The organism is Shewanella sp. Sh95, from assembly GCF_001308045.1.
In the GTDB taxonomy this organism is placed as follows: Bacteria; Pseudomonadota; Gammaproteobacteria; order Enterobacterales; family Shewanellaceae; genus Shewanella; species Shewanella xiamenensis.
Genome location: NZ_LGYY01000078.1, coordinates 1 through 57,671, shown reverse-complemented (window position 1 = coordinate 57,671; position 57,671 = coordinate 1). Strand labels below are relative to the sequence as shown.

The 57,671-nt window shown below is 45.1% G+C and carries 54 protein-coding genes and 1 pseudogene (1 of these 55 running past the window's edge); 24 read left to right on the top strand and 31 right to left on the bottom strand.

Annotation, left to right across the window (positions count from 1 at the left end; translation table 11 throughout):
- Both rne and AEA42_RS05745 read left to right on the top strand, forming a co-directional pair.
- Nucleotides 1-2,070, top strand: the 3' portion of a protein-coding gene (rne, locus tag AEA42_RS05750; RefSeq protein ID WP_055647214.1) for a ribonuclease E. 1,221 nt of this gene lie to the left of the window's left edge; only the last 2,070 of its 3,291 coding nucleotides appear in the window; the start codon falls outside the window, past its left edge; it ends in the stop codon at nucleotides 2,068-2,070.
- Between the two features lie 143 nt (nucleotides 2,071-2,213).
- Nucleotides 2,214-3,773 carry a SulP family inorganic anion transporter gene (locus AEA42_RS05745; RefSeq protein ID WP_037427309.1) on the top strand — a complete coding sequence of 520 codons (1,560 nt, stop codon included), beginning with the start codon at nucleotides 2,214-2,216 and terminating at the stop codon, nucleotides 3,771-3,773.
- A gap of 337 nt (nucleotides 3,774-4,110) precedes the next feature.
- Here the strand turns inward: AEA42_RS05745 and AEA42_RS05740 are convergent, their stop codons facing one another.
- The 3 genes from AEA42_RS05740 to AEA42_RS05730 all read right to left on the bottom strand — a co-directional run bounded on the left by AEA42_RS05740 (nucleotide 4,111) and on the right by AEA42_RS05730 (nucleotide 6,279).
- Nucleotides 4,111-4,320: a cold-shock protein gene (locus tag AEA42_RS05740; protein WP_011072720.1), complete on the bottom strand. Its 210-nt coding sequence runs from the start codon at nucleotides 4,318-4,320 to the stop codon at nucleotides 4,111-4,113.
- A 305-nt stretch (nucleotides 4,321-4,625) separates the two neighbouring features.
- Entirely contained in the window at nucleotides 4,626-5,441 is an 816-nt protein-coding gene (rlmA, locus tag AEA42_RS05735) for a 23S rRNA (guanine(745)-N(1))-methyltransferase (RefSeq protein ID WP_037419673.1), read from the bottom strand.
- 34 nt (nucleotides 5,442-5,475) lie between these two features.
- The gene (locus AEA42_RS05730) at nucleotides 5,476-6,279 is read right to left on the bottom strand and encodes a hypothetical protein (protein WP_055647213.1); all 804 of its coding nucleotides are present in this window, start codon (nucleotides 6,277-6,279) and stop codon (nucleotides 5,476-5,478) included.
- A 174-nt stretch (nucleotides 6,280-6,453) separates the two neighbouring features.
- Here AEA42_RS05730 and sbcB point away from each other — a divergent pair, with 174 nt between their 5' ends.
- Together sbcB and cdd are read left to right on the top strand one after the other, a co-directional pair.
- Nucleotides 6,454-7,866 (top strand): exodeoxyribonuclease I, encoded by a 1,413-nt coding sequence (sbcB, locus tag AEA42_RS05725; protein WP_055647212.1) that lies wholly within the window; start codon nucleotides 6,454-6,456, stop codon nucleotides 7,864-7,866.
- A gap of 173 nt (nucleotides 7,867-8,039) precedes the next feature.
- Nucleotides 8,040-8,930, top strand: coding sequence for a cytidine deaminase (gene cdd, locus AEA42_RS05720; protein WP_037419666.1), 891 nt, complete (start codon nucleotides 8,040-8,042; stop codon nucleotides 8,928-8,930).
- 72 nt (nucleotides 8,931-9,002) lie between these two features.
- On the opposite strand, the gene AEA42_RS05715 is transcribed toward cdd, so the two are convergent.
- The 3 genes from AEA42_RS05715 to AEA42_RS05705 form a co-directional block, all read right to left on the bottom strand.
- Nucleotides 9,003-9,212: a DUF1289 domain-containing protein gene (locus tag AEA42_RS05715; protein WP_037419664.1), complete on the bottom strand. Its 210-nt coding sequence runs from the start codon at nucleotides 9,210-9,212 to the stop codon at nucleotides 9,003-9,005.
- Entirely contained in the window at nucleotides 9,187-9,537 is a 351-nt protein-coding gene (locus AEA42_RS05710) for a VOC family protein (RefSeq protein ID WP_055647211.1), read from the bottom strand. The genes AEA42_RS05715 and AEA42_RS05710 overlap by 26 nt, the downstream gene beginning before the upstream one ends.
- 79 nt (nucleotides 9,538-9,616) lie before the next feature.
- The gene (locus tag AEA42_RS05705; protein ID WP_037419658.1) at nucleotides 9,617-10,321 is read right to left on the bottom strand and encodes a hypothetical protein; all 705 of its coding nucleotides are present in this window, start codon (nucleotides 10,319-10,321) and stop codon (nucleotides 9,617-9,619) included.
- 348 nt (nucleotides 10,322-10,669) lie between these two features.
- Here AEA42_RS05705 and AEA42_RS05700 point away from each other — a divergent pair, with 348 nt between their 5' ends.
- The 3 genes from AEA42_RS05700 to AEA42_RS05690 all read left to right on the top strand — a co-directional run bounded on the left by AEA42_RS05700 (nucleotide 10,670) and on the right by AEA42_RS05690 (nucleotide 15,110).
- Entirely contained in the window at nucleotides 10,670-11,050 is a 381-nt protein-coding gene (locus AEA42_RS05700) for a VOC family protein (RefSeq protein ID WP_037419655.1), read from the top strand.
- Between the two features lie 249 nt (nucleotides 11,051-11,299).
- Nucleotides 11,300-14,536, top strand: coding sequence for a DUF748 domain-containing protein (locus AEA42_RS05695; RefSeq protein ID WP_037427265.1), 3,237 nt, complete (start codon nucleotides 11,300-11,302; stop codon nucleotides 14,534-14,536).
- Nucleotides 14,537-14,753: 217 nt separating this feature from the next.
- Entirely contained in the window at nucleotides 14,754-15,110 is a 357-nt protein-coding gene (locus AEA42_RS05690) for a glutathione S-transferase N-terminal domain-containing protein (RefSeq protein ID WP_037427267.1), read from the top strand.
- Nucleotides 15,111-15,140: 30 nt separating this feature from the next.
- On the opposite strand, the gene AEA42_RS05685 is transcribed toward AEA42_RS05690, so the two are convergent.
- Nucleotides 15,141-15,830 carry an energy-coupling factor ABC transporter permease gene (locus tag AEA42_RS05685; protein ID WP_055647222.1) on the bottom strand — a complete coding sequence of 230 codons (690 nt, stop codon included), beginning with the start codon at nucleotides 15,828-15,830 and terminating at the stop codon, nucleotides 15,141-15,143.
- A gap of 211 nt (nucleotides 15,831-16,041) precedes the next feature.
- Between AEA42_RS05685 and AEA42_RS05680 the strand changes: the two genes are divergently transcribed.
- Nucleotides 16,042-16,506, top strand: a complete 465-nt coding sequence (locus AEA42_RS05680) for a hypothetical protein (RefSeq protein WP_037419646.1) — start codon at nucleotides 16,042-16,044, stop codon at nucleotides 16,504-16,506.
- 117 nt (nucleotides 16,507-16,623) lie between these two features.
- Here the strand turns inward: AEA42_RS05680 and AEA42_RS05675 are convergent, their stop codons facing one another.
- Genes AEA42_RS05675 through AEA42_RS05660 form a run of 4 tightly spaced genes read right to left on the bottom strand, consistent with a single transcriptional unit; the run spans nucleotide 16,624 to nucleotide 21,960 of the window.
- The gene (locus tag AEA42_RS05675; protein ID WP_037419644.1) at nucleotides 16,624-16,803 is read right to left on the bottom strand and encodes a Trm112 family protein; all 180 of its coding nucleotides are present in this window, start codon (nucleotides 16,801-16,803) and stop codon (nucleotides 16,624-16,626) included.
- A complete protein-coding gene (gene lpxK / locus AEA42_RS05670) occupies nucleotides 16,793-17,800 on the bottom strand; it encodes a tetraacyldisaccharide 4'-kinase (protein WP_055647210.1) in 1,008 nt (335 codons plus the stop codon). The genes AEA42_RS05675 and lpxK overlap by 11 nt, the downstream gene beginning before the upstream one ends.
- A complete protein-coding gene (gene msbA, locus AEA42_RS05665; protein ID WP_055647209.1) occupies nucleotides 17,801-19,606 on the bottom strand; it encodes a lipid A export permease/ATP-binding protein MsbA in 1,806 nt (601 codons plus the stop codon). It abuts the gene before it with no gap.
- 32 nt (nucleotides 19,607-19,638) lie between these two features.
- Nucleotides 19,639-21,960: a DNA internalization-related competence protein ComEC/Rec2 gene (locus tag AEA42_RS05660; protein WP_055647208.1), complete on the bottom strand. Its 2,322-nt coding sequence runs from the start codon at nucleotides 21,958-21,960 to the stop codon at nucleotides 19,639-19,641.
- Nucleotides 21,961-21,992: 32 nt separating this feature from the next.
- On the opposite strand from AEA42_RS05660, the gene AEA42_RS05655 reads away from it, so the two are divergent.
- The 6 genes from AEA42_RS05655 to AEA42_RS05630 all read left to right on the top strand — a co-directional run bounded on the left by AEA42_RS05655 (nucleotide 21,993) and on the right by AEA42_RS05630 (nucleotide 26,049).
- Complete coding sequence (locus AEA42_RS05655) at nucleotides 21,993-22,502, top strand: DUF2062 domain-containing protein (RefSeq protein WP_037419631.1); 510 nt, start codon at nucleotides 21,993-21,995, stop codon at nucleotides 22,500-22,502.
- A 287-nt stretch (nucleotides 22,503-22,789) separates the two neighbouring features.
- Nucleotides 22,790-23,965: an NnrS family protein gene (locus AEA42_RS05650; RefSeq protein ID WP_055647207.1), complete on the top strand. Its 1,176-nt coding sequence runs from the start codon at nucleotides 22,790-22,792 to the stop codon at nucleotides 23,963-23,965.
- Nucleotides 23,966-24,117: 152 nt separating this feature from the next.
- Nucleotides 24,118-24,522, top strand: coding sequence for a phosphate-starvation-inducible PsiE family protein (locus AEA42_RS05645; RefSeq protein ID WP_011623180.1), 405 nt, complete (start codon nucleotides 24,118-24,120; stop codon nucleotides 24,520-24,522).
- 150 nt (nucleotides 24,523-24,672) lie between these two features.
- On the top strand, nucleotides 24,673-24,975 hold the full coding sequence (locus AEA42_RS05640; RefSeq protein WP_037419625.1) for a PilZ domain-containing protein: 303 nt from the start codon (nucleotides 24,673-24,675) through the stop codon (nucleotides 24,973-24,975).
- 77 nt (nucleotides 24,976-25,052) lie between these two features.
- Complete coding sequence (locus tag AEA42_RS05635) at nucleotides 25,053-25,721, top strand: AAA family ATPase (RefSeq protein ID WP_011623182.1); 669 nt, start codon at nucleotides 25,053-25,055, stop codon at nucleotides 25,719-25,721.
- Nucleotides 25,708-26,049 (top strand): hypothetical protein, encoded by a 342-nt coding sequence (locus AEA42_RS05630; RefSeq protein ID WP_037427275.1) that lies wholly within the window; start codon nucleotides 25,708-25,710, stop codon nucleotides 26,047-26,049. Before AEA42_RS05635 ends, AEA42_RS05630 begins: the two co-directional genes overlap by 14 nt.
- 109 nt (nucleotides 26,050-26,158) lie before the next feature.
- Here the strand turns inward: AEA42_RS05630 and AEA42_RS05625 are convergent, their stop codons facing one another.
- Nucleotides 26,159-26,410 (bottom strand): YecH family metal-binding protein, encoded by a 252-nt coding sequence (locus AEA42_RS05625; RefSeq protein WP_037427277.1) that lies wholly within the window; start codon nucleotides 26,408-26,410, stop codon nucleotides 26,159-26,161.
- 128 nt (nucleotides 26,411-26,538) lie between these two features.
- On the opposite strand from AEA42_RS05625, the gene AEA42_RS05620 reads away from it, so the two are divergent.
- The 4 genes from AEA42_RS05620 (at nucleotide 26,539) to AEA42_RS05605 (ending at nucleotide 31,066) form a co-directional block, all read left to right on the top strand.
- Nucleotides 26,539-28,221, top strand: coding sequence for a sensor histidine kinase (locus AEA42_RS05620; protein ID WP_037419617.1), 1,683 nt, complete (start codon nucleotides 26,539-26,541; stop codon nucleotides 28,219-28,221).
- Complete coding sequence (btsR, locus tag AEA42_RS05615) at nucleotides 28,218-28,928, top strand: two-component system response regulator BtsR (RefSeq protein ID WP_037427280.1); 711 nt, start codon at nucleotides 28,218-28,220, stop codon at nucleotides 28,926-28,928. Before AEA42_RS05620 ends, btsR begins: the two co-directional genes overlap by 4 nt.
- 195 nt (nucleotides 28,929-29,123) lie before the next feature.
- Complete coding sequence (locus AEA42_RS05610; protein WP_037427281.1) at nucleotides 29,124-30,572, top strand: carbon starvation protein A; 1,449 nt, start codon at nucleotides 29,124-29,126, stop codon at nucleotides 30,570-30,572.
- A 125-nt stretch (nucleotides 30,573-30,697) separates the two neighbouring features.
- A complete protein-coding gene (locus AEA42_RS05605; RefSeq protein ID WP_055647206.1) occupies nucleotides 30,698-31,066 on the top strand; it encodes a VF530 family protein in 369 nt (122 codons plus the stop codon).
- A gap of 211 nt (nucleotides 31,067-31,277) precedes the next feature.
- On the opposite strand, the gene AEA42_RS05600 is transcribed toward AEA42_RS05605, so the two are convergent.
- Nucleotides 31,278-32,387, bottom strand: coding sequence for a PQQ-dependent sugar dehydrogenase (locus tag AEA42_RS05600; RefSeq protein WP_082389610.1), 1,110 nt, complete (start codon nucleotides 32,385-32,387; stop codon nucleotides 31,278-31,280).
- Between the two features lie 164 nt (nucleotides 32,388-32,551).
- Here AEA42_RS05600 and AEA42_RS05595 point away from each other — a divergent pair, with 164 nt between their 5' ends.
- A complete protein-coding gene (locus AEA42_RS05595; RefSeq protein ID WP_037427284.1) occupies nucleotides 32,552-33,004 on the top strand; it encodes a FlxA-like family protein in 453 nt (150 codons plus the stop codon).
- Between the two features lie 39 nt (nucleotides 33,005-33,043).
- Here the strand turns inward: AEA42_RS05595 and AEA42_RS05590 are convergent.
- The 8 genes and pseudogenes from AEA42_RS05590 to AEA42_RS22145 form a co-directional block, all read right to left on the bottom strand.
- A pseudogene (locus AEA42_RS05590) lies at nucleotides 33,044-33,928 on the bottom strand (hypothetical protein).
- Nucleotides 33,929-34,041: 113 nt separating this feature from the next.
- Complete coding sequence (ribA, locus tag AEA42_RS05585; protein ID WP_037427288.1) at nucleotides 34,042-34,653, bottom strand: GTP cyclohydrolase II; 612 nt, start codon at nucleotides 34,651-34,653, stop codon at nucleotides 34,042-34,044.
- Between the two features lie 263 nt (nucleotides 34,654-34,916).
- Nucleotides 34,917-35,273, bottom strand: a complete 357-nt coding sequence (locus tag AEA42_RS05580; protein ID WP_037419602.1) for a YibL family ribosome-associated protein — start codon at nucleotides 35,271-35,273, stop codon at nucleotides 34,917-34,919.
- A gap of 125 nt (nucleotides 35,274-35,398) precedes the next feature.
- Entirely contained in the window at nucleotides 35,399-35,860 is a 462-nt protein-coding gene (gene nrdG, locus AEA42_RS05575; protein ID WP_055647204.1) for an anaerobic ribonucleoside-triphosphate reductase-activating protein, read from the bottom strand.
- A gap of 115 nt (nucleotides 35,861-35,975) precedes the next feature.
- On the bottom strand, nucleotides 35,976-38,093 hold the full coding sequence (gene nrdD, locus AEA42_RS05570) for an anaerobic ribonucleoside-triphosphate reductase (RefSeq protein ID WP_055647203.1): 2,118 nt from the start codon (nucleotides 38,091-38,093) through the stop codon (nucleotides 35,976-35,978).
- A 303-nt stretch (nucleotides 38,094-38,396) separates the two neighbouring features.
- Entirely contained in the window at nucleotides 38,397-39,077 is a 681-nt protein-coding gene (locus AEA42_RS05565) for a hypothetical protein (RefSeq protein WP_037427297.1), read from the bottom strand.
- 112 nt (nucleotides 39,078-39,189) lie between these two features.
- Nucleotides 39,190-40,137 carry a patatin-like phospholipase RssA gene (gene rssA, locus AEA42_RS05560; protein ID WP_055647202.1) on the bottom strand — a complete coding sequence of 316 codons (948 nt, stop codon included), beginning with the start codon at nucleotides 40,135-40,137 and terminating at the stop codon, nucleotides 39,190-39,192.
- Nucleotides 40,138-40,253: 116 nt separating this feature from the next.
- Nucleotides 40,254-40,427, bottom strand: coding sequence for a hypothetical protein (locus AEA42_RS22145; protein ID WP_156312309.1), 174 nt, complete (start codon nucleotides 40,425-40,427; stop codon nucleotides 40,254-40,256).
- A gap of 79 nt (nucleotides 40,428-40,506) precedes the next feature.
- Between AEA42_RS22145 and AEA42_RS05555 the strand changes: the two genes are divergently transcribed.
- From AEA42_RS05555 to AEA42_RS05540, 4 genes are all read left to right on the top strand, one after another.
- Nucleotides 40,507-41,856 (top strand): DEAD/DEAH box helicase, encoded by a 1,350-nt coding sequence (locus AEA42_RS05555; protein ID WP_055647201.1) that lies wholly within the window; start codon nucleotides 40,507-40,509, stop codon nucleotides 41,854-41,856.
- A 114-nt stretch (nucleotides 41,857-41,970) separates the two neighbouring features.
- Nucleotides 41,971-42,408 carry a DUF3010 family protein gene (locus tag AEA42_RS05550; RefSeq protein WP_037419582.1) on the top strand — a complete coding sequence of 146 codons (438 nt, stop codon included), beginning with the start codon at nucleotides 41,971-41,973 and terminating at the stop codon, nucleotides 42,406-42,408.
- Between the two features lie 56 nt (nucleotides 42,409-42,464).
- Nucleotides 42,465-42,992, top strand: coding sequence for a M48 family metallopeptidase (locus AEA42_RS05545; RefSeq protein ID WP_037427302.1), 528 nt, complete (start codon nucleotides 42,465-42,467; stop codon nucleotides 42,990-42,992).
- 86 nt (nucleotides 42,993-43,078) lie between these two features.
- On the top strand, nucleotides 43,079-43,546 hold the full coding sequence (locus tag AEA42_RS05540) for a hypothetical protein (RefSeq protein WP_037427304.1): 468 nt from the start codon (nucleotides 43,079-43,081) through the stop codon (nucleotides 43,544-43,546).
- A 361-nt stretch (nucleotides 43,547-43,907) separates the two neighbouring features.
- Here AEA42_RS05540 and AEA42_RS05535 read toward each other — a convergent pair whose 3' ends face one another.
- The 4 genes from AEA42_RS05535 to AEA42_RS05520 form a co-directional block, all read right to left on the bottom strand.
- Nucleotides 43,908-45,203, bottom strand: coding sequence for a peptidoglycan DD-metalloendopeptidase family protein (locus AEA42_RS05535; protein ID WP_037419574.1), 1,296 nt, complete (start codon nucleotides 45,201-45,203; stop codon nucleotides 43,908-43,910).
- A 267-nt stretch (nucleotides 45,204-45,470) separates the two neighbouring features.
- Entirely contained in the window at nucleotides 45,471-48,527 is a 3,057-nt protein-coding gene (locus tag AEA42_RS05530) for an SMC family ATPase (RefSeq protein WP_055647200.1), read from the bottom strand.
- On the bottom strand, nucleotides 48,524-49,723 hold the full coding sequence (locus tag AEA42_RS05525; RefSeq protein ID WP_055647199.1) for an exonuclease SbcCD subunit D: 1,200 nt from the start codon (nucleotides 49,721-49,723) through the stop codon (nucleotides 48,524-48,526). The genes AEA42_RS05530 and AEA42_RS05525 overlap by 4 nt, the downstream gene beginning before the upstream one ends.
- Nucleotides 49,724-50,015: 292 nt before the next feature.
- Entirely contained in the window at nucleotides 50,016-50,786 is a 771-nt protein-coding gene (locus AEA42_RS05520) for a TSUP family transporter (protein WP_055647198.1), read from the bottom strand.
- A gap of 140 nt (nucleotides 50,787-50,926) precedes the next feature.
- Here AEA42_RS05520 and AEA42_RS05515 point away from each other — a divergent pair, with 140 nt between their 5' ends.
- The gene (locus AEA42_RS05515; RefSeq protein WP_055647197.1) at nucleotides 50,927-51,820 is read left to right on the top strand and encodes a LysR family transcriptional regulator; all 894 of its coding nucleotides are present in this window, start codon (nucleotides 50,927-50,929) and stop codon (nucleotides 51,818-51,820) included.
- 50 nt (nucleotides 51,821-51,870) lie between these two features.
- On the opposite strand, the gene AEA42_RS05510 is transcribed toward AEA42_RS05515, so the two are convergent.
- The 6 genes from AEA42_RS05510 to AEA42_RS05480 form a co-directional block, all read right to left on the bottom strand.
- On the bottom strand, nucleotides 51,871-52,266 hold the full coding sequence (locus tag AEA42_RS05510; RefSeq protein WP_037419558.1) for a hypothetical protein: 396 nt from the start codon (nucleotides 52,264-52,266) through the stop codon (nucleotides 51,871-51,873).
- A gap of 44 nt (nucleotides 52,267-52,310) precedes the next feature.
- A complete protein-coding gene (locus AEA42_RS05505) occupies nucleotides 52,311-52,766 on the bottom strand; it encodes a GNAT family N-acetyltransferase (RefSeq protein ID WP_037419745.1) in 456 nt (151 codons plus the stop codon).
- A 93-nt stretch (nucleotides 52,767-52,859) separates the two neighbouring features.
- Entirely contained in the window at nucleotides 52,860-53,462 is a 603-nt protein-coding gene (locus AEA42_RS05500; protein WP_055647196.1) for a GNAT family protein, read from the bottom strand.
- Between the two features lie 355 nt (nucleotides 53,463-53,817).
- Nucleotides 53,818-54,948 (bottom strand): sodium ion-translocating decarboxylase subunit beta, encoded by a 1,131-nt coding sequence (locus tag AEA42_RS05490; protein WP_055647194.1) that lies wholly within the window; start codon nucleotides 54,946-54,948, stop codon nucleotides 53,818-53,820.
- A gap of 8 nt (nucleotides 54,949-54,956) precedes the next feature.
- Entirely contained in the window at nucleotides 54,957-56,792 is a 1,836-nt protein-coding gene (oadA, locus tag AEA42_RS05485) for a sodium-extruding oxaloacetate decarboxylase subunit alpha (protein ID WP_055647193.1), read from the bottom strand.
- 11 nt (nucleotides 56,793-56,803) lie between these two features.
- Nucleotides 56,804-57,091, bottom strand: coding sequence for an OadG family transporter subunit (locus AEA42_RS05480; protein ID WP_055647192.1), 288 nt, complete (start codon nucleotides 57,089-57,091; stop codon nucleotides 56,804-56,806).
- Nucleotides 57,092-57,671: the final 580 nt, after the last annotated feature.

Here is a 57,671-nt window from a genome sequence, read left to right as displayed (position 1 = left end):
GGCCAAGGCACTATCCGCAGTACTGAATCTTTAGCGTTGTCGATTCTGCGTTTGATGGAAGAAGAAGCCATCAAAGAAAATACCTCACAAATCGAAGCCATTGTGCCTGTCGATGTGGCTGCATTCCTGCTTAACGAGAAACGTAAAGCGATTCGTATCACCGAACAACGCCATGACGTGGAAGTCTATGTGATCCCAGATCCGCATATGATGACCCCAGATTATCGCGTGATCCGTCACCGCACCGACGATGAAATCGACGAATCCAGCTACAAGCGAATTGAACAGCCTGAAGCAAAATTGTACGAGCCACGTAAACTGGAACGTACTGCGGCGCCAGCTCCAGCCCTAAAAGGCTTTGCTGCTCCACAAAAAGTGGAACAAGACACTGCACCAGTTGCCAAAGTTGAAACCGCACAGCCGGGTTTCTTCAGTAAACTCTTCAGTGCAATTGGTGCTTTCTTTAGCTCAAGTGATAACGCAGTCGCAGAAAAGAGCACCGAGACTAAGAAGCAAGACAGTCAAGCCACGAATGCCAACCGTCGCAATCGTCGTAACGACACTCGCCGTACTCGCAATCCACAAGATACTGAAAAAGCGAAAGAAGGTACTCGCGAGCCACGTACTCGTAATGCCAAAAAAGTCGCCGATGCACCACAAGCTCAAGAGCGCCCAATCCGTGAAAAGGATGAAAGTGCGAAACGTGCTAAGCCTGAGCCTAAACCCCGCAATCAAGCAGTTAAAGAAGTGATTGCGGATGTTCAAGACGAAGCACCAAAGCAAGAGGTCGTCCGTGAACGTCGTCAGCGCCGTAATATGCGCCGTAAAGTTCGTATCGACAACACCACAGATGTTGTAGAAACGTCAATTCAGGAAGAAGCGATTTTAGCTGAGTTGGTTGCAATCAATGCGGATGTCACGGTAGAAGTTCAACCAGAAGTGAAAGCGCCGCGCCGCCGCCAGCCACGTAAAGAGGTTACGGTTGCGAATGAGGTCGGCGACACCACAGTATCAGAAGCTGCTGATGTCGTAGAAACTAAGCCAGCCGATGCTATTGTTGATATGCCTGTTGTTGAAAGCCAAGCAGACACTCAAGTGGATGCTAAGTTAGACACTCAACCAGCGGCCATTGATGAAGATAACGCCGAAGCAAATGTTGATGCAGATGACAAAGCCAAACGTGAATCCCGTGATGGACAACGTCGTAGCCGCCGTAGTCCTCGCCATCTGCGAGCTGCTGGCCAACGCCGTCGCCGCGATGAAGATGAACAAGGCACAACGGCTCCTGCGCAGTTCATTCCTAATGATGCGTTAGGCGAAGATCAAGACTATCCAGCACCAACTGCAGTTGTTGAAACGGCTAACTTAACAGAGCAAACCGTGGCTGAAACGGTTGCAGTTGCAGTTGAAGTTGAAGTGAAGAGTACAGCAACGCAGCCAGCGCCGATTGTGCACACTGCTGATGTGATTTCCTCAACTGAAGCCGCAGTCTCTCAAAGCATAGCGACTGAAAGCACGGTATCAGATACCACAGTAACTGAATCCTCCGCGGAAATTAAGTCTGATGCTGTTGTCGCTGAAGTCACATCTAAACCTGTAGTTAACGATAAGGCCGCTGAAACGGTTAAAGCATCTGATGCCGAGCCACAATCAGCAACAGAACCAGCAGTGCAAGCCACAGAGGCTATGCAAATAGTGACTGATATAACTCCTGAAGCAAAAGCCGAAGAAGTGACACCAGTGACAGAAAAGACTGAGCCGAAAGAAGCGGTAAAATCAGTCGCATCAGCACCGATGGCGAAACCTGCAGCGTTTGTTAAACCTCAGGCAAAACCTGTAATGGCGCAAGCTGCTACGGCTCAACCAATGGAAGTTGTCGTCAGCAAACCGAAAGCGTCTAGCCGTTTTGGTGCTATGGTGTCATCTGAAATGACTAAACCAACGGTAGAAGTCAGAGCGCAGGTTGAAGTGCCTAAAGGCCGTGAGTATGAAAATACCGCCACCGCTGAAGCCACTGAACCTAAGCTGAAACACAGCAATAGTGCTGAATCGGATATGGCTCGTCCATAGGACCCTTCCACAATCTAAAAAGCCATGCATCTGCATGGCTTTTTTATTTTCAGCTAATTAAGGCATATTTCAAGTTTAGCTCAATCAGTTTATTTGATAGTATGCGCGGCTTATTTTGTCTACACACCAGTAACAGAGGTTTCATGTTCGATCTCTTCCGCCACAAAACATCTAGCTACAAAGCCGATATACTCTCAGGGCTAACCGTCGCACTCGCACTGATCCCTGAGGCCGTTGCCTTTGCTTTTGTTGCCAATGTCGAACCTATGGTGGGCCTCTATGCGGCTTTTATTATGGGATTGGTCACCGCACTGATTGGTGGTCGACCTGGGATGATTTCTGGTGCAACAGGAGCGATGGCCGTGGTCATGGTGTCCTTAGTGGTTGAACATGGCGTGCAATACTTATTTGCGGCTGTCGTGCTGGCAGGATTAATCCAAATCAGCGCTGGCATCTTTAAACTGGGGAAATTTATTCGCATCGTACCCTATCCGGTGATGATAGGTTTTGTAAACGGCCTCGCCATTGTGATTTTTTTGGCACAACTTGGCCAGTTTAAAGTAAAAGACACTGCTGGAAACTTAGTCTGGTTACCACCAGAGCCGTTGTTGCTGATGTTTGCTCTCGTAGCATTAACCATGGCAATTATTTATTTCTTGCCTAAGCTGACCACTGCAATACCGTCCTCGTTGGTCGCAATTCTTAGCGTCACGGCTATTGTCGTCAGCTTTGATCTTGATACTCGTAACGTATTGGATTTTCTCAAGACTATGAGTGGTGACGAGAATGCGACAATTGCAGGCTCACTCCCAAGCTTTGCAATCCCACAGGTACCTTTTAACCTTGAGACGCTCTATATCATTCTGCCCTATTCCTTTATTTTAGCCGCAGTCGGATTAATCGAATCCCTGTTAACCTTGACGGTTATCGATGAGATGACCCATACCCGAGGACGCAGCAATAAAGAATGTATTGGCCAAGGTGTAGGTAACATCACCAGCGGCTTTTTTGGGGCTATGGGTGGTTGTGCCATGATCGGTCAATCGATGATTAATATTAATTCTGGTGGCCGCGGCAGGTTATCAGGGATTACCGCGGCCATTGGCCTACTGGCATTTATTCTCTTTGGTGCAGCCTTTATCGAAATTATTCCGTTAGCAGCCCTCGTTGGGGTGATGTTTATCGTTGTACTCGGCACATTCGAATGGGCAAGTTTTAAGTTTATGGGCAAAGTGCCCAAACATGATGCCTTTGTGATCGTTCTTGTAACCACAGTAACTGTGTTTACTGATCTCGCCTTTGCTGTATTTGTGGGAGTGGTGGTATCCGCGCTGGTATTTGCTTGGCAGCATGCGAAACACATTAGCGTCAAAGTGACTCAAAACTCTCAAGGCTGGAAAGTCTATGAGCTTAATGGACCACTGTTTTTTGGTTCTGTCGCGAGTTTCCTCGAGTTATTTGATGCTTCACAGGATCCACAGGATGTCGTAATCGATTTTAAGTTTTCTCGCGTAGCCGATCACTCCGCCTTAGAAGCGATTGATACGCTTGCAGAGCGTTATGTGTCCATAGGCAAAAGACTACACTTGGTGCATTTAAGTGCTGATTGTAAAGCCTTACTTCATAAGGCAGGTGATCTTGTTGAAGTGAATCTGTTGGATGACCCACATTATAAAGTCGCGGATGATAAACTCGACTCCTAATGAAGTCACTATCCATCCTTAAGCAACGGTCCACGGCACTGCAATATGGCTGTGGGCTGACAGTTATCGCCCTGAATGTTCGCGTACGTAAATAGTCAGTTTTCAAGCCAAGTTTATGTATTTATTAATATCGTTAACAGCGAAATAAACAAAATTCACGGAAAAAATGATAACAGCTAACAGCAGATTAATCTGAACGAGGTCTTAAAAGTGAGAGAAATGATAGAAATGAGAGATGTAAGTATTAAGATAAAACAGCACAAATAAAAAGAGCTATGGTAAAAACCACAGCTCTTAAATCCATTGCTATTAGCGCCTAGGCTAACAGCACTGAAAATTAACCGATTACGGTTACGTTTTCAGCTTGAGGACCTTTTTGACCTTGGGTCACAGTGAAAGACACTTTTTGACCTTCATCAAGAGTTTTGAAACCGTCAGAGTTGATTGCACGGAAGTGAACGAATACGTCTGGACCAGATTCTTGCTCGATGAAACCAAAACCTTTGTCAGAGTTGAACCACTTAACTACACCAGTTACTTGAGACATGATATAAATCCTGTAAATAAAAAATTAAAGCCTTAACGGCGGTGGAGCTGGAAAATGCCGGTATTACTTATGTTTACAGGACGAACGGGTCGTATTGAACACATAAATATAAGCCCAACCTTCAAGCTAGTAAAACTATAAACCATTCTAAAGATAAGTCAACATACTGCGACACTTTGAAAAATTTATTTAAACAAAGCCTTTTAAGGTTTTGCTACCGGCTCGCAGAACAATATGTTCTTACGGCTTAAGCTTTGACAGTAAAGCATTTTAAATAATTTATTTCAATAGGTTAAAATCAGCCCCTAGACTGAAATGCGATGTACTTCAATCTGGAAATCTAACTCACAGCTTAATCCGCGCTGAGTAAATGCTTGTTTCTGCTCTGCGGTAAACTTCCACGCATAGGGAGTCATTTCGAGAAAATTGCCGATATCTTTGCTGTCGTTAAGCTCGAGTTGCGCGCTAAGCCGCTCTTGATGTAGGCATTCAAATCCATCAACTCTGGCCTCAGACTCAGGATGCAATCTTGGCTGGTCATAAATCTGTTGTTTTAGCGCAAAATGATGCAAAGGCCCTGGCGATACCGTGATAAGAATGCCGCTAGGTGCCATGATCCGCTGAAGTTCTTCTACTTTTGATGGTGCATAAATTCGAATCGCTAAATCAATGCTATTAGATGGGATCGGCATTTCATAGGCACTCGCTACACAAAAGCTTAAGTTAGGATAGCGCTTGGCTGCATATTTTATTGCCGACTTAGAGATATCAACGCCCTGTAAATAACAAAAATGATGAGCAACAAGGGCATTATATAAACGATGACTGTAGTAACCCTCACCACAGCCTATATCAAGGATCTGCTGTGCACTACTGGCATATTGGAGTGCCAGTTGATTAACTCTATCACTTAAGATTTGATAATAACCCGCATTTAAGAACTCCCGACGAGCAAACATCATTTGCTGATTATCACCCGGATCTTTCGAGTTTTTTTTCTGAACGGGAAGCAAATTGACATAACCTTCTTTCGCCATGTCAAACTTGTGTGCCTGCGGGCATCCCCAAGTTCGTTGTGTTAGGGTGAGGGGTAACGCGCACAAAGGACATATATATTGCATTGATTAACTCTATTTAAAATGGGGGATGTCAAGCTTATATCTCATCTTCCATTAATCGCTCGACCATTTGCAGTAATTCAGGAGAAGCGAGCAGCTCAAAACACTCAAGTTTCCTTAAGGCTTTGTCGATATTCTGACTATCATTTGCGGCGCGACTAAAGCTCGGGCGCTCAAACATGTGGGTATAAGTTCGAAAAAGCCATTGGCGCTTCTGTTGCAGTAATGGATCTAATCGTACGGCCTCTTCAGCTAAGCCAGTATGGTATTGACCAAGTTCACCCCGTAAAAATGCTTGTAACTCCAATCTTATCTGCTCAATTTCGGTGAGGTAAACCGCAAGGGATTCCGATGTCGCACCGTAATCGTACTCCCTAGCAAGAATAGCCTTAGCCATCATCAGTACTCTCGGCTCATGTAAGCCTCTGACGTCGGATTCAAGTGTTACAAACTCGAACTTTGATGCCGATTGCAAAGAGAATGTTACACTTTCTCTAACATCAACTTTAATTAAAATTCCTGCCCGAAGCTCTTGGGCAACAAATTTAGGGGCAGTCCCCATTCGATGATAAAGCCGTACGCCTTGACCCAAGCACCTTGATACAGGAGCACTTAGCCCTGCGTCTGCAACAGAAGTTGTGTTTAGTGTTAGCCCTAAAATCGGTTGAAGACGCACTGCAATCTGTGGTGGAGTTTGTGAAACTACAATCAGCTCAAGTAGGGGAGCTCCCATCGTTTCAAGCACAATAAAATCACTCATGTTGCTTGGTAACGTTATGATCAATGACGACGTATGTGCGACATCGAGTACCATAGGTTCATTGAGATATTGATGATGCATAAGACTGATCCCCTGTTCAATGGGAATTGTAACTGCCAATCGTGGTAAAGATCACCTGTTAAGCGCTTCTCTTTTCAATATAATTTATCCATCAAGGTTTTTGCTGATCAATATTGGGGTGAGTTTAACGGCTAAGATGCTATCATTCGACAAAACCGTCATTTGATTGAAATTATGTATACAGCATCTCAGCCAAGTATTTTTTGGCACGACTATGAAACATTCGGTGCCAACCCAGCCCAAGATAGACCCGCCCAATTTGCCGGGGTCCGTACCGATTTAGATCTTAACATTATCGGTGAGCCAGAGACTTTTTACTGCAAACAATCAACGGATTACCTGCCCTCACCCGAAGCGATTTTAATTACAGGGATCACGCCACAACTAGCCAATTTAAAAGGTTTACCTGAAACCGAGTTTATGGGGCGTATCCATACTCTCTTCAGCCAACCTAATACCTGTGTCGCTGGCTATAACTCGTTACGATTTGACGATGAAGTCACCCGCTATGGCTTTTACCGTAACTTTATCGATCCCTATGCCCGCGAATGGCAAAATGGCAATACGCGTTGGGATATCATTGATTTAGTGAGGGCTTGTTATGCCTTTAGACCCGACGGTATTCATTGGCCATTAAAAGAAGACGGTTCACCCAGTTTTAAACTGGAACATCTGACCCAAGCTAATGGTTTAAGCCATGAAAAAGCGCACGATGCCATGTCAGATGTTTACGCCACCATCGCAATGGCAAAACTGATAAAAGAAAAGCAACCTAAGTTATACCAGTACTATTTTGAATTGCGCCGTAAACAAGCCGTCAGCGCGCAAATTGACGTATTAAATATGCTACCGCTTGCCCATGTCAGTTCGAAGATAAGTGCAATGCACGGTTGTACAACCCTTATCGCCCCCGTTGCACACCACCCAAGTAACAAAAATGCCATTATTTGCGTGAATTTAGCGATGGATTTAAGCCCACTGTTTGAGCTGGATGTCGAGCAGATAAAAACGCGCATGTACACGCCAAGAGCGGAGCTTGCCGGGGATGAGTTACCCATCCCAGTTAAACAGGTGCATCTTAACAAATGCCCTTTTATTACTTCGGCCAAAATTTTAGATGATGTGCAGGCAGAAAGACTCAACATTGATAAAGCCTTTGCCAGAGAACAATACAAACGCTTAAAGTCTCACCCGGAATTACGGGAGAAGCTGGCGCAACTGTTTGAGCATGACGGCGAAGTAACCACCACGGATCCTGACTTAATGTTGTATTCGGGTGGATTTTTCAGCCCTGCCGATAAAGCCAAGATGGAGATCATTCGCCATACCTTACCTCAAAATTTAGCCGCACTTGATTTGCAATTTGATGATGGACGCATCCCAGAAATGCTATTCCGTTATCGGGCGCGCAATTATCCCGAATTACTTGATGATCAAGAGTCCTATCGCTGGCGCACCTTCTGTCAGCAGCGTTTGGCCGATCAGGATTATCTGCTCAAACTTGAAAATTTGTTGCAAGATACCGAAGGCGATGAGCATAAACAAAAACTACTCGCCGCCCTGTGCCACTATTTGCGTGGATTGTAGGCCACAAAATAGCCCATGTTTTTTGTTGATTTAGCGCCTATGATTGATAACTTCTTTCAGATGTTAACTAACAGGCGCGTAGTTGAACCATAAACGCGAACTAACTCGCATTTATACTGTAACAAAATTACTAGAATGTTCTTCCATGAACTTAACAAACAAGGAGTCGGGAAATGCAAGATAGATTTATCCGAAGCATAACCCAGCTGCCAACCCCATTGGCTGACGCATTAATTCCCTTATTACATCAAGGTTTTGCGGGACATATCGATGCACAGCAACTGGCAGAGTTAGTCAAAAGCAGCAATATGACCGAATCAGAGGTGTTACTGGCTTTGTTACCTATTGCCGCCGCCTTGGCCAAACCACCCATTAGTGAGTTTTATGTTGGTGCAATTGCCAAAGGAAAAAGTGGCGACATTTATATGGGTGCCAACTTAGAACTGCCTGGCGAAGCCCTCTTCCACTCAGTACACGCTGAGCAAAGCGCTATTAGTCACGCGTGGCTTAGCGGCGAAAGCCAGATTGTGGATATGATAGTGAACGCCAGTCCCTGCGGTCATTGCCGTCAGTTTATGAATGAATTAGTCGAAGGCGGCCAAATCAAGATCCATTTGCCATCACAGGATAGCCATTTATTGTCCTATTATCTGCCCTATGCGTTTGGGCCAAAAGACTTAAATGTTCAGTCACCGCTATTAGTCAAGCAGGAAACTGAATTTGCACTCGATAGCAGTGATCCTATGGTAATTGAAGCCTTAGATCATGCGGGCTTAAGCTATGCACCTTATACCCAAAGCTATGCGGCGGTTGTATTAGAAACCGCGGATGGCGCAACCTACTGTGGTCGCTACGCTGAAAACGCCGCGTTTAACCCATCGATGCTCCCAATGCAAATGGCGCTATCAAATCTGACTCGGCATAATCGTGATTTTGGCGAGATCCGCCGCGCGGTATTGGTGGAATCCTCCCAAGGTAAAATCAGCTTAGTGGGCGCAGCGATGGATGCATTGCATGCTGTTGCCGCGATAGAACTCGAACATATTGTGGTTGATCCTATCTAGCCAGTTAACGCGGCGCTTCTGTTTTTATACTTCGGTATTGACTTAAGTTGCGCCGCGATGCTTTGGCCTATTTTAGCTACTAGGGCGTTTTGCCATAAAAACGGCTTTGCGCTCAGCCATTTTAAGATAACAGGCGCTTCGCTGCTCCTCTGTCATGTTTCGCCACGCCAAAATCTCCTCGAGATGCCTAAAACACCCCATGCAGATATCCTGCTGATCGAGACAGCAATTTCGTACACAGGGCTGATAAATACTGTTATTCTGACCAGACCGCATATTCATTGCCCGCAGGCTCGATAAAATGGAAACGTCGACCACCTGGGAAGCTAAAAATCTCAGTGCTAATGATGCCGCCAGCCGCGATCACGGCGGCTAAAGTTTCTTCCAAGGTCTTACTGTATAGCACAATCAGGGGACAGCCCTTTTCTAGGGTAAAACAAACCTCTGCTTGATAAAAACCGCCCGTCATACCCGCATCGATAAAGCAACTGTACTGTGGGCCATAATCCTCAAAACGCCAACCAAATACAGTATTGAAAAACGCTTTAGAACAATCAATATCAGATGTTGGAATCTCTAAATAATTGATAGTGTGATGACGATTCATAATCTTCCCTGCCCAATGAATAACTTAATCAATAAAAAAGGGAGCCATTGCTCCCTTCGCGATAGTGGTTAATCTCAGATTAGCCCTGTACTAAGGCGGCGACAAGTCCGATGGCACCACCAAACACACCGCCCCACACCACGAGCCAACCTAAATGCGTTTGGATCATCTCCTGAACTATCTGCTTAACCATTTGCGGGGTTAATTCATTTAAGCGTTGCTCAACGATATTAGCAATCTTCTGTTGTAAATCGGCCATCACATTTGGCTGTTCAAGCTCTTGCTTCAATAGGCCGCGGAATTGTTCACTCTCGGCCATATCGACCAATGAAGCTTTCATCTTCTCAATAAAGGGTTCTTTTAGCGGCATTAGCGCCTCAGTCCCCCCAAACATGGCTAACATGCCACCAAATGAAGATTGTGCCACAGTATTGACTAAGGCATCGAAAGACGGTGCTAAGTCTACTTTCTCAATCACAGGCGCCAAATCGATTTGGCTTATACCTTCTTTTTCAGACAAAAAACGATCAATGTTTTCAGCGGTAAAAAACTGTTTCATCATCAGATGAGCAATGCCGAGTTTAAATTCTTCAAACCGCGAAGGCACCACACCAGAACCATACAAGCCAGGGACTTTTTCAAACAACATATACACCGCAAGCCAATTGGTTATCGCACCAGATAATGCAAATAACCCAACATTAAATAGAATGGGTAAGCTCAGTACGTATCCCAAGATCACACAAATGGCTGCCAACACATTGGTCACTAAACTCTTATTCAATCGTTAATCCCCCTATTACGCAATTTCATCGATTGCAAATGGCGCTAGTTTAGCAAGCGAAGGGGAGCAAGGTCTAATGCTGTAAAACAATACTAACACCACCAACCAACCGCAAAACAGAGCGCAAACTCAGCAAATACTCAGCGGAGCAGCAGAAGCACAACATCAAGACAAACTCGATAAACAGATTTTTGTTATTTCATTAATTAACATTAACTTAGTTTAATGATTTACAGCAGAAAATAATGTCACATTTCTGGATCTGCTTAGGAATTATTGAAAAGCATCGTCTACACTCAAAATACTAATCGCCTCGCCACAAGGCTCAATAACATAAAGGACGCGCTTATGGACTCTGCATTTAATACCGCTGGTGCCTTAGGCTGGCATGAACTCACGACCCACAACACTGAAGAGGCCATGCGCTTTTATGGTGAAGTATTTGGCTGGCAATTTAGAACGGTCAAGATGCCCCACGGTCAGTACCACTTGATTGAAAACCAAGGTGTAGGTATCGGCGGTATCACTGACAATCAGCTCCCAACGCTACCTTCGCACTGGACAGGTTATGTCACGGTCGCCGATGTCGACTTGGTCGCGATTAACGCTAAAAAACTTGGTGGCGATATTCTGTTTGGTCCAGAAGATATTCCGAAAGTGGGTCGCTTTTGTTGGATAAAAGATCCACAAGGCGCCGTCATCGCCGCGATAAGTTATCTCACCACTTAAACTAAGCTATTCGTATTAAAACGCTTAGCGGTCATAAAATACCCACGGGAGACACAACATGTTACCCTCGTAAAGCAGGGGTTATGAGTTAACATACATTCTGACTCACATTGGTTGCTATACGGTAACACTCAGATTTAATTGACAAAACACTAAAAAAATCATGCAGAGATAAGCATTATTCGCTAGAATAACCACATTTATTGATAGATTTCGCGCCAGCGTGCGTATTGGAGCATTAATCTGACTATGCTAACTCAACTATCACGGTTAAAACTCGCGTTTTTTAGTCGCCCCCGATACCAACGAGTTCTCGTCTATTTAACCATTACCTACTTAAGTTACCTTATCGCCCTCGGATTAATACTCCCCAAGGCTATCGTCGCCTTCGCCCCAGAGAAGCTTTCACAGCTATTAGGGCGTCCGGTCAGTTTACAGGGGATGCATATCAATCCTTTTAACTACCGCGTCAATATCGACCAGCTCGCCGTTAAAGAGAAAGATAATCGGGATTTTGCCGGATTAGCACAGCTCCAATTTGAGGTGCATTTTTGGCAGTCTATATTCAATCAAGCCTTAGTGATTGATCATATTCAGTTGCAAACGCCCTTTGCTCATATCCAACGGTTTCAAACTCATGGGGCAACTCAGTTTAATTTTGACGACATCGTTACCACACTCAACCAAGCTAAAACAGCCAGCGAACCAGACACGAGTGCTGAACAAGCACGTCCTTTGCGCATCATCTTAGGTGAGTTAACCGTCAGTGCTGCCCAGTTCAAATTTGATGACAAGATAACCAAGGCGCAAATTGATTACCCCAATATCAACTTCAAACTCAGTCAATTAGATACTGAATACCTGATGTTACCTAATCCTGCTAGCGTAGCTAAGACGTCATCAACCAAAGATGCGGTGACAAACAAAGCCGTTCCAGCAACAACTACGGCGAATACTACTCCAGCAACATCGGCGGCAAATGCCACTACGACTATCGTGCATAACCAATTTGTCGCCCAGTTGCAGGATGCCCACGCAGGTGAAGTGAGCCTTGCCGGACAATTTCAGCTCTTTCCCTTTAAGCTCGTCGGGGATGTACAGCTTGCCAAACTCAAACTTGTGCCGCTCTGGCAATTTGTTGCCGATCAATTCAATGTCAAACTGGGGACAGGTGAGCTCAGTATTAACGCCCATTACCAAGTAGATTTACCCGAGCAAGGTGAATTACAACTCACTGCCGAACGTGGACAAGTGATTGTTGAAAAAGTGAATTTGCTCAATGGTGACCAATCAGTTATCACCTTACCTTTGCTGGCTGTAGATGGGATCAGCGCTAATCTGGCCAAGCAGCGGGTCAATATTAAGCAAATCCACACTGAAGGCTTAAGTCTTAAGGCCAAGCTAGATGAACAAGGTATTGATTTAGTACCACTGTTGATGCCCAAATCGATGGCAGCGACCTCTGGTACACCAACACCCTCTGATGCAACTGAAGCGTCTGAAGCGATAGTCGCTAACCCCACCACTTCGCAAGCTGTGGCAAATAACAGTGCCACAGAAAACCCTAATGGATGGCTTGTCACCCTGGGAGGGCTGAATGTCAAAAACTATGATATTCAGCTTGAGGAGCACAAACTCAGCAAAACGGCGCAGCAATGGCGAATCTATCCATTAGATTTTGCGACTGAAACCATAGTGAGCGATTTAAAAGCCCCGATTGAATACCAACTCTCCTTTGGACTAAACGATAAAGGCCATTTTACCTCCAAGGGGCAAGTCGATGTCCTTGGGCAAGCCATCAGCGCTAACCTCAAAGTGGAGCAGTTGGCCTTAGCCCAATTTCAACCTTACCTTGAGCCCTATGTCAATATGCAGCTAAAAAGCGGCCTATTCAGTAGCAATGGCGAGGTTCATGCCGATGGCAAAGGCAAAGCCATTTATCAAGGTAACGTTGAGCTGGATGATTTGAATATCCTCGACAGCATCCGCAAAGCGCCATTGGTGAAATGGCAAAAAATGCATATTAATCAGCTCGATTTTGACCAGCAACAGAATCAAATCAAGATTGATCATTTAAGTTTTGAGCAACCTTATGCCAAGGTTGTTATCGCGAAGGATCGTACAACCAATATCAGCAATCTGATTATTGAACAGCAAGCCATTGCCGAGCCTAAAGTCACTGGACAAATGGCGCAAACTGGCATTCAAGCCGAAATCAGCACCAATACAGTTGCACCATCCCAAACCGCAGCTAAAAAGCCCGAGTTAAGCTTAGATATTCAAAAAATTAGCTTTAACAAGGGATCGGCATTTTTTGCCGATAATTCGCTAACACCTAACTTTGCCTCAGGCATCGAGCAGCTAGAAGGTTATATCAGTCACCTATCCTCCAAGCCGGGTACTAAGGCATCTGTCGATATTAAAGGCAAAATTGACCGCTATGCACCAGTGACATTAAAGGGGGATATTAATCCCTTGTTAGATAAACCTTATCTTGATTTAGACTTAGTTTTTAAGAGTGTTGAGCTGACGTCAGTAAACCCATACTCTGGCACCTATGCGGGCTATTACATTGATAAAGGGCAATTGTCGTTAGCACTTAACTACAAACTTGAGCAAAACCAACTCAAGGGCAGCAACCACCTAGTGATTAATCAACTCAAACTGGGGAAACGCAGTAACAGTGATTTAGCCACCAGTTTGCCCGTAACGTTAGCGATTGCATTATTGCAGGATCGCCATGGCGTGATTGACCTAGGAATGGAAGTCTCTGGCGATCTAGACTCACCCAGCTTTAGTGTTGGCAGCATCATCATGACAGCCATTACCAATGTGATTACTAAAGCCGTCACAGCCCCCTTCTCTTTCCTTGCAGGTCTCATTGGCGCTGATGATACCTTAGATAAAATCCCCTTTAATCCCGGGCAATTTACCCTCACTTCCCGTGAGCAAGAAAGCCTAGATAAGCTCGCCAAAGGATTAGAGGATAGACCCATGCTACAGCTCAGTCTTGAGGGCAGTGTCGATGCAATAAACGATAGCCAAGCAATTAGCGAGCGTATGATGAAACGCAAGCTGGCTGCCTTAACGAATATTCAGCTGACGGAATTGCCGGCAGATCTCAGCCCGAGTCAGTTTCCGACTCAAGGACCTCTAGCCGATGCCCTTCTCAAACTCTATGAGCAGGAAGTTAAAGCCAATCCTGATGATGTGAAAGACAATATTATTGCTGAAACCAAAGATACACCACTGAGTAAAGAGGAACTGACCACCCGATGGCATATCGCGCTTTATAACCTTTCGCTAAAAGCGCAAACGGTCGGTCAAGACAGGTTGGGAGATTTAGCGCAGGAGAGAGCGAAATCAGTCAAGGCCTACCTTGTTGATAGCAAGGGCATCGCACCTGAACGCATTTTCCTACTCGAAAGTCGCGTCACCCTCAATCAAGATGCTGCCCAAGTGAATATGAGCATCGAAGCTAAATAACGCGCTGTACAAGACCATAGAGAATCAAATGCCCAGTATTCACTGGGCATTTTTATTGGTTGATTAAGGTAGTGCCCCCTCGTTCTATTACTTGGCCTAAAACATCCATTAGGTTAAACTCTGCGGCTTTATGCGAGCGGAATCACATTCCGCGCGTCAATCCCCTTTCGCACAGCCAATATTTCGGCGCGCTAAAACACTTTTACTCGAGGTAGTTATGTTCATTATTCGCTGGATTTTAGGCCGGATCATTTTGTTGCTTAACTTTGTGTTCGCCCCAAAGAAACTCAAACGCCCATCAGCAGAACAACAAAAAATCGATGCGCAAACTCAAGCACTGGCGCTATATCAGTACAATGCTTGTCCTTTCTGCGTAAAAGTGCGCCGAGCTATGCGCCGTCAAGGGCTGAATATCCAAACCTTGGATGCAAAAAAATCCCCACATAGAGACGAGCTCATCGCCCAAGGTGGCAAGCAACAAGTGCCCTGTTTACGGATTGAAGACAATGGTCAAGTGCAATGGCTATATGAATCTAAGGATATCATCAGCTACTTAGAACAACGTTTTGCCTAGCACAACAATGCGCGCCCCACGGCGCGCTTTTCATTTACGCCACAAGTACTCACGGTCAGAATAATCAAACAACCATTGGGGTTGATACACCACCAACAGCGTCACCGCCATGCCGTTGAGCAACGCCTCAGGAAAGGCTAATAACGGGATTAACATCAGATAGTTATCAACTAACATGCTCCAGTCATAATCCGCCGACAACCAAAGCCAAAATGCCCAACTAAATTGATGAAAAACCGTCGATAATCCTGCATTAATAAAGGCGCCAACAAAAATAAACACAAAAAGATGCTTAGGAAATAAATGGTAACTGCGGCTGTAAAGCATAAACGCACAGAATAACGGGAGGGCTATTGCAAACAAGCCAAATGCACCAAACTCACCAGGCTGCTTTAGGACAAATATGCTGAAAAACGCACTTGGGAGGAGTAAGGCTACCGTCGCTAAACGCCAACCAAACATCAATAGACAAGTGACTATCCCTAGAAAATGTAAATGAATTCCGACTTGAATACTGGCATTGAGGAGCCATAACGTATTTACCACAATCAGCGTTAACAACAACCGCCATTGCAAACCTTTATCCTTAACAACCTGCAGTAACTCTTCCTTAGGCCAAATAGCATAAATCCACAGACCCAGCAGTAGCAGGCTTAAACCCTGTAATGGGCTGATATTCCAATCTATTTCAGCAAATCGCTTGGCCCAAAAATCCAGCATCAGTAAGGCTCCGGAGTAGATGCCCATTCAACCTATCGCGACAAGTTTCAGAGCAGATTCAAGTTGTATCGGTATAGGGTGATTAACCAACTTATTCGGGCGAATAAACTTCTTTACCAGTATATCGCGAATAAAACCGATAATTGCATGATATTGAGCGACATATTAAGGTATTCTTCGCTAAGTAAATCATCTAAGAGTAATCCTTGATATGCCATTGAGATCGATAAGCCTGACATTATTGAGCTGCTTAACATTACTCGCTTGCAGCAGCGCTCCGATAGACCCCTCTGAATTTGCAGGTAAATTTAAAGACAAACTCACCACTGATATCCGCGCAGATGGCCTTAAACTCTTTACCTATCAGGCAGGTTTTGCGGAGGAATACTCACCAAGAGATGTCACCGAACGCCCCTTCCCCCACGAAGAACGTATGCGTCAAGTCGCGCAAGATCCCCGCGAGCAGCGTCGTTTATACCAACAACAAGCGGATGCACTCGATATCTGGGGCAGACAAGTTGAATTGGGACTCGAGAAAACCTTAGAAATGACAGGTTACTGCCGCGAAGGTTACTTTGAGTTGAGCCGAATAATAGAATCAGGACGGGGAGAAATACGTGGTGAATGTAAAGAAGGCGCCACTGAGGAAGATAAACAAAAGTTTGTGCGCTTTTAAGTCATGAAAAGGGCGAGATGATCGCCCTGTTCTCTACACTTATGCACGGCGGTGTCGCAAGTACACGACTTAGCTCAAACCGTTAAGTTCAATAACGCTGAGTTTTATGCCTAAAAATCAAACTGCTTCATTTAACGGTAAGGCACGATTTTCCAATAACACTGGGATGCCATCGGTAATGGGATAAGCTAATTTGTCCGCTTTACAAATCAATTGCTGCGCCGCCTTATCGTACTCCAACTTTCCTTTACATACTGGACAAGCAACGATATCTAACAGTTTTTTATCAAACGCCATGGGATTTTCCTTTTTTAGCTGCAGCCACAGAGCGTAATCGGCTCAGCAACTGTTGATCAAATTGTGGCGATAGCTTGGCATCGACAGCCAAATACCACCAGTTTTCTTGTGCAAAATCGCGACATTTAACCGCATCTTTTTCAGTCATCATCAAGGGGCGAGATGCTGCAAGCTCGCATAACACTTGTTTATCGTAGGCTTGGTGGTCATCAAAACCATGGGATAACGCGAGTTGAAAACCCAGCTGCGTTAACGTCTCAAAAAAACGCGCCGGATGACCAATACCCGCCATTGCCACCACGGGCTGGGTCGGATCAAACACGGCCTCAGCCTTAGGATTTACCGGCAACACCGCACTTGGACTCAGCTGCATCTCATATTGATTCGCCTGCGCGGGTCCACTATTGACCACCACAAAATCCACTTGATTAAGACGCCAAGCACTTTCCCGTAGTGGGCCTGCTGGAAGCAAATGACGATTCCCTAAACCGCGCTTTCCATCAATCACCACCAACTCAATATCACGGCCGAGGGCGTAATGTTGCAAGCCATCGTCACAGATAATGACATCCACGGCAAACTGCGCCAGCAAGGTTCTTGCGGTATCAACACGTTTAGGGCCCACCACCATAGGCACGCCAGTACGCGCCACAATCATAGCTGGCTCATCACCCACATCAGTTGCAGCATCCTTTACGCTAACGACTTTTACCCCTTGGATATCCGCGCCATAACCACGGCTGATCACACCCGGATTAAACCCCTGTTGACGCAGCAGTTCAATCAAATAGATGACTGTGGGGGTTTTACCACTACCGCCAACGGTAATATTGCCCACCACGATCACGGGGACTGGCAGTGTGGTTTGTGATTTAATCCCTAAGCGAAATAAACCACGGCGAATTGCGGTAATAAGCGCAAACAACGCAGAAAAAGGCAGTAAGAGCCACCGTAATGGGTGGCCTTGATACCAAATTTGATTCACTAACGCCTGCATTTAGCTACCAAACTGCATTTGGTATAACTTGGCATACATGCCGCCAAGTTCGAGTAGAGATTTGTGGGTGCCACGCTCAACGATGCGGCCTTGATCGACCACTAAAATTTGATCGGCACTTTCAATCGTTGATAACCGGTGAGCAATCACAACCGAGGTGCGGTTTTGGCGTAAATTGTCTAATCCCTGCTGAATCGCTTTCTCAGATTCAGTATCAAGGGCCGATGTCGCTTCATCCAGAATGAGCACTGGTGCATCACGTAACATTGCCCGCGCAATCGCAATCCGTTGTCGCTGACCGCCTGACAATAGCACGCCGTTTTCACCGACTTGGGTATCTAAGCCATCGGGCAATTGCTCAATAAATTCCATCGCATGAGCTAAGGTCGCCGCCTCAATAATCTGCTCGCGGGTGACTTCGCCCGGATAGGCATAGGCGATATTATTGGCAATAGTATCGTTAAACAGTGTCACTTGCTGCGATACCAAAGCCACTTGGCTACGTAATGATTTCAATGAGTAATCATAAATACTCACATCATCAAGCAGAATATCGCCAGACGCTAGTCCGGTGTAAAAACGAGTCACTAAGCTTGCGATCGTCGACTTCCCCGACCCAGAGCGCCCGACTAAGGCTAAGGTTTGCCCTTGGGACACTTCAAAGTCAATTTTATCTAAAGCGCGGCGCTCCTGGCCTTCGTAACTAAAAGAAACATTATCAAAACGTAAGTTGCCCTTAGCACGCTTGACGGTATAAGTACCAGTATCCGATTCTGGCAAAGTGTCTAACAGTTCAAATACTGTGGTGCACGCTGCAATACCACGTTGAAATTCGGCATTCACACGCGTGAGGTTTTTGATGGGTTGCAGCATGGCCATCATCGCGCCAAGAATCGTCGCGAAGGTCCCTGCGGTCAAATCGGCTTTCATGCTATCTAGGCTCGCCGCATACAGCACAAAGGCCAAGGCAAAGGAGCCAATCACCATGATAAGCGGCTGGCTGATAGCCTGTGCGATCGCAAGTTTCATATTTTGATGACGGTTTCTGTCATTAATTTTGGCAAAGCGAGCAGTTTCTGTTTCTTGTCCACCAAAGGCCAGTACGTTTTTATGACCTTTTATCATCTGCTCGGTCGCGGCACTAACATCCCCCATCGCCGTTTGGATTTGTTTCGACACCTTACGGAAGCGGCGACTCACAATAGTCATCACTAATCCCATAATCGGACCAATCACTAAAATACACAGAGAAAGCTTCCAAGAGTTATAAAACATCAATCCCAGCATACCGATAACGGTCACACCGTCACGAACAATCGAAATCAAGGCACTGCCCGATGCACGGGCAATTTGCTCGGTATCGAAGGTCACTTTTGAAATTAAATTGCCCGTGTTTTCCTTATCCATGTAACTCACGGGTAAACTTAGATAATGTTGAAACACTTGCTGGCGCATATCCATAATTAACCTAGCGCTCATATAAGAAATGCCGTAGGTGGATACGAAGTTTGCAAAGCCGCGCAGGGAGAACATTAAAATAACCACGATAGGCGCCATTAATAGCACTTGGTTATCGGCATGAAAGCCTTGGTTCGTGGGGAGTGCAATACCGTTAGTTATCGCTGGTGTACTGCTGGAAAACCCTTTATCGATAAAAGGGCCAATAAAAGAAATAAAAGCCGCATCGACAAGCCCATACACAATAAGGCCAGCAACTGAAAGCAAAAACATGCCCTTCATCGGTTTGAGATAGGCCAGTAATCGCTTGAATACGGTCCACATTTCGTCTTTAGGATATGCTGTCATTGGTAACACTAAATTATGGCAAAGTGCTCATTCTACTCTGGATTAATCAAGTCACCAAATCTAAACAAGCGGTTATACCAAAATGGAGCTAAATCTTGCCGATAGGTTTTTACGTCGAGTCGCCCTTGTTCAAAAGTAACGCTAATTTGTCCTTCAATCCCTGTGGTTAAGTGGTTTATCTGCAAAGCTTGGTAGCGGGCAACGACATCGGCTTTAGGAAAGCCATAACGATTATTCAACCCCGCAGGAAACAGTACTAACTCCGGTGCCACCCTTTCAATAAATGCCAGCGTAGATGAGGTGCGGCTTCCATGGTGTGGAGCAATAAGCACCTGACTTTTAAGTATAAAGCCCGCTTGCACTCGCTCAATCAATATACTCTCTGTTTCCTTTTCAATATCACCGCTCAGTAATAGACTTTGCTGACCATCATCAATCCGCAGCACACAAGAAGCATTATTGCCACCCGCCTGGGTTTGTGGGGAAATAAAGCGTAAGGTAAGTTGTTGCCAATCAATCTGTTGTGGCAAACAAGGCTGAGCATTTAAGTGGTCAACATCAGTAATCCATTTTGCCTGAGGATACGCTTTTGCCAGTACTTGAGCGCCTCCAGCATGGTCGTTATCGCCGTGGCTGATCACAATAAAATCGATATCAGTTAATCCTCGAGTATTAAGAAAAGGGATAACCACACGGTCACTGTAGCTAAAATCATCGCCAAATGCGGCGCCCGTATCATAGATAAGTGCCCTATCATCCTTTTCAACCACCACGGCTAATCCTTGCCCTACATCAAGTAAATGTAGTGTCCATTGAGTGGTTTTCGATGCTGTAATGCGCTGAAAAACAGACAATGCCAGAGGTAGAAACAGTAACCCTATCAACAAATGCCAGTGCCAATATTGGCGCCGATGAGGAACATATCGCCACAGAATCAACGCAAAAAGTGCGCACAGGCCGCTTGCTAATAATGTCTCGGAAACCACATGCCAATGGGCGGGTAAATCGACGCTGAGTTCGAGTAACTTGCCGTAGGGAAATAGTGCTAAATCCGCCAAATTGAATAATCCCAACCACGATTGCCCCAAAAGCGTACCTAACCACCAGATGATAAAAGCCAGCATCGATAGCGGAATGACAATAAGACTAAACCAAGGCACCACCAGCATATTCATCCACAAACTATGGATACTCACACCACCAAAAAAGATGGCTTGCAGCAGTCCCAATATCAGGCTTAAGCGCCATTGTATTGACCAAAACTGTATGACTCTGACTCGCGACTTGGCTAAAAAAGTTGTTTTACTATCAAAAGACTGTGTAAATTTGGCACTTTCTAAGGTATATAAAATAATCGCCAAAGCACAAAAAGAAAGCCAAAATCCAGCACTCAAACAAGCGAGAGGATCAATGAGTAACACCACAAATAAGGCAAACAGCAAACGATCCCATGCGCTTGAGTAGCGTCTTAATAAACTCAACAGCATAACCAATAAAATCATCACTAACGCCCGCTGTGTTGACACGGCAAAACCGGCTAAATAGCTATAAAATAGAGCACTCACTCCTGCTAAAATGAGCGCAATAACTATATTTCGTCGACTTGGATGCGGCGCCAAACGCGTAAGAAAAAACAAAGCGCAAGCATAGACCCAAGCGGTGATCACCGATAAATGTAATCCCGATATCGCCACCAGATGGCCCGTGCCCGTTTGCCTTAACGCCTGCCACTTAGTTTGCGAGATAAGTTGTTTATCCCCGAGGATTAACGCCAGCAGAATATCCCCCTGTGTTAACGCAGATAACTTTGGAGCAAGTCGTGTGATTAAGTGATGTCTTAACGAAAAACGCTCAGCTTGAAGCCTTGCATGCATAACGCGGCCTTTACCGACAATATGCTGACTAATCAATTGCTTTTGTTCGTTATATCCTCCTTGATTGAGTACACTGGATATACTTTTAGGCATAAAAGTGAAATCCCAAACTTGCCCAACTTGCAGTGTCGCCTCGGATTGCCAGGTTAAACGCAACTTAGCCGTTGGCCCAAAGATTAAATTTGGTTTATCGACAACAATATCGAAGCTAACCCAGTCGCTGTTTTGACTAACTAGTGATATGATTTCGCCCCTCACCTGTATAGGCTTTTGGGATAAAGGAAGATCCTGCCGAGATAACACTAAGCAAAATCCTGTTAGCCAGAACATCGCAAAGAGTGTGCCAGATAAGCTAGGTGCTTTTTTGAATAAGATGAGAGCCCCAAAGCAAAAGTAGGGTAGATAAGTAATTGGCGGCAGCGAAGGCCATAACATCGCTGACAGTAAGGTGGCACTAAAGCCAAACATGAATCCATTCATAGTGAATTAAGTTAAGACAGCAATTTCAGCCTATGCCAAAAAAATTAATAAAAAGATTTATGCCTAAGCCTGAAACCCTGCGTGAGCACAAACACCTACGCATTTTCGGTCGCTTATTACACAATCCTAATCTTTGGGCGCTTAATCGACGCTCTGCGCCGGGGGCCTTTGCCATAGGCTTGTTTGTCGCTTGGATCCCAATGCCTTTTCAAATGGTGGTCGCCGCGGCCTTTGCAATCCTTTTTAATGTCAATATTCCCGTTTCCGTCGCTTTAGTCTGGATCACCAATCCACTTACGATGCCAGTTATGTTTTATGGGGCTTATTTATTAGGTGCAAAAATTCTTGGCCACGCACCGCAGGAATTTGCCTTTGAGGCAAGCTGGCAATGGATAGAAGCCTCATTAGCCACAATTGGGCCAGCATTCCTACTAGGTTGCCTAGTATTAGGGATCGTGTTTTCTACTGTAGGATATTTAATGATCAGTAACCTCTGGAAATACTCGATCATGTTTAAGTGGCAAAAGCGTAAGACCAAATAATTGCGACTTGCAGATACAATGGCTTAACTTGTTTTATGTTAGAGAAATTGACTTTCCTAATTGAACAAGTTAAGCATTAACGCCTTTTTAGCGTTTGCATCCCTGTATTTCCTTTACGTCCTCTATTGTAATTTATTCTACCTTATCAATAGATTAAACCACGGCGATAAGACTATCTTAATCCCTTCACTCGGACGCTTACTTACAAGCTACTCATAAGTAGATATATACATTCATTTAATTTGCAGCTTAAAATACTTTTCGTGTTTCACTACTACGCTGTCATTATGTTGAATATTGATGAACCTGCACATTTACAACCTAAACTACCGCTTTTCCGCTTAGGTTTTAGACCTTTCTTCTTATTTGCGAGTCTATTTAGTCTATTAAGTTTAGGGATCTGGGGAGGATTTCTTTCCGGTCTGTCATTACTTCCTAACAACATCAATCCTTTATGGTGGCATGGTCATGAGATGATTTTTGGGTTTGCCTGTGCCGTCGTCGCAGGTTTTTTACTCACCGCAGTACAAAACTGGACAGGACAACCTGGGTTGAAAGGCTTACCTCTTATAGGGCTATTTACGGTCTGGTTACTACCAAGGCTTTTATTTATATTGCCGCTAGATATTCCGTTTGTGGCGATCATGATCATCGACTTGATGTTTTTACCCTTAACCGCAATTGCATTATCAATATCTGTGGTTAAAGTACGCCAATGGCGTAACTTTGTGTTTATCCCTATTCTCAGTTTACTCACGCTTTTTAATGGATTTAGCTATTACGGTTTAATAACTAATCAATTACAGTGGGCTAATAATGGTCTTTATGCAGCAGTCATCCTTGTTGGGGTAATTGTTGCTTTGCTTGGTGGTAGAGTGATCCCATTCTTTACTGAGCGCGCCACCCAATGGCAAAGACACTCCCCTATTCCCATACTGGAATGGTTAAGTTTTGCTAGCCTATTAGCGCTTGTTGCGAGTCTCTTTTTACCGCAGATAATATTACTGACGCGCGCTCTGGCTGGTATTGCGGGTCTGGTACTATTACTACGTTGGTCTCGTTGGGGATGGCAGGCAAGTTGGTCTGTGCCGCTGTTATGGTCACTGCATTTAAGTTACTTATGTATTCCCATTGGTTTGATACTGATTGCTACAGGACTACCACTTTCCGTAGGAATGCATGCCATTACTGTTGGAGGACTTGGCGGCATGATCCTCGCAATGATGTCGAGGGTATCGCTAGGCCATACCGGCAGACAACTAAAACCCGCTAGGCCAATGACACTGGCTTTTGGGTTAATGTTACTGGCTACAGTGTTCCGTGTCTTAGCGGGTTTACCCAGTGCATGGTTTATTGAATTAATGCTCGCAGCCATTATTTGTTGGATGCTAGCTTTTGGGTGTTTCTGTTACTACTACGCACCAATGCTTTGTCGCGTCAGAGCCGATGGACGGCCAGGCTAAGCAAGGTGACTCGAGAAAACTCATGGCGCGATGCCTTTAGCAGACAACCAATTACTATCTTGTGAATTGAGTCACAGAGAATCGCGTCTCTTTTCCCTAACTAAAGTATTTTTACTGTTACTATTTACAAAAATATTGAGTAGGGAGTACCCATGCCATTTTATCGTCAATATGGTGCCAAAGGCTTAAAAGCAGTTGAGCATCTCGTCTTAATCATCATAGCAATAGCGACTGTGGTTGCTATTGGTCAAGAAATTGTCCATGTATTTAATGTCGGCGCAGTCGCCCTTGCCGATCTGTTGTTATTGTTTATTTATCTCGAAGTACTGGCCATGGTTGCTAATTATGCAGAATCGGGAAAATTGCCCGTGCGCATGCCGCTGTATATTGCCATTGTTGCTCTTGCACGTTATTTGATCTTAGATATGAAGAGTATGGATGACTGGCGCATCGCCGCAATTTCGCTTTCAACTTTGATCCTTGCGGCAACGGTCATCGTGATCCGTTGGGGCCAATTAAAAATGCCCTATCCTAAAAATCAAGAATACGATAACTAATTACTACTGGGCGCCATTGCCAACCAAGCTCAATGGCGCCATTCTTTACCTGCAAAATCCTTCCAAATCCCTCGCTTTCAGATTGGTATTCTGCCAAAAAGCAATTATGCTAGTTTTACTGAGATCAATTATTTACGGGACAATTGAGTTATGGGTGAACATCCAGTTGGATTTGAAGAAAAACGCAGCTCACTTCGAGTAGATATGGAAGCTGAACGCGTGCTCTTGCATTGGACTGATAAGAATGGCGTTGAACATACGGACGAAGGCGTATGTATCGATTTAGCCCGCAGAGGCATTCTGTTTGATTATAAAAACCCATTTGAACTCGGTGAATTAGTTAACGTGACATTCAATCCAGAAACATCCCGACAAAATAGCGTAAAAGGCCAAGTTTGCCGCTGCTCTAAACGTCATGATCAAAGTTATCATGTCGCGATGCAATTGCTTTAATTTCAATCTAGCTACGCAGGGTCGATTGAGCTGTTCTACACTGAATTAGTTGAACTATTCGTACAAAGGACATTGCTATGATATTGCTGGTGGGTGGAGAGAAAGGTGGCAGTGGCAAGAGTTGCCTCGCGCAAAATCTTGCGGTTTATATAAAGCAAAAATTTGCCGCCAATGTACTAATGGTAGACTGCGATCCCCAACGTACAACATCCGATTGGATCCAAGCTCGAAACAACGACCCTAGCCTCCCTGCAATCAATTGTATTCAGCTCTACGGCAAAATACGTAACGATCTGCTCAGTCTTAATGAACGCTTCGACTACGTCATTGTTGACTGTGGCGGTCAAGATAACCTTGCTATGCGCGCCGCCATGTCGGTGGCCACTTACGTAGTTATCCCACTTAGACCCAAACGTCGCGATCTTAAAACCTTACCCCATATGGAAGATATGCTCAGCACCTGTAAGATGGTTAATCCCAAAATGGTGGCAACCATTGTGCTAACCCAATGTCCCGCTTTGCCCACCCAAGTAAAGCGTATTTTAGAGGCCAAAGAAGTGGTCCAATCCTTTGGATTACGCGTACTCAATTCGGTGACTTTTTGCCGAAATATCTACGATGACAGTGAGGAAAAAGGATCGTCCGTAATGGAAATTGAGCCAGATGGGAAAGCGGCCGACGAGATCCGCGCCATAGTGGATGAGCTGTTCACCTTACCACCAGAAAATAGTTATGAGCTTAACTGATCTTAAACGCAAGAAACCAAAACAAGTTATCAAAACGGTTTCTATTGAGGATTTTATCGAAGATGCCAATAACTATGCTTTAGGTAAAGCGAGTATTTTAGCGGTCCCTCCCGCAGAGCCAAAAGGCTTAGATAAAAAGTCAGCCAAAATTTATCGCCATGCCACCTTTACCTTAACGGAAACCAGTATTACCCAATTAGATGGGCTCGCCAAAGGAACTAAAATCGCCAAATCACGCTTATTGCGGATCTTGATTGATGAATTCAGTCAAAAAACAATTGCAGAACAGCTTGAAGTGGTAAATAAAAGTAAGCAGGATGAGCATTAATCTTTATGGCATCAAGGTAAACCAATCCGTTGATCGCCCTTTCTTTAACAGCAAGTTATGGCCTATGACCCCAAGCTATTGCGCGGCTCATAGACCAGATTAGCCATACTTAATGATCAGAATGATGACACTGCCGCCCAGCAACAAGGGCGAGCCCTTGCGCTGATTCTGCCATTTTCCCTTTACTCAACAACAAAAAAATTAACTCCTCCGCAGTAAGGTTTTCGGCACTACAAGTGTGATAACGCGCTGCTTCTCCAAAGGTTTCAGTCATCAGAGCAATAAACTGAGGCTTTAAAACGGGATGAGCTTGCGCTACCATCAGCGCCATAACGTCATGACCGTGAACAGAATCGGACATAGTCTCTCCAAAAGATGCAAATAAGATTAAGCTTTATAACCGAACTGTTGAATTTTAACCCTGATCTTGCGCACATACTGCCAATGTCAATAACTGCGCTGACCGCTGTGACGATAAAGTGAGCCACTATGTCCTTGATCTTGCTACTGACCCAACAGATGTCACTCTATTTAGTGATTGTTTATTTAGTCAGTAAAACACCACTTTTTAAACTGTTTGCAGAAACATCACCGCGTCTACCTCATAAAATATTTATTTATCTGGTTTTTTCTAGCTTTTGTATCATGGCGACCTATTTTGGTGAGCAAACTTCAGGGGCCATTGCCAATACTCGCGCCATGGGTGCCGTGCTAGGCGGTTTACTCGGCGGTCCTGTCACCGGATTTTTAGTCGGATTCACTGGCGGTTTACACCGCTACAGCATGGGTGGCTTTACCGATTTAGCCTGCGCGATTTCAACCACTCTCGAAGGACTCTCCGCGGGAATGATCAGTTTTTACCTACGCCGCGCGGGTAAGAGTGAACTTATCTACAATCCTCTCTTAGTCTGTTTGGTGACCTTTTACGCCGAAATGATGCAAATGAGCATTATTTTGCTGATTGCACGCCCGTTTGATGCCGCATGGGAATTAGTGCGGCAGATAGCTCCGCCTATGCTGTTGGTTAATTCCATTGGCGCAGCGCTGTTTATGAGCATGATCCGCGACCAAAAAACCATGTTTGACAAGCTCTCCTCTAGTTTCTCAACCAAGGCGCTTAAAATTGCCGAGCGCAGTGTTGGGCTGCTTTCTAAGGGGTTTAACGAAGAAAGCAGCGGCAAGGTCGCGCAAATTGTCATTGAAGAAACCAATGTGGGTGCTGTTGCCATTACGGACAGAGAAAAACTTTTGGCCTTTATCGGTATTGGTGCCGACCATCATATCCCTGGAACACCGATTTCCTCAAAAATCACCCTTGAGGCCATAAACCAAAACAAGGTGATGTTCGCCGATGGGGTGGAGATGCCCTATTCCTGCTCGATTTCGAGCCAGTGTAAACTCGGTTCGAGCCTTGTGATCCCACTTCGCAGCGACACCGAAGTCATTGGCACCATCAAGTTATACGAGCCAAAAAATAAACTATTTTTGAACATTAACCGCACCTTAGGGGAAGGGATTGCTCGGCTATTGTCGAACCAGATCCTCTACGGCCGTTTTGAACAGCAGCAAAACCTGCTCACCCAAGCGGAATTAAAATTACTGCAAGCTCAAGTGAATCCACACTTTTTATTCAACGCTCTCAATACCATCAGTGCGATTATTAAGCGCGATCCCGATATGTCGAAGCAACTGTTGCAGCAGTTGTCACAATTTTTGCGGATCAATTTAAAACGTACAACGGGTTTAGTGACACTCGGGGATGAGCTCGATCACATAGCGTCTTATCTCACTATTGAGAAAGCGAGATTTATTGATAAATTACAGGTCAACATTGCTATACCTGAATCACTTTACCACTGTAAAGTGCCTGCATTTACCCTACAACCCATCATTGAGAATGCGGTAAAACATGGCACCTCCCATATGATAGAGCAAGGACAAATCAAGGTCACAGGACGCATGGATGACCATATATTAGCCCTTGAGGTGACAGATAACGCCGGCCTTTATCAACCCTCAATCGATTCTGAGGGATTGGGGATGAATTTAGTTCATAAACGGATACAAAATCTGTTTGGCGAACAGTATGGCATCCAAGTTGAATGCAAGCCGGATGAATACACCAAGGTGACCATCCGCTTACCCATAGAACAGACGGAAACTAGCACGTGATCACTTGTTTGATTGTCGATGATGAATTGTTTGCTCGCGAGGAGCTTGCGGATTTGCTCGGCCAAGAAGCCGACATTGAAATTATTGGCCAATGCAGCAACGCCATAGAAGCATTGCAAACGATTGCCAAAGAAAAGCCTCAATTAGTTTTTCTCGACATCCAAATGCCACGTATTTCAGGCATGGAACTGATTGCTATGCTCGATCCCGACACCTTACCTAAAATCGTGTTTGTCACTGCATTTGATGAATTTGCCGTCAAAGCCTTTGATAATCATGCCTTTGATTATTTACTTAAGCCAATAGATGCCGATCGACTCAGCCAAACCCTAAAACGTGTTCGCAAGGACCTCACTCCGCAAGCCGTTAATCTGATCGCGCCTCGATGCCTCGAGCACCTACCCTGTTACAGCGGTAGTAAATTAAAAGTGATCCCCATTCAAGATGTTGAGTATGTTTTTAGTGATTTAAGCGGTATTCATGTCGCCTGTACCAAGGGCAAAGTCCATACCCAACTTACCCTTAAAGTGCTGGAAGAAAAAACACCGCTAGTGCGTTGCCATCGCCAATATCTGATTTCACCCAAAGCCATTGCCGAAATAGAGCTGCTCGATACTGGCGCCGAAGTCACGACTCTGCTTGGCGACAAAGTGCCCGTTTCTCGCCGTTATTTAAAAAGTCTTAAGCAATTGTTCGGCTTCCAATAGCCCCATTGTTAACCACTAATGCGCGTATCTAAGCCGCTGGAGGCGGTTAATACTTATGAATGACATCCTCATACAACCGCTCGCCCCATTCTATTGCCGCTGAGTCAGCATTATCGACCTCTCACCCAGTTACCCCTGTTTTATGTAAACAACTTGTTTACACTCTGCACAACTCAAAATGGGGAGATAACTAAAATGATGTGGTTCCTACTCTGTGTCGGTCTATTGATCGGCGGCTACTTTATCTACGGTACCTTTGTCGAAAAGGTATTTGGTATCAACGAAAAACGTCAAACACCGGCTTTTACCCAAACCGACGGTGTGGACTATGTGCCTATGTCGAAAGGCAAAGTGTACTTAATCCAATTATTGAATATCGCAGGTGTGGGTCCAATCTTCGGTCCAATCCTCGGGGCGCTCTACGGTCCTTCAGCGATGTTGTGGATTGTGATCGGCTGTATCTTTGGAGGAGCGGTGCACGATTACTTCTCCGGTATGTTGTCGGTCCGTAATGGTGGTCAATCTGTACCAAACCTTGCTGGTAAGTATTTAGGCAAAAGTGCCAAGCACTTTATGAATGTGTTTGCCATCATTCTATTATTGCTCGTAGGTGTGGTGTTTATCTCTGCGCCAGCAGGCCTGTTAGGCAAGCTAACGGGTTGGGATGTTAGCATTTTCGTTGCGATTATCTTCGTTTACTACCTGATTGCCACTGTGGTACCTGTCGATAAAATTATCGGCCGTTTATATCCTTTCTTTGGCGCGCTGTTGTTCTTCATGTCATTTGGTTTAGCCTTTGCGATCATGTTATCAAGCGAACATACGCTACTGCCCAATGTGCAAGCGGGCGACTTCTTCCAAAATTTAAACCCTAAAGATATGCCATTATGGCCTGCGCTGTTTATCACCATCGCTTGTGGTGCGATTTCAGGCTTCCACGCCACGCAATCACCACTGATGGCACGTTGCGTTGAAAACGAAAAGAACGGTCGTTTTGTGTTCTTTGGTGCCATGATCGGTGAAGGTATCATCGCCCTACTCTGGTGTGCGATTGCACTGTCTTACTTCCACGGTGTTGAAGGATTAAGCACAGGCATGGCGGGTAACCCTGCAAACGTTGTATACGAAGCATCAACTGGTCTGTTAGGCGCAGTGGGTGGCTTTATGGCAATCCTTGGTGTGATCATTCTGCCAATTACTTCAGGCGATACGGCTTTCCGCTCTGCTCGTCTGATTTTGGCTGAATTCTTTAACATGCCGCAGGTGGCTTTACCTAAACGTTTAGTGTTAGCTATTCCATTGTTTGTGATTGGTGGCTTACTGACTCAAGTCGACTTCGGCGTGATCTGGCGCTACTTCGGTGTGGCTAACCAAGCGACAGCTGTATTAATGCTCTGGACGGCCTCAGCTTACCTACTGCGTCACAATAAACTGCACTGGATCACCACCATTCCAGCCATGTTTATGACCACAGTAGTTATCACCTTCCTACTTAACTCTGCAACTTTAGGTGCAGGCTTACCGATGACCTTATCCACCATCGCAGGGACTGTTTCAACGCTAGTCATCACAGGCTTACTGATTGTGAAAACCAAAGGTAAAGGTGAAGTTGATAGCGACAGCGAATTACCCGATGAAGCTTAATTTCCAACAATATTGATATACAAAGCAAACGGGCACTGATGAGTGCCCGTTTTTTTATCTATGATTTTAGTCAATCGGTATAATACTGGTATAATCCGATTATTGTTCACGGTAATTTATACAAAATGACTCAAGAAAATAACCCATTACACGGCATCAAACTGGAAACCATAGTCACACAACTCGTTGAGCACTATGGCTGGGAAGAACTCGGAACTCGCATCAAGATCCGCTGTTTTACCGAAGATCCGAGTATCAAATCGAGTCTACGATTTTTAAGAAAAACCGATTGGGCACGGGAAAAAGTAGAATATTTATATTTAAAAACCAATAAACTGCCGTTGCCCGCCGCGAAAACATCCAATGCACCAGCGAAAACATCGGCCAAAAAACCTGCAAAACCAGCACAGAAACCAGCTCAGGCAAGTACGGTTACATCGATAGCCGCAACAGATGGCCAGATTAATAGCCATATCTGGGGCAAGCGCGACTAAATTTCGCTCGAATATTCAAACGCATATTCACAGGAACAGACAAAAATGCGCGGAATAATTAATTCAATTATCCCGCGCATTATTTTTTAATCTGTCTATCAGCTAGATTAGCGCCAATCCAATATCCTTCGGTGGGCAACCATGATTGGCAAGAGTCCCCTGCTAATCAAGCCAACGGCTAAGAATAAGCGTTTAAGACTTCACCTATTGGCTATTTTGTCTGCGGATAAGTGACGCGATAGATTGCCCCTGCATAATCATCCGACACGAGTAAACTGCCATCGGCCAATTCAGCAAAGGCCACTGGGCGACCAAAGGTTTGCTCGCCCTGCATAAAGCCAGTTAAAAATGGAGTGTATTTGACCACCTTGCCTTGCTCTATCGTCGCCACGGCCACTTTATAACCCGCTTTCTTAGTGCGATTCCACGAACCATGCTCAGCCACAAACAACTGCTGTTGATAATCGCTAGGGAACTGTTTACCAAGATAAAAATGAATGCCTAGTGGCGCCACGTGAGCCCCTAAGGAGAGCGCAGGAGCGGTGTATTTGGCAGGATCTTTACCTTGGCCAAACTCAGGGTCAAGAATTGTACCTGCATGCACATAGGGGAAGCCAAAATGTTCACCCAAGTAACTGACCTTATTGATTTCGCAGGGAGGAATATCATCGCCCATCATGTCGCGGCCATTATCGCTAAACCAAAGGGTTTGAGTGCCGGGCTGAAAATCAAATCCGACCGAATTACGAACTCCTTGGGCAATGGTGGTTAATTTTTTAGTCTCGAGATTGAGCGAGAAAATACGTCCATAGCGTTCATTCTCCTCGCACACATTACAAGGCACGCCTACAGGAATGATTAACTCGCCTGTCGGTGAAACCCCTAGTACTTTCCAGCCATGGTGGGTTTCAGTTGGAAACCCATCAAAGACCACCTCAAATGTTGGTGAGTTTAAGTGGTTATCAATATCCTTGAAGCGAATGATGCGCTCCACTTCGGAGACATAGAGGTCGCCATCTTTGATCACCACACCTGATGGTAGCTTTAGTCCAGAGGCAACCAGAATTTTCTCATCGGCAACACCGTCCTGGTTACTGTCGATAAGGGCATAAACATTCCCGGCCTTCATCGAGCCCGCATAGACAATGCCCTTTTCGGATACGGCAATTGCGCGCGCATTGTCAACATTATCTGCAAATAAGCTCAGGTTAAAGCCTTCTGCAACGGTCAGTTTATCTAAAATATTTTTAGCCATCGCAGGCACACTTATTCCACTCAAAGCCAAAAATGCAGCGCATGTTATTTGTAGTTTACGAGCCATATCTTTCATATCCTTATCAGTCAAAAAGTGAACGACCTTAACCATTAATCCCCTAACCTATCCTAGATACGCCTTTTGTATCAAATAGGATGCTTAGCACTTAAGTTTTTTATCTCAAGGCCGATAATTCGATAAATAACCTTCAGGTACTTATGGAGCCTATCGTGAACATTAATGGATTAAATACGACCGCAAATAGCAGCGCCTTCAAATCTGTTTCCAGCGCTTATATCACCACTACGCCAACAGCTAGCTCAGCTTCTGAGAATTCGTCGGCAGAGACCAGCACGCAAGAAACGGTCAATATATCCAATGCCGGAAGACAAGCTCTCGCTACCGAAGTAGGCGCTTCTCTCAGAGGTCAAACCGCGGAAAAACGGCAACAGACGGAAAGTGCTGAGAATGAAGAACCCAAATCTATCATTGATGAACAAATTAAGCGTCTGAAAGAGCAAATCAAAGCTTTGCAGGAGATGCTCACGAAACTGGAAGGAGATGATTCGAAGGCCGCGGCTCAGCAACGTAAGCTATTGCAGGAACAAATTATGCAACTCGGTAACCAAATTGCCGTGTTAATGGACCAGAAAATGCGCGATGCACAAAAAGCCGCAGGCTAAGCTGAGTACAGAATCATTTTCAATCTTGGTAGCTGTAAACTAGATTGGGAAACTAAACAATAAACGCCAAATATTTAACCCGTCGCCGGTTCGATAACTGATGCCAATTCTATCTATGCCGAGGAGATCGCCGCCCAAAGGCTTAGAAAATGCCAGTGTGGCACCAAACTCATAGCTTCCAGAGACAATGGTTTCATCTTCAGTATCTTGGCTAAAATCCAGCTCGTTGAAGTACCAATAACCGACCGCAAATAATCTAGGTTGCATCTGGATATTCAGCCATTGCCAGCGCGGCGAAAGGCCAATATCTACCCCGGTTTGCAATACCGCAAATTGGTCGGTTAATTTTCCTAGCCGCTCACTATAGCCCGCAAACTTTAACCTCGATACCCAGACGCTGTCTTCACCCGCAAGACTAAAATCATACAAGGTACTTACACCTGAGGCTAAAATCGCCACATTCGCATCGGTCTCAAAATTTGTCCCAAAGCCCACATCCAAATAGGCTTCCATCCGCGTATTTGCCGTTGCCTGCCAATGGTGCTCGATGCCGGGCGTTATCGTCATGGTGCCAACTGACGATGGCAATTCGCCGTCGGTGATGTCTTTGGCTAAGTAGTCAAAAAAACCGAAAGATAAGGGTAAACGCAGCCAAGTCTGACTACTATCATCCTTCAAAAAATCAAAGTTTAACGGAATACTAACGACGGTGGCATTTTGCTCAGCAGCTCGATATACCCCTGTGCCAAGGTAGCTGCCAAAGGCATAAACAGAGTTAGGATTATTTTTCCCATCAATCGGCGTTTCAGGGCTAATCTTCGAAAACGCTTAGGAAGATTGGGGGGCAAATGCTGCAATATCTTGCGGGTGACTGAAGTTTGAAACAGGCTCTGTCGACGCCAACAGCGGGAAAACAATTCCCATTGATAGCGCCGAAATGGAGCTGAGGTTGACGATAAACCGACTAAAAATGATATTCAATTTACGCAAACAGATCCTAATTTGCAGCCTAATCGGTAAATTTATTGCACTAAGAACTACTGTTCATCCGTAAAATGATACTCAGACATCATATGCCCAAGCTCAGTGGACTTAGTCTTTAAGTAAGCCTCATTATAGCGATTTTTACCGACTTGTAAGGGTACGCGCTCAACCACTTCGATGCCGATTTCTTTCATCGCTTTGACTTTGCGAGGATTATTGGTCATTAAGCGTACATGCTTTACGCCAATCTGCTCAAGCATAGGCTGGATCATATCGTATTTACGCATGTCCGCAGGGAAACCTAACTGTTCATTCGCCTCAACCGTATTGGCGCCTTTATCCTGCAACTCATAGGCGCGGATCTTATTTAGCAGACCAATACCACGACCTTCCTGACGCAAATATAAGATAAACCCACTGCCGGTCTCGGCAATGTTTTGCATCGCGGTTTGCAGCTGGAATCCACAGTCACAGCGTAAGCTGAATAAGGCATCGCCCGTGAGACACTCAGAGTGAATACGGCCTAAAACAGGAGCATCGCTACTTAGGGTGCCAAATGTGAGGGCAACATGCTCTTTACCGGTTTCGGTATCTTCAAAACCGTGCATGGCAAAAACGCCCCAGGGAGTGGGTAATTTTGACGTCGCGACATATTTTATCGACATGACTTAACCTTAACGACAACTCTCATTCCATGAGACGGAAGGAACATCCATAAACAAAACAATGATTAGGTACTTAGCCTACGGCGCACCTATTCTAAAGTGTTTTCAGCAATCACGAAATACTTTAGTAATTTAATCAACTACAAAACTAAGCTATTAACTGGGTGACTCATTCAGCTCAATGGGTAATATGTCGAGCCAAGGCGCTGCAAAATAGATAAGTGTTCTATTTTGCAACTTATTGAATAACTTAGCAATGTAGCTTAAAATTTTGCTGGTGCAAAACCTGTTACTTCAGTCAAGCCCATTTCGCGCCCTAAAGCAGTCATTGGGTGCACAACAACTAAGCCTTTTACTGACTTTTTGAGTTGACCCATATCGGCTTGCTCGGCTTTGGTGAGGGCGCGGTGAAATGGCAAGTGCTGAATATCCACCCCTTGCTTTTGTAATAAACGCGACTGCTGCGTTTTTACGCTATTGATTTGCTTAGTAACAGCCTCAATCTCGCGTTTAAACTGCGCCACGATGACAACATCGCCACGTTGCTCTGCCGCCGCCAGTTTACGACGAAACTTATCTAACTTATCGTTTAGCTGCTGCAGTTCTTGCTTTAAATTCATTATGTTACCTTAAATTACTTTAGTGAGTCCCGACCGATATTGACCTAATCTTTGGCCTGTTTGTCTGGGTCACTGTGTCAAGGTGTGGGATTATAGCAGCAAGTTAGCGATCCTCGTTACCGCTTTTATAAGAAACGGATCACCTGATTACTGCTACCTCGATATGGAAGGCTCGGATCTGCAAGATTTTGCTCAAATTTGCCATCCACCAGCACATCTACATATTCCAGCACCGCACGCTGTTTATCGCTCAATTCATTCCATACATAGCCCGTCCACAGCCAAATATCTTTACCGGGACATTCAGCTTTGACGCGCTTAACAAGCACCAAAATCCCCTCAAGATTGGCGGGTAAAAGTGGATCGCCGCCAGAGAGTGATAAGCCACGGCGAACGATTCGCGTATCCTGCAAATCGGCGATGATATTATCTTCCATTGCCTTATCAAATAAATGGCCAGAGCGCACATCCCAAGTACTTTGATTATAGCAACCACGGCATTGGTGCTCACAGCCTGAAACAAATAAGGTGGCCCGAGTGCCTGGGCCGTTGACCACATCAACGGGATAATATTGCTGATAGTTCATTGTATAAGTCCAATACGAAATACAAGGAGCGCCAGACTGGCTAAAAATCAAAGCACAGTCCCATGCTAAGCGACTGTGCTGATATCAGTGTAACAAACACAACAAGGCAAAAATGTTACAAGTGTTTGATCCTACGCTTCACTTCTTCTTGCTTACCATGGTTGAACGGTCTGGCATCGGGACTGCCTAAGTAACCACACACACGGCGCGTAACAGACACTCGACTTGGCTCATGGTTGCCGCATTTAGGGCAAGTAAATCCTTTACTAGTACAGCTAAATTCGCCGGTAAAACCACAATCATAACATTCGTCAATCGGCGTGTTAGTACCGTAGTAAGGTACACGGCTATAGCTGTAATCCCAGACATTTTCGAGCGCTTCGATATTGTGCTGCATATTAGGATATTCGCCGTAGCAAATAAAACCACCATTGGCGATGGCGGGATATGGCTGCTCAAAATCGATTTTATCGTAAGGATTCACGTGCTTTTCCACATCTAAATGGAAGCTATTGGTGTAATAGCCCTTATCGGTTACACCCGCAACCACACCAAACTGGCGCGCATCGAGCTTACAAAAACGACTGCAGAGACTCTCACTTGGGGTGCTATAAAGGCTGAATCCATAACCCGTTTCGGCCTTCCATGCGTCGGTAGCCGCTTTAAGGTGCGCAACAATCGCCACCGCTTTTTCACGAAGCTTAGCATCATCAAACACATGGGTTTCAGTGCCATAGAGCGCATTAATGGTTTCATGTAAACCGATATAACCTAATGAAATCGATGCCCGACCATTTTTAAAGATTTGGGCGATATCATCATCGGCACGCAAGCGCACGCCACAGGCACCTTCCATATACAAAATCGGCGCAACTCTGGCTTTCACTCCGTTTAACCGTTCGATACGCGTATCTAATGCGCGGCGGGCAAGTAATAGCCGCTCATCCAGAATACGGTAGAACTCAGCCTCATCGCCATTCGCTTCTAGCGCAACACGTGGCAAGTTTAAGCTAACAACGCCAAGGTTATTGCGCCCTTCATGGACGAGTTCACCATTTTCTTTATAGGAACCTAAAAAGCTGCGGCAACCCATAGGGGTTTTAAACGACCCCGTCACTTTTTCCACTTGCTCATAGTTCAAAATATCTGGATACATGCGCATACTGGCGCATTTAAGGGCCATTTGTTTTACATCGTAATTGCAATCGCCGACTTTGTGGTTAATACCATCACGGATGGCAAACACCAATTTAGGGAACACCGCTGTTTTACGATTTTTACCTAACCCCGCCATGCGTACTTTCAGCATCGATTGTTGAATTAAACGCGACTCCCACGAAGTACCTAGACCGAAACCAAAGATCACAAACGGGGTTTGTCCATTAGCGGTATGTAAGGTATTCACCTCATATTCAAGGGATTGGAAAGCATCGTGGCATTCTTTTTCAGTCTGAGCAGTGGCATAGGCTTTAGCATCTTTAATCTGCCAATTCAGTGCCACTTGATAATGTTTGTCATAACTCTTGGCCACAAAAGGCGCTAACACTTCATCAATACGATTAATCGTGGTGCCGCCATAGATATGGCTTGCCACTTGGGCAATAATTTGCGCCGTCACGGCCGTAGCGGTAGAGATCGATTTTGGGGTCTCAATTTCGGCATTGCCCATCTTAAAGCCATGGGTCAACATGCCCGCCAAATCAATCAACATACAGTTAAACATCGGGAAAAAGGGCGAGTAATCAAGATCGTGATAGTGGATCTCACCGATTTCGTGCGCAGCCACCACATCCTTAGGCAGAATATGGCTCTTGGCATAATGTTTAGCCACGATGCCCGCCAGCAGATCCCGTTGAGTTGGGATCACTTTAGAGTCTTTATTGGCGTTTTCATTTAACAGCGCGGCATTGCTCTGCTCGACTAAACCACGGATTTCAAGATTGAGCTTACTGGTAGCATCGCGGCAAATGTCTCTGTCGTGACGATATTCAATATAGACCCGTGCCAATGATTTATAAGGGCCTTCCATCAATAGGTTTTCAACCGCATCCTGTAGATGGTGGATTTCAACTTCTGCCATATTCGCCACTCGTTCTCTCACACAAGCGGCTACCGTCGCGGCATAATCTGCGTCCTCTATCCCAACCGAGTTTGCAGCAGCGACCACTGCATCTCTTATCCTTGTTTCATCAAAAGGTGTGCGGCAACCATCCCGCTTGATCACGACTGGCATTGTTTAATTCCTCTCCATCCCGATTAAAATTAACACTATATATAGTGATTAAATAATCTATCAACACAATATGTAGGCAATTAAGCGGCATCGACACCTAAAATTCCATGATCCAGATCATGATTTATCCGATGGATAAAAAGAACAAATAAGAACTGCTGCCAAACCCAATGATCTCAGTTTTAGGCCTTGACCTTGATGCTAAAGCAAGATAGTAGACGCAGGAAATGGCGCTAATAATGACAAAAGACTTTGACCCAGAAGCCAAAGTCTATTGTTTTTGAAAGAATATTGTAAATAAGACTAGCGCTTAGCTAAGGCAAGATAACTGCTCAATTGTCCCAACGCTGATTGCTGCATCCCCATGGATGAAGCCACCTGCATCGTTGATTTAAGTCCCTGCCATAACTGTTTTTGACTATCGCTCATGGTGGGGTTGCTATTCAAATAATCCGTTAATTGACCAAACACTTTAGTCGCCTTTTGTGCCAGCACTGGCGACTGGGCATCATCCATGTTTTTTAACACATTTTTAGCATCAACTAACGTGTTGATCATCGGGCTATTAGGCGATTTTTCAGCCAAAGACTTTAGCTCATCATCGATAAAATCCTGCAAAGACTGCTTATTGGTACTTTGGCTTGGCAAACTAATGCCGTTTTGCGAGAGCCGTTCCACCTGTGCATCGGAAAGAATACCGTCTTTTTGTAACCGCGAGACTAAAGCGGGTATCTCAGCCACGCTAAATTTGCCATCAGCAAAAAAGTCTTTCGACATGGCCTGAATTTTTTGTGCTCGCAGTGCCCGTGGTGACAGCGCTATCTCGTCACTCGGTTTAGTATCAACCTTAGGGGGTTCTTTGGCTGAGGAGTTTGACTCCGTACTCGATTCAGTTTTACCTGTCTCCGTCTTTTTGCTATTCAGGCCATAAGCTTCAGCGGCACTGCTACGATTTAGATTAAGGGCATTTAAAAGAGAATTCATCGTCAATAATTCGGCGTCTAATACTGATTAATCGTTTTAAAGCAAAAACTAAGCCAATCAAGCAGTAAGTAGTGTCATATCGTAATTAACAGATAAATTCATCCTGACATTTTTAGCCTTTCCAGATCGCCGCTTCAATTAAATGTGCCACTTTTGCCACGGCGTCTTCACCTGCTGCAATGGCTTCAGCTGCTCGGTGGAACTCCATGGTGCCGATATTCGCGACTTCGGGTACAACACAGATATCGGGAGGGTCACCCATTAAACGCGCCCGTTTATGCCGCTGCTCTAAAATACTCATCGACTGGGACATCACCGCAATCATACCGGGATTAGATTTAGTCCCTAGGGAAAACTTATCGGTTAAGCTACCGACATATTCTCGCCCGCGGGCGAATAAATCCATAAAACCCGTTTCTTGGCGCGCGGGCATTTGGGTTTCATCTTTAGGTGCCCGATGGCTGGTCATATTAACGGGTAAAACTTGTAATCGACCAGTATGAAAACCTTGTAAATCAACGGCAATGACAATATCTACCCCCATAGCACGGCTCACCGAAACGGGGACAGGATTAACAACTGCACCATCCACCAACCAACGCTCACCTTGACGGACAGGCGCTAATATCCCAGGCATAGAGCAAGAGGCCCGTACGGCTTGGCGTAAATCACCATGGCGAAACCAGATTTCCTGACCTGAATACAGATCCGTAGCAATGGCCGCAAAGGGACGCTCTAAATCCTCGATATTGATATCACCAATCCGCGATTGCAGCACATCGAATACTTTTTCGCCGCCAATTAGCCCACCTTTACGCCAACGAATATCCATCAGTCCCAACACATCCCAACTAGAGAAGCTGCGCACCCACTCTTCAAGTTCCGCTAAATGATTATGGGCATAAGCAGCGCCAACAAGGGCGCCGATTGAGCATCCAGCGACCTTATCGGGTTTAATTCCCATGGCGGCAAGCCCATTGAGTACGCCAATATGCGCCCAACCTTTGGCTGCACCACTGCCTAAGGCAATACCGATCGTCGGAGTTGTCCCCTTACTCATAATAAATTCCCTTAATAAATCGATGATTTAAAGAAGCGCTATGACGTGAAAAAGCTAAATTCCAGCCAAAGTGTTGTCAATCATTAGACAACATAAACCGTTACGCTAGCCAGTCATTAGATACATTTATATGGTTTACGCTCGGCCTTATCCCCTTGGGCAGAGAGTAACCACATCGTCGCTTGATATCCTGTAAGTTCATAGCCAATTTGGCTAAACATAGCACTCGGTGCAAATATCGAGCGTGACACAAGCCAAGCAAATAAGTGGCTATTTAGATGATTACGCAAGATTATGCCCAATCAAGATAGCTGACCATAGTGATTTAGCGCTATAATCTGCCCTCACTCAGATTTAGGGGATATACCTTTGCAGTTTACTGATTTTTCTCTGGACCAGCGTCTGTTACAAAGCTTAAAGCATATGGGGATTGCAACCCCAACCGCCATCCAGGAACAAGCATTACCTATCGCATTGGCAGGTAAAGATTTAATGGCATCATCAAAGACTGGGTCAGGTAAGACCTTGGCATTTTTGCTGCCCGCATTGCAAAGGGTTATCTCCACCCGCGCCCTCAGTAAGCGCGACCCTAGAGTATTAATTTTATTACCGACCCGCGAATTAGCCCATCAGGTGTACAGTCAGTTACGCTTATTGGTGGCCAATACCCAATATAAAGCGATTAGTGTATTGGGCGGTGAAAACTTTAACGATCAGGCTAAAGCGCTGGCAAAAGAGCCGCATTTTATTGTTGCAACGCCAGGCCGAATCGCTGATCACTTAGAACAAAAAAACTTATTCCTCAATGGATTAGAGTTGTTAGTTTTGGACGAAGCCGACCGTATGTTGGATTTAGGCTTTGCGCCACAGTTAAAAGCTATCAACGAGGCGGCCGATCATAAACGTCGTCAGACCTTAATGTTTTCAGCAACCTTAGATCATAGTGAAATCAATGAGATTGCGGCGGCATTACTTAGAAATCCATTACATGTGGCAATCGGCACGGCCCACAGTGAACATCAGGATATTTCGCAGCGAATTTATCTGTGTGATCATTTAGATCATAAAGAAGCCCTACTCAGTCGTTTACTGACGGATGAATCGCACAAGCAAGTGATTATTTTTACCGCCACCCGTGCCGATACAGAGCGGTTAGCCGCTAAGCTCTCGGCTCAAGGTTTTGCAACAGCCGCCTTAAGTGGCGAGTTAAAACAAACGGCACGTAACCAGATCATGGACCAATTTGCCCGTGGTCATCAGCAAATATTGGTGACCACAGATGTGGCATCCCGTGGTTTAGACTTACTGAATGTATCCTTAGTCATTAACTTCGACATGCCCAAATTTGCCGAAGAATATGTTCATCGCATTGGCCGCACTGGCCGCGCGGGAGCCAAAGGTGACGCAATCTCCTTAGTTGGTCCTAAGGATTGGGATAACTTTAAAAAAGTACAACTTTTTTTAAGAAAAACCTTCGAAATCAGTGTAATTAAAGGGCTCGAAGCTAAATTTAGTGGTCTAAAAGAAAAGCCAAAGTCCGTCGCGACTAAAGGTGTAGTAAAGGCAAACACCAAAGCCAAATCTAAACCTAAGTCGCACCTTGTTAAAGCAGCGCCATCCCGTGATAAACGCTTTATCACGGGTGTTGATGTCGGTGATGCGCCAATGCGCAAAAAACCTGCGGCACAACTGCTACAAGATAATGACGACGAGATCTAAAAATAACGCAAAAGATAGCTCAAGTCCGTGAAACTTGAGCGCTCAAAATGAGTGACTCGCTGGAGCGATTCTTCCGGCGATACATAAGTAATTTGAAATAGTTAAAGGTGTAACATGCGAATTTGTGGTGTTGAATTAAAAGGTGGCGAAGCCATCATCAGTCTGCTCAGTTACGAAGGTGAAACCTTCAACGTACCCAGCTGCCGTAAAGTGTCTTTTAGCATTGCACAGTCGGCATCGACGGAGGCAATTCGTGAGTTTCATTTTGCTTTCCATAAGTTGATGGAAGATTACAAGATCGATGAAATTGTCATTATTGAGCGTGAGCAAAAAGGCAAACTGGCAGGTTCTGCTACTAGCTTCAAACTCGAAGCCGCAATTCAATTAGGCGAGCTGCCTGTAACCTTGCTATCTCCAGTGGCGATCAAGGAACAAAATAAGCGCAATCCACCTCAGGTAGACTTTGATAGCTTAGATCTGAAACGCTTCCAACAACCCGCCTTTGAGGCTGCCTACGCTCAGCAAAATCGCCATATTTTTGGTAAAGCTTAAGTGCTCTTGCTTGGCGCTATCACTTAGCGCCAAGCCTCTTACATGTCGCAAGCATCATGCAAAACCTAAAATATGTCAGTGGTTATAGCCTAGATATCCAACGCCAAGTTGAACAGCTTTTACAAAGTGGCAAGCTTGGGGAAGTATTGCTTCGCCGTCATCCGCACATTCATCATATCCGCAGCGATAAAGCCCTCTACGACTATACCCAAGGGATAAAAAATCAGTTTTTACGCCAATCCTCTCCCCTATCGAAAGTGATCTTTGATGACAAAATTAGCATGAGTCATCATGCACTTGGCTTACATTCCTACGTATCTAGAGTGCAAGGTAACAAAATCAAAGCGAAGAATGAAATTCGTATATCTTCTCGCTTAAAACGTGTACCTGAACCTTTGTTACGAATGGTAGTGGTGCACGAACTCGCCCACCTAAAAGAGAAGGATCACAATAAAGCTTTTTATAATCTGTGTACTTATATGGAACCAGATTACCACCAATTTGAATTTGATCTGCGCTTACTGCTGACCTGTATTGATGCCAATCAATCCCCTTATATCGCGCACTCAATAGACTCAGTTTGAGTACTTATTTTTATTGACCCAAGAGTTGACTGATAATAGTTTTCATTTAGAATAGTCATGTATTATCTGTCACGTACTTAGGCTGTATGAAAACGCAAAATATTGGTAGAAAGCTAGAAAAATGGTGTAAGAAACAAGCCAAGAAACTGCAAAAGCAACAGGCAACATTATCCTATGCGGCATCAGTTAACTATGCTGCAAAATCATCTTTCTCAGCGGAACCAATAAAACAGACGACTGCGGCCAAAAGTAAAAAAGCACAACGCAAGCACTTAAATCAATTATTGGCTGAGTATATTACCAAACAACACATTCAAGATCTTGATAAAGCAGCCCGTAAGCAGCAATTAAAATTAGCCAAAGCGCATTTTAATGCCGCAAATGATGCACAATTTTTATCCTTTGCAGCCATCAAACGTATTTCCCCCTTACCGACAGAGCGAAGCTTTGCACTTCGTCCTTATAAAAAGTCTCCCTGTGGAGGATGTCCTGCATTAAAGGGGCGTCTATGTAAATGTGCGTTAAAAGCGATGCAGAAACGCCAGGCAAGTTAATATTGTTTATCGATCTTGATTAAATAAATTTGAAGATATCTCAAAGTAAGAGTGGTTAGATATTTTCTGCTAGCTATCTTCGCTATTCACACGTCATTCAATCAATACCTGTACGCTCACTAAAGCCTAAAGTGGCTCGATTTATTATTTTAAATACCGATAACAAGGGCGAAATTTAATCAAATTTAAGCAAGCAGTCTTATCCAAGCATATGCAGCTAAACAACAAACCCAACAAAAAGCCTGACAAATACACCACTCAAATCATTTAGTTGCTGAGGCACACTCAATAGAAATAAAAACGCCGATGAATCAGTATTCATCGGCGTTTTTATACTCAGAACGGGACAAACGAAAATGAATTAACCTAAATTCATCAACGACTGACGACTATTGACCATATTCGTAAAGCTACGCAATTCTTGGTTTGCTAATTGGCTTGCCATAGGAATATCGGCTTTCATTGGATCGACGGGTTTACCGTTTACATGGAATTCATAATGTAAATGCGGACCAGTTGAACGCCCAGTATTACCAGATAAAGCAATCACTTGGCCACGTGTGACTCTCTGGCCTTTACGCACTAATGCCTTTGAAAGGTGTAAATAGCGGGTGCTATATTTACCACCATGTTCAATCACAATATATTTACCTGCAAATTGGTGATCCGTTACTAAACTCACCACACCATCACCAGGCGCTATAACCTTAGTACCAATAGGGACAGAAAAATCAGTACCGTTATGGGGAGAAATACGGCCAGTGATCGGATGTTTACGAGCAGGGTTAAAACGTGAACTCATGCGAGGCTGTTTAGCCAATGGAATACGCTGGAAAGCACGCACTAAACTGCGCCCTTTTGCATCATAATAACTGCCATCAGTATGCTGAAAGGCACTGATTTCTGAACGCCCAGTTTTAATGCTAACGCCTAATATTTGGCTGCTACCGGTTGCTTCACCTTCAACATATTGATCATTTACCAAAACAGAAAATTTATCTCCTGCATGTAAATCCCGTGCAAAATTCACTTTTTCTTTGAGTAAATCTTCAATCCGCTGAATATCAGCTGCCGCTAAGCCCATTTTTTGAGCCGATACGTAAAATGAGCCTTTAATATCACCAGTAATAATGCGGTTTTGCCAAACGCCTTCAACGTTAATTTCTTCAACGTTGAAGCTACCATCTTCATAACGAGTAAATACGACTTGGCGTGCGGCGTTAAAATAAAGCTCCAACTTTTGCAGTTGGCCATCATTATCGAGCCAAAACTGAATCCGGTTCCCAGGTAATAAAGTATCGAGTGCCAAAATATTTAAATCGGCCTCTAGTACTTTATACATCGTTAGCTGGTCAACACCCGCCTTAGAGAATAAAGCGCTTAGAGTATCACCGGAGGCAATAACACGCTCAAAATCAGGGGTATTGTCAATAACAGTGGTAGAATCAACAGGCTCAGAAACTTGCGGTAAAACAGTTTCAATGTCGAGAGCTACGGGAATTCGTTGTGCTGTGGGTACGACATGATTAGCATTCGGCATTAACATCGCCGCACCGATCAATAAACCACCTACAAGGAGAATATTTTTATGGGCTGAAGATAAATTCTGCAAACGAATTTGCGGAAAATTAGCCAAATTGGGTTTGCCTGTCTGCAACGCTTTCACCTTTTGTTATCGTTTTTGCGTTATATTTTTGAACCAGTCCCGCCTAGGGAAGCCCGAATTTTCCCAACTTATCCCAAAAAACCGATTATGACAAACGCTATTTTGCACTTTAACAGCACTATTTCCCAAAAACATGCGTCAGTTGGCACTTTAAATCGATTGTGCGTTCTGTATCCAGATGTTAAATAGCACAAAATAACGTCTTCAATCACAATTAAAACAATAAGTTAAATAAACAATTAATCCCTTTAACTGACACTAAGGCAAAATCACCTTGATTTCGCTCCCATGGGAGGTTTTCAACAGATCTATTCGGGTATTTATCTGCTCTTTCATCTCAGAAACATGAGATATCACGCCGATCATCCTACCCGCCGATTGCAAATCCATTAAGGTACGGATGGCAAGTTCAAGGGAGTCCTGATCTAGGCTGCCAAAACCTTCGTCGATAAATAACGTATCAAGTTTTATCCCACCGGCGTAAGCTTGCACCACGTCTGATAAACCCAGCGCCATAGATAAAGCTGCCATAAAACTCTCCCCACCACTTAAGGTTGCCACGGGACGCACTTTTGCGGTGTAAGCGTCTTCGACTTCAAGCTCAAGCCCTGATGCCTTATTTCCCTTCGCTCTGTCTTCTTTACGCAGTAATCGATAACGACCTTTACTCATCAGGTGTAATCTCTGAGTTGCTGCGAGTAAAACATCATCGAGTAATACGCTTAATACAAAACGTTGCAGAGAAATCTTGTTGCCGGTATTGCCATTGGCCACATCGGCCAAGGTGCCAATAATGGCGTATTCATCCTCAAGGGCTTTCGCTTTTTGATCGACAATACTGAGCTGTGTTTGAGTTTGTTTAAGCAAAGAGAACCGTGTATTAAGTTGGCTCCATGTAGCTTCAGCGAGATTAAGTTGTTGGTGCTTTTCTGCGAGCATGGCTTCTAGGGCATCAAGGTCGGGCACGCTGACATCACTAAGCTCAGTTCTTAGCTGATCAAGCTGTGATTGATTTAAGGCGCACTGTCGATGATAGGTTTCAATACGCTCGCCCAACGCTTGAATTTGTTCATCGGCTAATAATGCCGCCCTTAATGCATCCCTATCAGTAAAACCCGCTAAATGCAGTTGTGAGTTAAGGTCACCATCGGCCAAAGCCTGCTGCTCATCTGCGCTATAACATCGTTGTATCGCCGCCTCTAGCGCCGTTTGCGCCGCCACACAATGCTCAGATGCCTGCTTTAGTGAGTTTCTAAGAGCATGAATCTGCTCACGAGTCTTCTCAAGCTGCCGTTGATTATCATTAATCGCTTGATTTAACGCAGTAAGCGAGCGGTATTCGTCAGGGATCCGAAGCGCTTTTTCCGCTAATTGACCGGATAGACGCGCCACTTCACCTTCTTGTTGATGATACCGCTCACGCTCAAGCTCTAGTTGTTGCGTCAATGCTAACTCTTGCTGCTGCAACGCTTTGATTTGCTGCTGTAACTGCTGCAATGCTTGGGTGGCGACTTCAGCTTGTTTTGCTTGGCGTGTTAATTCCTCAAGCCGATGGACATGCGATTCAAGTGGTAACTCAACCGTATCCCCCAGCGAGGAGGCCAGTTCATTTGCCTGCGACTGCTGTGCTTCTAACTGTTTTTGTAGCCCCCGATACTCTGCCCTCGCTTTGCTGAGCTGTTCGAGTGCATTCACCTCGGCATCCTGCGCAGCTTGCAGCTGTGCGTCCGTTGGTAAATGATCATGACTGGTTGCAGGATGAGGATGCTCGATACTGCCGCAAACTGGGCAGGGTTCATCGAGTTTGAGTTCCCTCGCTAAAATGGCTGCTTGACCTTGAAACCAGTTGAGCTGTAAAGACTTATAGTCACTTAGCGCTGCCTGATGCTGCGCGCTCAGCGTCTTTCCTTGTAATCCTGCTTGTACAAGTGCCTCTTCGGTTTGTGCAACTTTGGCGCAGATTTGTTGCCATTGTTTGAACAACTCAAGTAAGTGGCGCTGTTGCTGCAAGGCTTGTGCGGTCGCGAGTTGACGCTCACTTTGCTGTTGTAATGCTGGCAATTGATTTTCATAGGTGCTGCGCTGATCAACTAAGCTTACAAGCGCCGTCTTAGTCTCTTGCCCCTGATCTTTGGTTTGTTGCAGTATCTCTTTTGCCTGCGATAAAGCTTGTTCAAGGCTAGAAAATTCTGCCAACTGCGGTACTAACGTGCTGAGTTGATTATGTTGTTGATCAAAATCGCGCAGCTGTTGTTCAAGGGGAATAAGTTCCTGCGCTTCGATCTCAGCTTTGGCAAGCGCAAGCTTTGCCGTATCGAGAGCCATTTGGGCATGGCTGCGCTGATCATTAGCAATTGTCGCTTCCTGTTCCCTCGATAACGCATTATCTAATAAGGGCTTTAGACGCTGCGCTTGCTTTGCCACATTCAGGCGAGCCGTTTGCGCTACAATATCGGCTTGCTGTTCATGAAGCAAAGTGGCTTGGGATTCCAATTCACTTAAACGGGTAAATTCAGCAAAACGTTGCTGCGCACTGTCATGCTGTTTTAACGCCTGTAGATGCGCCGCCGTGCTACGTTCTTTCGCGGCGATAGCGGCCGCCAATTCGGGTTCTATTCGACTAAATTCAGCGGCAAGCTCGTCGTCACTCGCTAGCTCAGCGGTTTGTAGAATGCCATCGCGACGCGCACGCTGCTCTTTTACTAAGCCGCGGATGTCGGCCGCCTTTGCCTTTAAGATATCTTCAATACGTTTATAGATATGGGTTTGAAATAATTGACTAAAAATTTGCTCACGCGCCTTAGAGTCGGCCATGAGTAATTCACGAAACTTCCCCTGTGGCAGCACCATAACCTGACGGAATTGTTCTACGTCTAAGCCCGTTAACGCTTCAATTTCAGCCGTTGCCTCTGAGACTTTACTGGCGACTAATAGGGTTTCAGTACCATCGGGAGCGATCTTAAACAGCTGCGCCTCGCTCTTTTGGACTGTCGAACCCTCGCCATTCTTTTTGAGTCTGTCCTGTTCGGGCACTCGGCGAATACGATAAGCAGTGTTACCCAATTTAAAACTAAAGGTCACTTCAGTAAGCAGATTATCATCGGCCATATCGCAGCGCATTTGGCTGCCTTCACGCTCATTGCCGGTGGTTTTTCCATACAACGCAAAGCAGATACCATCGAGCAGAGTCGTTTTACCCGCGCCAGTTGGCCCGTTGATCAAAAATAACGGATTATCACCAAGTTCAGTAAAATCAATGGTCTGAGTCGAAGCAAACGGGCCAAAAGCCGACATGGAAAGTTGTAGTGGCTTCATTCTGCCTGCTCCTCTTTTACGTCACGATGTGTTTCGCTGCGTTCAAGTTCGTCTCGATGAAGCTGGGTTAGGATATCCTCCATCACCGCCTGCTGCGCCGGCGTTAATTCATCCCCCGAGACTTGGGCAAAAAAGTCACGGAACATGGCCATTTCACCTTTTTTTATATGATCTCGATTGAGCACCACCGCCTGATCGCCCGCCATCAATCCGGTGCGTTCTAAATGCAGCACATTGGGATAAACACTGCGCAGTTTGCCCATGGCATCTAAAATGGCGTGTTTATCGAGCAGACGCACCATTAAATAATCCTCACGCTTGGCATCGGTTTTCCCTACGGCTAATAAATGTGCCAATTCACCTTCAATTATCCGCACATCACGTAGCGCAGTTAAGGGTAAGAGTTGGATTTGAGCGGGAGAATGAGCAGCGATATCCACTAAGGTGACAGACTTATGCTGGTGTTGCTCACTAAAGGAATATTTTAGGATTGAGCCTGAGTAGCGCACCTGTTCGCAGCCTTTGTATTGCGGACCATGTAAATGCCCTAGGGCGACATAGTCAAACTCACTAAACAGCCGTGGGGAAATTTTATCCGCGCCGCCGATACTTAATGGCCGTTCGGATTCAGACTCGCTGCCACCATCCAAAAAGCAATGGCTCACCACCACTTTAGGTAAACCTTGGCTATCATGGGAGCGGACCTGTTCTAGCAATAACGCCATCGCCTCTTCATGGCTCGATACGCTAAGGCCTTTGGCATCGGTTTCAAACACTTGGCGCACGGTAGCAGGTTCAGCGTAAGGCAGCGGATAAAAGTAAGCGTCGCCACTGGCACTGGTTAAACGAGTAGGCACTAATTCGGCCTGTAGCGGCCCAATAATATGTAAACCACTGGCAGCCATTTGTTTAGCAGCAAATCCCAAACGCTCATGGCCATCGTGATTACCAGCAATCATCAGCACTTGTATACCCAATTGGTTAATAAGGCGATTAAGCACATCATTAAGCAAAGCGACGGCACTGGCGGGTGGAATCGATCTATCGTAAATATCCCCCGCAATAATCACCGCATCAACACTGTGCTGCTGCGCCAATGCAACAATTTGATCAAGTACATAGGCCTGATCATCCAGTAATGATTGATTATGTAACTGACGGCCAATATGCCAGTCTGAGGTGTGAATAAATCGCATTATTGCTAAACCTTAATGGATGCTAAGCCAACGCTATGGCGCGGAATGCTTGTCGTTAAGTTATTTGTCAAAGCTGCTTGTCGGATAATCTCGCCCAATGACTCGCCAATAAACCCTAAAAACACTTTAAAAAATGCTAGGTTATCCTAAAAAATGCCGCTGAGTATAGTCAATACAATGGGAGTGGAGAGATTTACAGCAAAGAGGTCGAAGACTGCGCTAACAGATCACCATTAGCGCAAATAAGGTCAGTGCTCAGCTTGAAGAAAGTTGATCCGTACTAAAATCATCATCAAAACAGCTGGTATTGGCTGGCGAGCAATTTCACACTCATGGCCAGCGACATGGTCACTACTAAGGGCTTAATGATCTTTGTGCCCTTAGTGACCACTAAACGTGATCCTAAGGTTGCCCCAATGGCTTGGCCCGTTAACATCACTAAGCCGAGTAACCAAATGACTTTTCCGCCAAGAGCGAAAAAAATCAGCGAGGCAATATTGGTCGAAAAATTCAACACCTTTGCGTGAGCCGTCGCTTTGGCGAGGCCAAAACCCGCGAGGGTAACAAATGCCAACGCAAAAAAGCTGCCAGTCCCTGGACCAAAAAAGCCATCATACAAGCCCACACCTAACGCGGCAGTAAAAGCAAAGGCGGTAGGGGTTAAGACTTGGTGGCGATCATCTTCCGAAATCTTTTTCGAGAACAAGAAGTAACAACCAATGGCGAGAATTAAAAACGGCAATACTAATTCAAGAATTTTGGTATCCACTAACTGCACCAACACTGTACCTAACGCCGCACCGACAAAGGCACAAAACAGTGCGAGTTTGACAGTTTTGAGATCAACCAATCCCTTACGAACAAAGTACAAGCTCGCAAAAAAGCTGCCACCGCATGCCTGTAACTTGTTAGTGCCAAGGGCGACCGCTGGCGGTAACCCAGCCCACATTAACGCAGGAATGGTCAGTAATCCCCCACCTCCAGCAATAGAGTCGATAAAGCCCGCCACCATCGCCACGCCAAACAGTAATGCTGCAACTTGTAGAGTTAATTCAAATTCCATGATTTTTATAATTGAGTTATAGGAGCTAAGGCTTCGCATTAGACTGCGTTTGCCTTATAAATGCAAAGGAGTTATTGTCGCGCTAGTGTGAGCAAAGCTCACACTAAACCGTTGTTAAACACCTTGATTCGGATATGGATATGTTTACTAGCTTGCCACCGCTCAATGCATTACGGGCATTCGAGTCTGCTGCCCGCTTACAGAGTATGACGCTGGCGAGCAAAGAACTGCACGTCACCCATGGCGCCATCAGTAAACAAATCAGGGTATTAGAAGATTTTTTAGGTTTCGCCCTCTTTGTTAGGCTACATAAAAAAGTCGAACTCACTGACGAAGCCAAGCGTTACTTCCCCCATGTACAAGCGGCGCTGCAAACCTTATCGAGCGCCACCGCCGATTTGCGTAGCCAAGGTTCTCGGCCACAAACCTTAGCCATCAATGTATTACCAAGTTTGACCATCAACTGGTTAATCCTTCGTATGGAGCAATTTAAGTCGCGTTATCCACATCTATATGTGGATCTCTCGATAGGTGACTTTGCCGTTGACTTCAGCCAAGGGCGCTACGACATCGCCATCCGCAGTAGTACCAAGCTACCTAAGGGAGTGAATTACATCAAACTCATGGATGAAGATCTGTGCTTAGTTTGCGCGCCGTCATTGGCCCCAAAACTGAAATGTATTGAGGATATTAATCATGTCACCTTACTCAAACACACCACTCGCCCAGAACTTTGGGATTATTGGGCTGAAAAGGTAGGCTTAACACTCACGCAAGAGCAAACCTTTGGCGTGGAGCATTTTTACATGTTGAGTCAGGCAGCTGCCAGTGGCATGGGCGCGGCGTTGATCCCACGCTTTTTTATTGAAGAACAATTAGCTAATGGCAGTTTAGTCATCCCCTTTCATGCACCGTTTACCAGCCCATACGTTTATTACCTACTCACACCTAAATCCCCAAGCTTGCCGTTAAAAGTGCAAGCATTTATCGAGTGGATGCTCGACCTCTTCGCTCCTTATCGTAATGCATGCTAAAAACTAAAAACCACCCGAAGGTGGTTTTTACGTCAGTCATAGTAACCACGTTACATGGTTGCCATTGTCCAGTAATCGAGACGCTTTTGAGGATCAGCCAGTAAGTTTTTACACTCTTCTTTATATTTCCCCATCAATACCCCGAGATTACTAGAGCCACCCAAGCTTTGTATTTGACGAGCTTTGGCATCGGCAACGGCTTGGGTCACCTCGGCTTCTGACTGGTATTTCTTCGCCAGATTTTCGGCTTCAACTTTAGACGCTTTTAAGCGTTCACCCACCGCTTGCATTTGTGGGGCATTCATGGCACCAATCGCTTCAGAGCTAATTTGATAATAGGCTGCACATTCAATAGCTTCTTTAGCCAGAGCCTGTTGGGCTTCATCCGCAAACACGCTGTGGCTCATCGTCAGCATAAGACCTGCAATAGCAAAAGCTTTTAACATTGATATTGTCCTTTTTATTAGTAATTAAGAGTAAGCGACTTAAACTAAGGATTTAGCTCAAGTTCATAGGTTACAAATTGTTGATCGCGCACAAACCCAAGTGCTTCATAAAGCCCTTGGGCGCGTAAATTCTCTTTTTGGGTTTCGAGCACTAAATAACGTGCTCCTTGGCTACGAGCATAGTCTGCTGCCCGTTGTACCAGCGCCCGACCTAGCCCGACACATCGCGCATGCTGCGTGACAAATACATCATTCAGAATAAAAATCGGCGCTAAATTAAGGGATGAAAAACTGGGATATAACTGCACAAAACCCAAGCCTAAACCTTGAGGTGAGCGCGCAAAAAAAATCACCGATGACCCTTCATGCAAACGAGTTCGGATAAACAGCTCACCTGCCTCTACATCATCCTTACAGCCATAAAACTGCCGATACTCATTAAATAAAGGAGCAATATCATGACTGTGGGACTCATTAGCTTGAATGATTCTATTTGCCATCGGCTTAACCAACCTTAAGTCCATATCCATATTGACGTCTTATCAAGCTATATCTACTCATATTAGATATGCGCGATACGCATCTATCATTCCTTACACTACCAGTCGCTGTTGTAAGCGAAAGATTAAATGATGTTTCACCGTCGCCCACTCAGAATCAATAATGGAATAAACCACAGTGTCCCGAATGGTGCCATCCTTAAGAATTTTATTATTCCGTAAAACCCCATCTTGCTTGGCTCCTAAACGAGCGATGGCTTGGCGCGAAGCTTGATTGTGCCAATGGGTTCTAAACTCCACCGCAATGGCCTCAAGGGTTTCAAAGGCAAAGGTGAGTAGTAGCAATTTAGCCTCGGTATTAATACCTGTGCGCTGGGCGCGCTTAGCATACCAAGTGTAACCAATCTCTAAATGGCGGTGTTCACGCTCCCAATGGCAAATGCGCGTACAACCCACAATCTCACCAGAAACTTTGTCTCGCACCGCAAAGGGAAAACTTTCCCCACGGGATTTTTCAGCTAAGGCTTTCATTACATAAGCTTTCATCTCACTCGGCTCAGGCACACTGGTAAACCATAAACGCCACAGTTCACCATCGGTGACCGCTAAGCTAAGTGCCGCCACATGGGATAACGACAAAGGCTCTAGAACGACATATTCACCATTTAAACACGCTGAAAGATCATCATTGCCCATTATCTCGTCTCCATTAACGCGGTAAAAAGTGTGCTATTGCGCACACTTTTTACTAGCCTATCATTTATATAAAATAAAAAAACCTCTATTTTCAACATGATTATATAAATTTTATTCCGGACAATTGCTAAGTTTCTCTTAAGCTTCACCGTTGAAAATGACAGGTTAATGACTAGGTGCATACCTGTCGCGATTAAGAACATGCAAAGTGTGGCCAAAGGAGCCAGAGCCTGATGATATAAAGCCCGCCAACACATCTGTTATTTAGGCAGACAATATAACGATTAGTCCACTCGCTTGAGTAAGTGGTATAACCATCACACAGGGCTACTCACACTGTGTTTCGTTTATTTTATTAGCCGAGTACGGCAAGTAGTATCCCCGCAGCGACCGCAGAACCTAGCACGCCAGCAACGTTCGGTCCCATAGCATGCATTAATAGAAAGTTATGCTGATTAGCCTCTAATCCCACTTTATTCACTACCCTTGCAGCCATAGGCACAGCCGATACTCCTGCCGCCCCAATCAGCGGATTAACCTTACCGCCGGATAACTTACACATCAGTTTTGCCATCAACACTCCTGCGGCAGTACCTATACCAAAAGCAAGGGCACCAAGTACTAAGATCCCCAAGGTTTCTACCCGCAAAAACTGCTCGGCCGATAATTTAGAGCCGACAGCTAAGCCCAAAAAAATCGTCACGATATTAATCAGCTCGTTTTGTGCTGTTTTTGAAAGCCTATCCACCACGCCCGATTCGCGCATTAAGTTACCCAGGCAAAACATCCCTACCAGTGGCGTTGCCGCGGGTAAAAACAGAATGGTTAAGCCTAATACCATCAGCGGAAAAATAATCCGCTCCTTTTTACTGACTTCCCGTAGCTGCTCCATTTTTATCTCACGCTCCGCTTGGGTTGTGAGTAAACGCATGATCGGCGGCTGAATAATAGGCACCAACGCCATATAGGAATAAGCCGCCACAGCAATCGCTCCAAGTAATTCGGGCGCAAGCTTTGAGGCGAGGAAAATTGCTGTCGGTCCATCTGCCCCACCGATAATGGCAATGGCGGCGGCATCCTGCATAGTAAATTCAAAGCCTGGCACCAGATTTAGGGCGATAGCGCCAATTAAGGTCGCGAAGATCCCAAACTGCGCCGCCGCGCCGAGTAATAAGGTTTTTGGGTTGGCGATCAGCGCACTAAAATCTGTCAGTGCTCCGACTCCCATAAAGATCAGCAGTGGAAAAACGCCGGTTTCAATCCCCACATGATAGGCGTAGTAGAGTATTCCTCCCTCTTCGGTAAAGCCTGCGTTGGGAATATTCGCCAGCAGTGCACCAAAGCCAATAGGCAACAGCAACAAAGGCTCAAATCCACGCACGATAGCGAGGTACAACAGCAACATGCCAACGGCCATCATTAAGACCTGCCCTGCGGTAAAATGGGCTATGCCCGTTTCGGCCCAAAACGCAAGTAAACCATCCATATAGACTCCTAGGCTAAGGCCAATAATTGAGAACCCACGACAACCGAATCACCTTCTTTCACAAAGAGATGGGTAATAACACCATCCCACTGAGCGCGGATCTCTGTCTCCATTTTCATCGCCTCAAGGATGATCACCACATCGCCGGCGCAAACCTTGTCGCCAATCCCGACATGCACTTTAAAGATATTGCCCGATAGCGGCGCACTCATCTTCAGCTTAATCTCAGCGGATTGAGCCAATGGAGCACTGTTTGAATGAGAAGAAGGGGCATAATTAAGCTGCGAAGCTACCTGTCCTTGAGGTTGGATCTGACTAATTTCGCCGCCCTCGGCAACCTCAACCACATAAGTTTGCCCCTCAACCGTGACGGTATAGGTTTCAGTCTCACGCGACGTAGCTAATAACATTGGCGCAAATTCAGGGTTTGGCTCAAAGGCGGTTGGATCGTGACGGTGCTTTAAAAACTGTAAGCCAATCTGCGGGAAGAGCGCATAAATAAGTAAATCATCGTCCGAAGACTTTTCTTTACTCTCTAAGACGAGATTAATCCCTTGCCCCTTCGCCTTTGATAATAACTCCGTACGCAACTTGTCTAACTCTGGTACGAGTAAATCCGCAGGACGGCAGGTGATCGCCACCTGCCCATTAAGTACTCTTGCCTGCAACTCTGAATTCACTGGCGCTGGCGTAGCGCCATATTCGCCCCTTAACACACCTTCAGTCTCTTTCGTTAACGATTGGTATCTTTGGCCCATCAGTACGTTGATAACCGCCTGCGAGCCGACAATTTGCGAGGTTGGCGTGACCAAAGGCAGAAAACCTAAATCTTGGCGTACCCGAGGGATCTCCTCCAGCACCGCATCTATCTTATCTAGTGCACCTTGCTCTTTGAGTTGACTCTCCATGTTTGTCAGCATGCCCCCAGGGACTTGAGCACGTAGAATACGGGAATCAATCCCCTTTAGCGCACCTTCGAATTTGGCGTATTTTTTGCGAACCTCACGAAAATAAGCGGCAATCTCCTCAAGTAATACAAGATCATAGCCTGTTGCACGTTCAGTATCTTCCACCATAGCGACTACCGTTTCAGTTGCGGTATGGCCATAGGTTTGACTCATGGAAGAAATGGCGGTATCGAGCACATCGACCCCCGCCTCAATAGCCTTTTGATAGGTCGCCGTACTCAGCCCTGTAGTCGCGTGACTATGCAGAGATAGTATGAGTTGAGTTTGTGATTTTAGGCGGCTGATAAGCTCAAAAGCTTCCATAGGCTTGAGTAAGCCCGCCATATCTTTAATACACAGCGAATGGCAGCCCATGTCCTCAAGACGCTTTGCCATATCAACCCAAGTATCAACCGAATGAACAGGGCTAGTTGTATAAGAAATTGTGCCTTGCGCGTGCCCACCGACATCACGTACCGCTTTAACTGCCATCTCTAGGTTACGCACATCATTCATCGCATCAAAGATACGGAAGATATCGACACCATTGGCATGCGCACGCTCGACAAAACGTGTCACTAAATCATCGGCATAATGGCGATAACCCAATAGATTTTGACCACGCAATAACATTTGTTGAGGCGTATTGGGCATCAACTTTTTCAGCTCGCGGATCCTGTCCCAAGGATCCTCACCTAAATAACGGATACAGGCATCGAAGGTCGCTCCGCCCCAAGACTCAAGCGACCAAAAACCGACTTTATCAAGCAAAGGTGCAATCGGAAGCATGTCATCGAGGCGTAAACGCGTCGCTAAAATAGACTGATGTGCATCCCTCAAGACGACATCGGTTAACTGTAATGGCTTAGGCGCCACAATCGAATTTACTCGGTTCATATGGCGCTCCATTATTGAGCCTGAGAACGATACTGCCGGACGGCTAAGCTGATCGCAGCCACCAATTTAGGATCTAAAGTGCTTGCGGCTCCAGTTGAGCTCGCATCATTGACCTTTAACGGTTCTACTGCTTTGTGCTCTTCACGACACCACTTAGCAACCAGATTCACAGCTAATATCAATACACTTAAAAATAAATAGACCAGCCCCATTCCCAATAACATGATGCCAACAGCGTCTAATAACTGTTGCGTTAGCTCCCCTTTCACTGCCCTACCTCCTTCGCCCTTAACCAACATTCGCGTTTTAAATTAACAACCACACAACATCTGCATTGATAACAAATTTAATCGACGAATGTAAATTGGTAAGACCAATTTACATAAAATCAGCAGCAAGTGTCTGAGGGATCCTTAGTGAACGACCGATAAAATGAATATTCGTTAATGAAACGGCAAAGCAGAGATTTTTATTGAGGAGAAATGACGGAATGAAGATACCAGCCAAGATGAAACCAAAAGCAAAAATGGGCTAACAATAAGGTTCTGACTCACCCTTAAACGAGCATACAAAGAGTCCAAGCTTTAAATTTACTGATTAGTCCTATAAGGACAAAAATCAAAGGGGTCTCAATGCACTACAGTATTTAGACCAAGTAACCATTTAAATGAATGATGCTAAAGGTGTTGGAGAATGAAGAAAACGGAGCAATGAGGGGCTCTCTGTTTATATTCCGTATGAGGCGAAAAATTATACCAATTATATTAATTATGTGATCTAATTGGTCATCAGTTTTTAATCATACAAAATATGAATAATCCCCACATCGCAGCCTTAGTAAAATCGGAGAAAAGTGCACGCAAACGTATGCGCTATCTT

Excerpts from the sequence above, each read along its gene's own strand:
- AEA42_RS05685 (WP_055647222.1), bottom strand. The coding sequence starts at position 15,830 with ATGCTGGATTTTTGGGCCAAGCGATTTGCTGAAATAGATTGGAATATC.
- AEA42_RS05500 (WP_055647196.1), bottom strand. The coding sequence starts at position 53,462 with ATGGGCAATGATGATCTTTCAGCGTGTTTAAATGGTGAATATGTCGTT.
- AEA42_RS05745 (WP_037427309.1), top strand. The coding sequence starts at position 2,214 with ATGTTCGATCTCTTCCGCCACAAAACATCTAGCTACAAAGCCGATATA.
- ribA (WP_037427288.1), bottom strand. The coding sequence starts at position 34,653 with ATGTCGATAAAATATGTCGCGACGTCAAAATTACCCACTCCCTGGGGC.
- rssA (WP_055647202.1), bottom strand. The coding sequence starts at position 40,137 with ATGAGTAAGGGGACAACTCCGACGATCGGTATTGCCTTAGGCAGTGGT.
- AEA42_RS05730 (WP_055647213.1), bottom strand. The coding sequence starts at position 6,279 with ATGCATCATCAATATCTCAATGAACCTATGGTACTCGATGTCGCACAT.
- msbA (WP_055647209.1), bottom strand. The coding sequence starts at position 19,606 with ATGACAGCATATCCTAAAGACGAAATGTGGACCGTATTCAAGCGATTA.
- AEA42_RS05645 (WP_011623180.1), top strand. The coding sequence starts at position 24,118 with ATGCCATTTTATCGTCAATATGGTGCCAAAGGCTTAAAAGCAGTTGAG.
- AEA42_RS05540 (WP_037427304.1), top strand. The coding sequence starts at position 43,079 with ATGAAAACGCAAAATATTGGTAGAAAGCTAGAAAAATGGTGTAAGAAA.
- AEA42_RS05525 (WP_055647199.1), bottom strand. The coding sequence starts at position 49,723 with ATGCGATTTATTCACACCTCAGACTGGCATATTGGCCGTCAGTTACAT.
- AEA42_RS05530 (WP_055647200.1), bottom strand. The coding sequence starts at position 48,527 with ATGAAGCCACTACAACTTTCCATGTCGGCTTTTGGCCCGTTTGCTTCG.
- cdd (WP_037419666.1), top strand. The coding sequence starts at position 8,040 with ATGCAAGATAGATTTATCCGAAGCATAACCCAGCTGCCAACCCCATTG.
- AEA42_RS05660 (WP_055647208.1), bottom strand. The coding sequence starts at position 21,960 with ATGAATGGATTCATGTTTGGCTTTAGTGCCACCTTACTGTCAGCGATG.
- AEA42_RS05695 (WP_037427265.1), top strand. The coding sequence starts at position 11,300 with ATGCTAACTCAACTATCACGGTTAAAACTCGCGTTTTTTAGTCGCCCC.
- AEA42_RS05635 (WP_011623182.1), top strand. The coding sequence starts at position 25,053 with ATGATATTGCTGGTGGGTGGAGAGAAAGGTGGCAGTGGCAAGAGTTGC.
- AEA42_RS05515 (WP_055647197.1), top strand. The coding sequence starts at position 50,927 with ATGTTTACTAGCTTGCCACCGCTCAATGCATTACGGGCATTCGAGTCT.
- AEA42_RS05545 (WP_037427302.1), top strand. The coding sequence starts at position 42,465 with ATGCAAAACCTAAAATATGTCAGTGGTTATAGCCTAGATATCCAACGC.
- AEA42_RS05675 (WP_037419644.1), bottom strand. The coding sequence starts at position 16,803 with ATGGCGTTTGATAAAAAACTGTTAGATATCGTTGCTTGTCCAGTATGT.
- AEA42_RS05510 (WP_037419558.1), bottom strand. The coding sequence starts at position 52,266 with ATGTTAAAAGCTTTTGCTATTGCAGGTCTTATGCTGACGATGAGCCAC.
- AEA42_RS05580 (WP_037419602.1), bottom strand. The coding sequence starts at position 35,273 with ATGAATTTAAAGCAAGAACTGCAGCAGCTAAACGATAAGTTAGATAAG.
- AEA42_RS05625 (WP_037427277.1), bottom strand. The coding sequence starts at position 26,410 with ATGTCCGATTCTGTTCACGGTCATGACGTTATGGCGCTGATGGTAGCG.
- AEA42_RS05640 (WP_037419625.1), top strand. The coding sequence starts at position 24,673 with ATGGGTGAACATCCAGTTGGATTTGAAGAAAAACGCAGCTCACTTCGA.
- AEA42_RS05505 (WP_037419745.1), bottom strand. The coding sequence starts at position 52,766 with ATGGCAAATAGAATCATTCAAGCTAATGAGTCCCACAGTCATGATATT.
- AEA42_RS05690 (WP_037427267.1), top strand. The coding sequence starts at position 14,754 with ATGTTCATTATTCGCTGGATTTTAGGCCGGATCATTTTGTTGCTTAAC.
- AEA42_RS05740 (WP_011072720.1), bottom strand. The coding sequence starts at position 4,320 with ATGTCTCAAGTAACTGGTGTAGTTAAGTGGTTCAACTCTGACAAAGGT.
- AEA42_RS05630 (WP_037427275.1), top strand. The coding sequence starts at position 25,708 with ATGAGCTTAACTGATCTTAAACGCAAGAAACCAAAACAAGTTATCAAA.
- AEA42_RS05680 (WP_037419646.1), top strand. The coding sequence starts at position 16,042 with ATGCCATTGAGATCGATAAGCCTGACATTATTGAGCTGCTTAACATTA.
- sbcB (WP_055647212.1), top strand. The coding sequence starts at position 6,454 with ATGTATACAGCATCTCAGCCAAGTATTTTTTGGCACGACTATGAAACA.
- AEA42_RS05520 (WP_055647198.1), bottom strand. The coding sequence starts at position 50,786 with ATGGAATTTGAATTAACTCTACAAGTTGCAGCATTACTGTTTGGCGTG.
- AEA42_RS05650 (WP_055647207.1), top strand. The coding sequence starts at position 22,790 with ATGTTGAATATTGATGAACCTGCACATTTACAACCTAAACTACCGCTT.
- AEA42_RS05610 (WP_037427281.1), top strand. The coding sequence starts at position 29,124 with ATGATGTGGTTCCTACTCTGTGTCGGTCTATTGATCGGCGGCTACTTT.
- AEA42_RS05620 (WP_037419617.1), top strand. The coding sequence starts at position 26,539 with ATGTCCTTGATCTTGCTACTGACCCAACAGATGTCACTCTATTTAGTG.
- AEA42_RS05490 (WP_055647194.1), bottom strand. The coding sequence starts at position 54,948 with ATGGATGGTTTACTTGCGTTTTGGGCCGAAACGGGCATAGCCCATTTT.
- oadA (WP_055647193.1), bottom strand. The coding sequence starts at position 56,792 with ATGAACCGAGTAAATTCGATTGTGGCGCCTAAGCCATTACAGTTAACC.
- AEA42_RS05480 (WP_055647192.1), bottom strand. The coding sequence starts at position 57,091 with ATGTTGGTTAAGGGCGAAGGAGGTAGGGCAGTGAAAGGGGAGCTAACG.
- nrdG (WP_055647204.1), bottom strand. The coding sequence starts at position 35,860 with ATGAACTATCAGCAATATTATCCCGTTGATGTGGTCAACGGCCCAGGC.
- nrdD (WP_055647203.1), bottom strand. The coding sequence starts at position 38,093 with ATGCCAGTCGTGATCAAGCGGGATGGTTGCCGCACACCTTTTGATGAA.
- AEA42_RS05565 (WP_037427297.1), bottom strand. The coding sequence starts at position 39,077 with ATGAATTCTCTTTTAAATGCCCTTAATCTAAATCGTAGCAGTGCCGCT.
- rlmA (WP_037419673.1), bottom strand. The coding sequence starts at position 5,441 with ATGCAATATATATGTCCTTTGTGCGCGTTACCCCTCACCCTAACACAA.
- lpxK (WP_055647210.1), bottom strand. The coding sequence starts at position 17,800 with ATGCAGGCGTTAGTGAATCAAATTTGGTATCAAGGCCACCCATTACGG.
- AEA42_RS05605 (WP_055647206.1), top strand. The coding sequence starts at position 30,698 with ATGACTCAAGAAAATAACCCATTACACGGCATCAAACTGGAAACCATA.
- AEA42_RS05600 (WP_082389610.1), bottom strand. The coding sequence starts at position 32,387 with ATGGCTCGTAAACTACAAATAACATGCGCTGCATTTTTGGCTTTGAGT.
- AEA42_RS05550 (WP_037419582.1), top strand. The coding sequence starts at position 41,971 with ATGCGAATTTGTGGTGTTGAATTAAAAGGTGGCGAAGCCATCATCAGT.
- AEA42_RS05710 (WP_055647211.1), bottom strand. The coding sequence starts at position 9,537 with ATGAATCGTCATCACACTATCAATTATTTAGAGATTCCAACATCTGAT.
- AEA42_RS05655 (WP_037419631.1), top strand. The coding sequence starts at position 21,993 with ATGCCAAAAAAATTAATAAAAAGATTTATGCCTAAGCCTGAAACCCTG.
- AEA42_RS05700 (WP_037419655.1), top strand. The coding sequence starts at position 10,670 with ATGGACTCTGCATTTAATACCGCTGGTGCCTTAGGCTGGCATGAACTC.
- AEA42_RS05715 (WP_037419664.1), bottom strand. The coding sequence starts at position 9,212 with ATGAATATGCGGTCTGGTCAGAATAACAGTATTTATCAGCCCTGTGTA.